A 56,127-nucleotide genomic window follows, 5' to 3' on the forward strand; every position below is an offset into this window, starting at 1 on the left:
TGACTTTTGGCACGCTGTTGAGTTCTCAAGGAACGGACGCTTCCTTCAGGCGGCTTTCACACCGGCCCTCCGGGCGCTTCGTTCTTTCGTGTTTCCAGCTTACCAGATGTTTTCCGTGCCGTTCCCGGCGCTTCCTTCATCCAACTCGCTGGCGTCTTCTGCGGCTTGACGCCCCGTCCGACGTTTCAAACTCTAGCCGATCACCGCTCCGAAAAGCGAATCCGGCCGCAATCCCTAAAAACAGGCACACCAAATAAACCCTGAGCCGGAACGCGTCGAAACAAATAACGACACGCCTCGGCCCGTAACCGGGAAGAGGTGGTGTTTCAGAGGATTGGCTGCCCCGGGACCGTCCGCGCCGATGCGTGTCCGGTGCTCCCTGCCAGGCAGCTCGAAGAACACTAGACCTCTCGGGCGGCCGAGTCAAGCGCCGGTCTTCCTCCGGGGGACTGATCGTCGTCCACCAGCTGGAAGACCAGCACGGCGACGTCGTCGTCGTGCTCGGAGGTGACCCCCATGGCCCGCAGCAGGCGGGCGCAGACCACCTCGGGCGTGCCGACCGCGCCGCCGAGGGTGCGGGCGAGCTGGTCGAGGCCCTGGTCGATGTCCTCGTCACGGCGTTCGACCAAGCCGTCCGTATAGAGGACGCCGGTGGTGCCGGGCAGCAGCCGGAGGGTGTGCGAGACGTGGACTCCTCCCCCGGTCCCCAGTGGCGGGCCGTTCTGCTCCTCACTGCGCAGGACGGTGCCGTCGGGGCAGCGCAGCAGGATCGGGAGGTGGCCGGCGGAGGCGTAGCCGAGGGTGCGGCGCCGCGGGTCCCAGACGGCGTAGGCGCAGGTGGCGATCTGGTTGGCGTCGATCTCCATGGCGAGGCCGTCGAGCAGGGTCATCACCTTGTGCGGGGGGAGGTCGAGCCGGGCGTAGGCGCGGACGGCGGTGCGGAGCTGGCCCATGACGGCGGCGGCGCGCAGGCCCCGGCCCATGACGTCGCCGATGACGAGGGCGGTGCGGCCGCCGCCGATGGCGATGACGTCGTACCAGTCGCCGCCGACCGCGGCCTCGGCTCCGCCGGGCTGGTAGGTGGCGGCGACCCGGAGGTCGGCCGGCTGGTCGAGCTTCTGCGGGAGGAGGCTGCGCTGGAGGGTGACGGCGGCCTCGCGGTGGCGGCGTTCGGATTCGCGCAGCCGGGCGGCGGCCAGCACCTGGTCGGTGACCTCGGCGGCGAAGACGAGGACGCCGGAGGTCGGGTCGTCGCTCGTTGGAGTGGAAAGTGCGGGCCGGCCGTCGGGGCCCGCACGGCCCGGGTCGCGGGTGAGGGGGACGCAGGAGACGTTGTAGTAGCGGTTGCCGGTGAGGCCGAGGATGCAGCGGGCCTTGACGCTGCGCGGGCTGCCGCCGCGGATCACCTGGTCCATCAGGGGCAGGACGCCGAGGGTGCCGAGTTCGGGCAGTGCGTCGCAGGCGGGCAGGCCGGTGGGGCGCTCGCCGAAGAGTTCGCGGTAGGCGCGGTTGGCGTAGCCGAGCTGGTGCAGCGGGCCGTAGGTGACCGCGACCGGGGCCGGGATGCGGTTGAGGACCTCGCGGAGGTCCTGGGGCCGGTGGGGGTCGAGCACGCCGGTGGGGTCGAGGGCGTCGGCGGTGTCGGCTTGTCCGGCGGGGCCGGTGGGGTCGCGGGGGCCGGGCACCACGACGGCGTCGCCGGACGGCGCGCCGCGGTCGGTGCCGGCCCCGGACGGCGGGGTGGCACGCCACGGGACTCCGGTGAGCCGGGCGCTCCAGCGCATGAGGTTCAAACGACGGCCGCTTCCTCGGGTTCCAGACATATCATCACTTTTTGTGCACTCGTCAGCACACGGGGTAATGACTCGGTCGGGCAGATCCTGTCAGGCGGAGGCCCGATTCCGGAAGTCGTCCGCGCCGGGCGGGCCGCCCGGGCGGCTCACACCGGACGCTCGTCGGCCGGGGCCTGCCGTTCGGGCCGGCCGAGCGGGACGACCTCGCGGGGGAAGAACCCGGCCAGCACCCAGTCCGCCAGGACCCGCACCCGTCGCTCGCTGCTCGGCAGCCGGCGCAGATGGCGGGCCCGGTGCAGCCACCAGGCGCGGCGCCCGGTGAGCCGTCCGCCGCGCCGGGTGTGGGCGACCGCCCGGCCCAGGCCCAGTGAGGTGGAACAGGACGGGGCCTCGGGCCGGTACTCGGCGATGCCGGGCGCGTGCGGGCCGCCCTCCAGTGCGACCAGCACATTGGCGGCCAGCAGTCCGGCCTGCGCGAAGGCGTGCTGGGCGTTCGGCGCGCACGGCGCCCCCTCCGCGTGCGGGTCGGGTACGGCGGCGCAGTCCCCGGCGGCCCACGCTCCCGGCAGCGCGCGGCCGTCCGGGCCCAGCACCTGGAGGGTGGGCAGACAGCGGATCCGGCCGGCGGTGTCCAGCGGCAGATCGGTGGCGCGCAGCACCGGGTTCGGGCGGACCCCGGCCGTCCAGACCAGGGTGCGGGCGGCGAACCGGCTGCCGTCGGAGAGCGCCATGACCCCGCCGACGGCCGACTCCAGGGTGGTGCGCAGACGGACGTCGACGCTGCGCTCGCGCAGTTGGTCCAGGGTGTGGTCGGCGAGTTCGGGCGACTCCTCGGCGAGGATCCGGTCGGTGGCCTCGACCAGCACCCAGCGCAGGTCCTCGGGGGCGATGTTGTGGTGGCCGCGGACGGCGTACCGGGCCATGTCCTCCAGCTCGGCCAGCGCGCCGACCCCCGCGTAGCCGGCTCCGACGAACACGAAGGTGAGCGCGGCCTGGCGGAGCGCCGGGTCGCGGGTGGTGGCGGCCAGGTCGAGCTGCTCCAGGACGTGGTTGCGCAGGCCGACGGCCTCGCCGACGGTGGAGAAGCCCCGGCCGTGCTCGGCCAGCCCGGGGACGGACGCGGTGCGGGAGACCGCGCCGGGGGCGAGCACCAGGACGTCGTAGTCGAGTTCGACCGGCGCGGGCGGTTCGCCCCGGCCGGCGGCGTCGGCCCAGGCCCGGCGGGTGGCGTGCTCGATCCGGGTGATCCGGGCGGTCAGCACCTTGCACTCGGTGAGCTCGCGGCGCAGCGGCACCACCACGTGCCGGGGGTCGATGCTGCCGGCGGCGACCTCCGCGAGCAGCGGGTGGTAGGTGAGGTAGGCCTGTGGCTCGACCACGGTGAGGTGGACCTCGCCGCGGCGCAGCCGCCCGCGCAGGCCGCGCTGGAGGTGCAGCGCCGCGGCCATGCCCGCGCAGCCGCCGCCGACGATCAGGATCCTGATGGCGCACCTCCTGTCGATGGGGCCCGGCGCCCGCCTTCGACCGGGCATGCCCCCATCACGCCCCCCAATAAAGGACCGTCGGCGCCGTCTTGTCCACCGTCCGTACCGTGACGGATGGGGCCGCTGAGGTCCGGCGGGGACAGATGTGCTGCCGGGGTGAGTTTCTGACGCACTTTCGGCCTCGAACGGCCGTGAACTATGGTCGGATTGTGTGGCGGCGCGGCCACTGCCATGTCAACTGGCGGCGACGCACCGTGGAGCGGCCATTACGGCCAGTTCTAGTGTTGGCGGGAGAACCCGACTGCGGGACCGTGATCCGGGGAAGGGTAGTTCCCGGACAAGGCCCCGGACGGGCGCCGACACGCCGTGTCCGATCGCCTCGATCGGGCCGGCGGCGCCCGCCGGATCGGGGTCCGGGTGTTCTGCGCGTGGCCGCACCCGCGGTCGGGCGTCCCCGGGCGGCACCATCAACGGCACGAGCGATGGGTCATCGGTCATTTCTTTCAGGCGTAGCTGCACCGGGGGGTGCAGGGGCGGGCGACGACAGGGTCCGGAACCGGACGCCTGCGGGGGAGAGTTGGGATGATGGAACAGGAGCGACTGTTGGGACGAGCGGGTGCGGCACACCCCGTCCAGGGCGTGGTGCCGGAGCAACGCGGGCCGGCCGAGCCACCCGGAGATTCCGGTGCGGCCGGCGTCCCCGGGCCGACCGGGACGGCGTACACGGCGGTCCCGTACCGGGGCGGCGAGACGACGCAGGCCGGTGGGCCCCCGTCGGGTGCGCGGCTGCGGGTCGACGCCCGCCGGAACCTGGAGAGCGTGCTGCGTGCGGCGCGTGAGGTGTTCGGCGAGTTCGGCTACGGCGCGCCGATGGAGGAGGTGGCGCGGCGGGCCGGGGTCGGCGTGGGCACGGTGTACCGGCGCTTCCCGAGCAAGGAGGTACTGGTCCAGCGGATCGCGGCCGAGGAGGTCGCCTGGCTGACCGCCCAGGCGCGCGAGTCGCTGTACGGCGGCTCCGGCGCGTGGGAGGCGCTGGCCGGGTACCTGGCACGCGCGGTGTCCACCGGGGCCGGGCGGCTGCTGCCGCCGGAGGCGTTCCGGTACGCCGAGGAGCTGGGGCGGGTGCCCGAGCAGCGTTCGCCGGAACCGGTAGGACCGGTCGGGTCGGTCGGCGGGTTCGGCGCCGTGCTGTACGAGCCGCTGCGCGGCGAGGCGGCGGCGTCCCGCGGGTTCGCGGACTCCGGGGTCCGGGCGAGCGAGGCCGAGGCCGCGGCGCTGGTCGCCGACGCCGACCCGAGGCTGCTGCTGCAGTTACTCGCGGCGCTGGTCGCGCGGGCGGGTGCGGCCGGTGAGCTGCGGCCCGGGGTCACCGTCGCGGACGTGGTGCTGGTGCTGACGGCGTCCGTGCCGGTGCACGCGTGGCGCGGTGCCCCGGCGGGCGGTGTCGGGGCCGGGACGGTACCGACAGCCGTTGGCTCGGGTGCGGCGGGCCCGGTGGCCGGGGAGCCGCCGCAGCCGGCCACTGATGGGCAGACGGACGGCCAACCCGTCGAAGGCCCGTCGGACCGGCTGCTGCAGATCCTGCTCGACGGCCTGCGGGCCCGCTGAACGTCACCCCGCCGGACGGCCACCGTCCGCTGCGGGCAAGGAGGTTGGGGAACCGGGCAGCGCGTGGAACGGGGTCGCGCGCCCGGCGTGAGCGACGTCCGCCAGGACGCCGCGCGGCAGGCGAACACATCCGCGACGGCCCCACGGAAGAGTGGGTCACGGCCGGTCCGGCTACCGCCCAACTCTGCCCTATGCCATCCTTTGCCCGTGGTTGGAGCCAATGTCCCGATGCGCGCCGTTCGCGTGCCCTCGGCGCCGTGCAGCGGGAGCTCGTGCGCCCACGCACTCCCGCGCGCCCTGCCACACTACGGGGGCTGTCGTGGAATCTGGGGTCCGTTGTGAGCGCCGAGGAACAGAACGACTACGGATACGGCCTCGACTTCGGCCGGTCCGCCGGGACCGGGCCCGACCGGGGGGCCGACTGGAGGCCCAGCGGCCCGGGCACCGATGCCGGGGGCCCCGGCGGCGGTTCGACGGCCGGTTCGACGGCGTCCGGACAGCTGCCATCGGGGCAGGCGCGGTCCGGCCACGTCCAGTCGGGGCAGATGCAGTCGGGGCAGGTCCACTCGGGACAGGCCCACTCCGGGCTGTCGGCGGGCCAGGTGCCGGACCAGGCCGGGATGCCCAGCCGTGAGACCCTTTCCGCCTCCGCCGCCGCGTTCCCCCAGGGCCGCGTCCCCGGGCAGGCCCCCGCCGGGCGCGGCGGCGTCACCCCGGAGGCCTTCGTCGGCCCCGGCGCCCCGGCACGCCCCACCGTGCCCGCGCCCGCCGATCCGGTCGACGGCGAACGTCCGCCCTCCGACGCCGAGTTGACCGCGCTCGTGCGGGCCGGCGACGACACCGCGTACGAGGAGATCTACCGTCGGCACGCCGACTCGGTGCGCCGCTACGCCCGGACCTGCTGCCGCGACAGCTTCACCGCCGAGGACCTGGCCGGCGAGGTGTTCGCGCGCACCCTGCAGGCGCTGAAGGCCGGCAAGGGGCCGGAGTTCGCCGTCCGCGCCTACCTGCTGACCGCCGTGCGGAACGTCGCCGCGGCCTGGACCCGCAGCGAGCGGCGCGAGCAACTCGTCGACGACTTCAGCGTGTTCGCGCAGACCTCGGCCGCCGTCGTCGACCTCGACCTGGCCGACCCGGGCGCCGACGCCTGGGCGATGGCGATGGCCGACCAGCGCATGGTGATGAAGGCCTACGCCGAACTCCCCGAGGACGACCGGATGGTGCTCTGGCACACCGAGGTCGAGCGGGAGTCGCCGAAGACCGTGTCGGTGATGCTCGGCAAGACCGCCAACGCGACCGCCGTCCAGGCCCACCGGGCCCGTGACCGGCTCGCCGCCGGCTTCCTGCAGGCCCATGTCTCGGGCAGCCAGGCCCGGGACTGCGAGGCGTACGCCAACCGGCTCGGCGCGTACGCGCGCGGCTCACTGCGCAAGCGCGCCTCGGCGGAGGTCGGGCGGCACCTCAAGGAGTGCGACCGGTGCACGGCCGCCTGCCTGGAGCTGTCCGAGATCAACCACGGGCTGCGCGCGCTGCTGCCCGGTGGGGTGCTGGCCTGGATCGGCGTGGGCGGTGCCGGTGCCGCCGCGGCCGCCGTGGGCGGGGCGGCGGTGGTCGGCGGCGCGGCCGCCGGAACCGCGGCCGCCACGGCGGGCGGTGCGGCGACGACGGGAGCGGCGACGGGAGCAACGGGGGCGACGGGTGGAGCCGGGGCCGCCGGTGGCGGCGGTGCGGGCGCGGGTGCGGCTTCCGGTGCGGCCGGGGAAGGCCTGGGCACCGCCGCCAAGGCCGGTATCGCCGCCGCCATCGCGGTGGCCGCCGCAGCCGTCGCCGCGTACGCGCTCACCGGCTCGCCCGAGCCCAAGCCCCCGGTGGCCGCTCCCCCGGCGTCCGCCCCGGCCGTGCCCGCGCCGTCGGCCCCCGAGCCCGGGGCGGCAGCCCAGGAACCGGCGCCGCGGCCGGACCCGGTCGGCCCCGAACCGGACTCCGTGGAGGAGCCCGCTCCCTCGCCGTCCGCGCCCGTGGCTCCCGGCGTGACGCCCAAGCCCGCCCCGCCGGCCGCACTTGGCACGCCGTCGGCCGGTCCGGCGTCGGCCTCGCCGACGACCGCGCCCGCGACGGCCACACCCACGCCGACGCCGACGTCGGCACTCTCGCCGACCCCGACCCCGACGCCCAGCGCGTCGCCGAGCCCGGTCCCGGTGATCCCGCAGCCGAGCCTGCCGCCGCTGCCCACACCCGAACCACCGGTCATCCCGACGCCCCAGCCGCCGGTGATCCCGACGCCCAGCGCCACGGCGAACGTGCCGACGGTGGTCCCCACGCCGCCGCCACCGGCCGACTTCTGGGCCGACGGCCTGCCGGTGATCAAGCCCGGCAACAACCGGGTGCCCCCGCCCCAGCCGAGCATCCGGCAGAAGGGGAGCGACTGGTTCTGGCAGCGGAACGACCTGTCGATCGCGGGCGCCGAGCACCGGCACGGCATCTCCGTGCACGCTCCGGCGACCACGCTGATCGACCTCAACCGCACCTGCACGTCCTTCGACGCGGTGGCCGGGATGGACGACCTGAGCGTGACCTTCGGCGGCGTGGTCTTCTCGGTCCAGGGCGACGACGGGCGGACGCTGTGGAGCTCGCACACGCTGCGGGCGGGCGACGCGGCGGTGCCGGTGCACGTGCCGCTGGACGGACAGAAGTCGATCAAGCTGGTGGTGACGCCGGTGAACGGCATCTGGTCGGCGCTGAACATGGCCGACTGGGCCGAGGCCCGCTTCAGGTGCGTCTGACCGTCTGAAGCGGGCCCCGGGGGCGGCTCGGACCAGGCCGCCCCCGGGGGACGGGGCGGCTCAGATCGCGCAGGAGCCGTCCGCGCAGGCCTCGCCGGCCGGGGCGACCTGCACCGGCGCGGGCTGGCGCTCGCCGATCTCGGTGGCGACCTGCTCCAGCACGCGGCGGAAGGTCTCGGAGTCCTGGCCGCCCTGGACGGCCCACTTGCCCTCGAAGACGAAGGTCGGCACGGCGGTGATGCCCAGCTCGCGGGCCTCGGCCAGCTGCGCGCGGACCTCGGCGGTGCCCTCGTCGCCCGCGAGGTAGGCGGCCACCCGGTCGCGGTCCAGCCCCGCCGCGACGGCGACCTCGGTGAGCGCGTCGCGGTCGCCGACGTCCACGCCGTCGGTGAAGTGCGCCTTGAGCAGGGCCTCCTTGAGGCGGCCCTGGGCGGCGGCGCCGTACTCGGTCTCGGCGAGGTGCAGCAGGCGGTGGCCGAGGAAGGTGTTGGCGTGCAGGGCGGCGTCGAAGTCGTAGGTGATGCCCTCGGTGCGGCCCAGCTCGGCCACCCGGGCGTCCATCGCGACGGACTGCGGGCCGTAGCGCTCGGCCAGCCACTCCCGGTGCGGGCTCGCGGTGGCCGGCGCGTCCGGCACCAGCTGGTACGGCCGGTAGACCACCTCGATGTTCTCCTTGCCCGCGAAGCCGTCGAGCGCCTGCTCGAAGCGGCGCTTGCCGATGTAGCACCAGGGGCAGGCGATGTCGGAGTAGATCTCGACCTTCATGACGGGGGCTCCAGGGAAGTGGGGAGGGGAGTACGGTCCGAAATTGGTGAACGGTGAACCATCTCGGGGCATTCCCGGCGCTCCAGGGAGCTCCCGGCGCTCAGTTCTCGGGCGGGGCGGGGACGACCAGCACGGGGCAGGCCGCGTGGTGGACGACGGCGCTGCCGACCGAGCCGAGGAGGAGGCGGGTGAAGCCGCCGTTGCCCCGGGTGCCCAGCACCAGGGTGTGCTGGCGGGCCGAGGCGGCCAGCAGGACCTCGATCACATTGCCGAGCACCACGTGCAGGGTCATCTCGGCGGTGCAGGGGTGGGGGCGGGCCTGCTGGACGGCGGTCACCGAGCGGCGCAGGCCGTCGGCCATCGACTCGACCAGGGTCTCCACGCTCTCCTGGACCAGCTCGGCCATCCCCGGCGGGTAGCCGGCGGGCGCCGGGTTGACCACGGCGAGCACGTACAGGGGCAGGCCGTGCGCCTCGGCCTCGGTCATCGCCCGTTCCAGCGCCCAGAGCGAACCGTCCGACCCGTCGCACGCCGCGAGCACCCCCGGCGGTCGCCCCGTCGGCGGCCTCCCGAGCACCGAGAGCACGACGGGGGCGGACGGATCCGGACTGGCGCTGGTCACCACGACCTCCGTGGATGCGGGAGAGGGGGGAAGGGAAGGGACGGAACGCCCCGCCATGATCGCCGCCCGACCCCCGCCCCGCCCCGAGCCGCGCCGAACGAACCCAGGAGGCACAACGCGACGCACCGGCCGCACAGGAAGTCGGACCCGCCGACTTTCCACTCCACACGCGCGGGGCCGACCAGGGGGAATCAGGAGACCGGTCGGCATATTTCGGGGGTCAGGGGAAGCGGGTGGGGGTGAGGGCGGGGTGGGTGGGGTGGGGGAGGCCGGTCCAGCAGGCGCCGTGGCGGCGGGCGCGGATGCGGCGGAGCCAGAGTTCGGTGGCGACCAGGTCGGCGAGGCCGGCGAGGGTGGCGGGTGGGAGGGGGGTGGCCCGGTCGGCGGCGCGGGTGAGGGCGGAACGGACGGCGGGGAGGTCGATGAGGCCGGCCTCCGCGAGCAGGGGGGCGTCGAAGAGTTCGGCCAGGCCGTCGGCGGCGAGCCGCAGGCCCGCCCGGGCGGGGGCGGTGCGGTCGGGGCGGGGCCCGCGTCCCCAGTCGGGCGGCAGGTCGGTGCGCCCGGTGCCGGCCAGGACGGACCGCAGCAGCGCGTGCCGGGCTCCGGGCTGGAGGCGGACGTCGTCCGGGAGCAGCCGGGCGGCGCGCACCACCTGGTTGTCGAGGAAAGGCGCGTGCAGGCGCTGCCCGGGCTGTTCGGTGGCGTGCACCAGCGTGCGGAAGCCGCGCGCGTGCCGGTGGAGGGCGTGCCGGGCCCGGTACGCGCCCGGGTGTTCCCCGGGCGCCGGTTCGCGCGCCGCCAGGCGCAGCCGCAGCGCGACGGCGGAGAGCGCCTCGTCGGACAGCCAGCGGGCGGCCGGCCCCGGGACCACCCAGGCGAGGTCGTCCGCCGAGCGGGTGCCCGCCGTACCGCCGCCGTCGGAGGTGCGGCGCAGGGTCAGCTTCACGGCCGTGTCGTCGAGCGCGTCCGCGTACCGGCTGCGGGCGAGCCGGTGGGCGGCGCGCAGCACGGTGAGCGGGGTCCGCAGCGCGCCCGCGAGGACGCCGGCGGCGGCCCGGTCGGCGCCCGCCAACGCGGCTACCGGGGAAAGGAGTTCGCGCGCCCGGCCGGCCCGGACCAGGTCGGCCAGCCGGGCCGGGTGGCCGTCCAGGACGTGCCGGGCACCGTGGCCGGTGAGGTGCTCGGTGCCGCCCGCCTCGAACCGGGCCCCGGCCCAGGCCGCGGCGACGAGTTCCGGCCCGGGCTCGTCGGTGAGCCGCCCGGCCGTCGGGTCGGCGCGCAGGTCCGCGTAGGGGAGGGTGTCCGGGCCGGTGGCGAGCACGATGTGGCGCAGTCGCGGCACGTCCGGGGCGGCGGGGGCGGCGGCGTCGCCGGAGGTGATGGCGGCGACCGGCTCGGGGGCGGTCCGCGGTCGGCCGGCGGTGCGGGCCCAGGAGCCCTTCACGGCGCCGGTGCGCACGACCGTCGGCCGGTCGACGCCCGGTCCCGGCTCCGCCGCCGGTCCGAACTCGGCGGGCGGCGGCCCGGGCTGCCGCGGGACGCCGGCGGCCGGCGGAACGGCGGCGGCGAGCAGGGCGACGGTGGCCGACGCCGGCCCGTACGAGAGGTCGACGCCGAGCCGGGCCCGCCCCGGCGGCCCGGCCGGGCTGCTGCGGACCCGGAAGCGGACCGATTCCAGCAGCGCCCGGGTGAGTTCCCGGACGGCCGCCGCCTCGCCGCGCCCGCGCGCCCCGCCGGCACCCGGCTCGTCGTACCCGGAGAGGAACGGCCGCCCGTCCCGCAGGCCCAGCGCGTGCCCGGGCGGCACCCGCTGCACGCCGAGGTAGGGCGTGCCGGTGCCGAGTGCCTCCGGCGCCTCGGGGCAGGCCAGCCGGGCGGCGAGGTGGCCGGTGTCCAGTGGTGCGCCGATCAGGTCGGCGAGCGGCAGGGCGGCGGTGGCGTACGCGGTGCCGCCGCCCCAGGGGGTGTGGAAGACCGGTCGGGCGCCGGCCAGGTCGGTGAGCAGCACCGTGGAGCGGGTGCCGCTGCGCAGCACCACGGTGTAGCCGCCGGGCCAGGCGGTGAGGTGGCGGACGGCGCCGCCGCGGGCGGCGGCCAGGCCGGCGGCGAGTTCGGCGTCGGTGGCGCCGCAGTGGCCCAGGACGGCGAGCCTCAGCACGGCGGGGCCGGCCTCGACCGGGTCCGGGCCGGTGGGGCCGGTGGTGACGACGGCGGGGGCGCCGGGCCGGAGGGTGACCAGGCGGATCTCCTCGGGCCGCCAGTCGCCGACGGCCCAGAGCGGGTCGGGCCCGCCCCACAGGGGGCGCGCGGCGATCGGGGCGACCGCGCCGGGCGGCTCGTGCGCCGGCGCACCCGGTCGGGGCGCGCCCGTGCACCAGCCCGTCAGCCACCGCATCACGCCTCCACCGCACGAGGACCAGCACCGCGCGGTGCGCCCGTCAGCGGGCGGTCCCCCTGGTCGGCCCGTGGCGCACCGTCAGAAGACATGGTGCCACCGGTCGCGCTCCCGGTGACCGGAGTTGTCGTTTCCGGTACGCCTCCGGGCGGGCGCGTGCACCCACCGGCACCCGGCGTCGAACGCCCGGACGACACTCGGACGCCCCCCGGACAACGCCCCGGACGGGCCGCCCCGTCGGGGCGGGCCGGGCCTCCCCCTCCTCGGCCCGGACCGCCCTCCGCAACGCCCTGTCATGGCCATCGCGAAATGGCCGAAAGACGTCGCTCTGCCCGGGAGGGCATCCGCATGCCCTCCCGGACGGCGCCACCGCCCGCGGGGATGTAGGCGGTGGCATCCCCCGGCCCGCCGGGTCCTCGACGGCGGGCCGACCCACGACCACCAGCGAATCGCCGACCAGCCGGTCGGGCCAGGGGGCACGGCCGGGCGCACATCGACACGGGACCGGAGCACGACGCTCCGGCGCGCCGCCCGGACACCCCCGGACGGCCGGATCCGGGCGGTCCGCACCGATCCGCCGGACCGCCCACGTGCCGGACCCGGGCGCGCGATCCCGCCATCCGGAATGCGGCCTCTTAACCGTCGGAACGCGTCCGACTACTCTAGGTACAGCAGCTACGGCCCGGTGCCGCCCGGGCCCCGCGCACAAGGCCGCAGGAGGTGCCCCCGCCACCATGACCGTCAGCCCACGAGGACCGAACGAACGGCTCGGCACGCTCCTGACGCTCGCTCAGATCAGCAACGCGGGGCTGGCCCGCCGCGTCAACGACCTCGGCGCACAACGCGGGTTGACGCTCCGCTACGACAAGACCTCGGTGGCCCGCTGGGTCAGCAAGGGCATGGTCCCGCAGGGGCCCGTCCCGCACCTGATCGCCACCGCCATCGGCGGCAAGCTCGGCCGGCCGGTGCCGCTGGAGGAGATCGGCCTCGGCGACACCGACCCGGCACCCGAACTCGGCCTCGCCTTCCCGCGCGAGGTCCCCGACGCGGTGCGCTCCGCCACCGACCTCTGGCGGGTCGACCTCGACCTGCGGCGCGGCCCCGGCGGCGGGCGCTGGAGCGACAGCCTGGCCGGCACCTTCTCGGTCGCCGCGTACGCGACCCCGGTCTCCCGCTGGCTGATCACCCCCGCCGACGGCTCGGTGGCCCGCGAGGTGCCGCGCTCCCCCGCCGAGGCCGGCTCGTACCGGGTGGGCCACTCGGACGCCGCCAAGCTCCGCGAGGCCGCCCAGGAGGCCCGCCGCTGGGACTCCAAGTACGGTGGCGGGGACTGGCGTTCGTCGATGGTGCCGGAGTGCCTGCGGGTCGAGGCGGCACCGCTGCTGCTGGCCTCGTACAGCGACGCGGTGGGCCGGGCGCTGTTCGGCGCGACGGCCGAACTCACCCGGCTGGCCGGGTGGATGGCCTTCGACACCGGCCAGCACGAGGCCGCCCAGCGCTACTACATCCAGGCCCTGCGGCTCGCCCGGGCCGCCGCGGACGTCCCGCTCGGCGGCTACGTGCTGGCCTCGATGAGCCTGCAGGCCGGGTACCGGGGCTTCGCCGAGGAGGCCGTGGACCTCGCCCAGGCCGCCCTGGAGCGCAACCGAGGCCTGGCCACCGCCCGGACGATGAGCTTCTTCCACCTGGTCGAGGCACGGGCCCAGGCCAAGGCGCGGAACGCGGCGGCGTGCGCGACGGCGCTCGGGGCGGCGGAGAGCGCGCTGGAGCGGGCGCGCGCTGGGGATCCCGATCCGGCGTGGATCGACTTCTACGCCTACGACCGGCTCGCCGCCGACGCCGCCGAGTGCTTCCGCGACCTCGGTGTGCCCTCCAAGGTCCGCCAGTTCACCCGCGAGGCGCTGGCCCGGCCCACCGAGGGGTTCGTCCGCTCGCACGGCCTGCGGCTGGTGGTCTCCGCGATGGCCGAGGCCGAGGCGGGCAACCTCGACGCGGCGGTCGCGGCGGGCGAGCGCGCCGTCGACGTGGCCGGGCGGATCTCCTCGCAGCGCAGCCGCGAGTACGTGGTGGAGATGCTGCGCCGGCTGGAGCCGTTCCAGGGCGAGCGCCGCGTCCGCGAGTTGACCGAACGGGCCCGCGCGGTGATCGTCGCCCCGGCCTGACCGACGGCCCCGCCGACGGCCCCGCCGAGGGCCCGGCCCCCTCGACCGGCCCCCGCCGGCGTGGCAACATCGCGGACGGACGGGGACGGTCGGACGAGGCGAGGCGAGGAGCGGGCCGTGCGGTACGACGTCGACGTACTGGTGGTGGGGGGCGGGATCGTCGGGCTCGGCACGGCGTACGCGCTGACCGGGGCCCGGCCCGGGCTGCGGCTCACCGTCCTGGAGAAGGAGCCCGGCCTGGCCGCCCACCAGACCGGGCACAACAGCGGGGTGATCCACAGCGGCGTCTACTACCGGCCGGGTTCGCTCAAGGCCCGCTACGCGGTGGCCGGCGCCGCCGAGATGGTCGAGTTCTGCCGCGCCCACGCCATCCCCCACGAGGTCACCGGGAAGCTGATCGTCGCCACCGGGCCCGCCGAACTGGACCGGCTGCGCACGCTGGCCGAACGCGGCCGGGCCAACGGCATCCCGGTCACCGAGCTGGACCGCCGGGGCATCGCTGCCCACGAACCGCAGGTCACCGGCATCGCCGGGCTGCACATCGGGACCACCGGCATCTGCGACTTCCCCGCCGTGGCCGCCGCCTACGCGCGGCTGGCCCGCGAGGCCGGGGCGGAGATCCGCACCGGGGCCGAGCTGCGGGCGGTCGCCCGACGGGCCGACGGCGTCACCGTGCAGACCTCGGCGGGCGAGCTGCGCTGCCGGGTCCTGGTGAACTGCGCGGGCCTGCACAGTGACCGGATCGCCCGGCTGGCCGGTGACGACCCCGGGGTGCGGATCGTGCCGTTCCGCGGCGAGTACTACGAACTCGTCAAGGATCGGCGGGAGTTGGTCCGGGGGCTGGTCTACCCGGTACCCGACCCGGCCTTCCCGTTCCTGGGCGTCCACCTGACCCGCGGCGTGCACGGGGACGTGCACGTCGGCCCCAACGCGGTGCCGGCGCTGGCCCGCGAGGGCTACGACTGGCGCACCGTGCGCCCGCGTGACCTCGCCGGCACGGTCGCCTTCCCCGGCACCTGGCAGATAGCCCGCCGGCACTGGCGCTACGAGGTGGGCGAACTGCACCGCTCGCTGTCCAAGCGGGCGTTCACCGCCGCCGTCCGGCGGCTGCTGCCGGCCGTCACGGCGGCCGACCTGGTCCGGGCCGGGGCGGGCGTCCGCGCCCAGGCGGTGGCCCGGGACGGCTCGCTGCTGGACGACTTCGCCTTCGCCGGCTTCGACCCGGACGACCCGCGCTCCACCCGCCGCCTGGTGCACGTGCTGAACGCGCCCTCCCCGGCGGCGACCGCCTCGCTGCCGATCGGCCGGGAGGTGGCCCGCCGGGCGCTGGCCGCGCTGGAGGCGGGCGGCTGAGGACGGCCCGCGGCGACGGCGGACCGGGCGGACGCGAGGGTGGACGCGAGGTGGACGTGAGGGCCGACGTGGGGACCGTCACAGGGCCTGCGGCCCGCGACCGACCGCCCCGTAGACTCGGGTGATTGTGACTGCCACCGCCCCGATCCCCCAGCCATCGCCCTCCGCCCGGCTCTCCGCGGCGCCCGCCGCGTACCCCGCGCCGATGTACCCGCACAAGGCCACCGAGGCCCAGCACAGCGAGCGGCGCATCCGCAGCTTCCAGCCGCGCCGGGGCCGGATGACCAACGCCCAGGCGGGCGCGCTGGACCGGGGCTGGGAGAAGTACGGTATAGCGATCGACGGCACCCCGCTCGACCTGCCCGCGCTGTTCGACGGCCTGCCGGTCACCCTGGAGATCGGCTTCGGCATGGGCGAGACCACCGCCGCGATGGCCGCCGCCGACCCCGCGACGGGCATCCTGGCCGCCGACGTCCACACCCCCGGCCACGGCAACCTGCTCGGCCTGCTGGAGCGCGACGGCAGCACCAACGTCCGCCCGGCCGCCGGTGACGCCGTGATCCTGCTGCGCGACATGCTGTCCGACGCCTCGCTGGCCGGTCTGCGGGTCTACTTCGCCGACCCGTGGCCCAAGCCCAAGCACCACAAGCGCCGCCTGGTCCAGCCCTCCTTCCTGGAACTGGTCCTCCCCCGGCTGGCACCCGGCGCGCTGGTGCACTGCGCCACCGACTGGGAGCCGTACGCCGAGCAGATGCTCGACGTGCTGTCCGCCTCGCCGGAGCTGGAGAACCTGCACCCCGAGGGCGACGGCACCGGCTGGCTGGAGCCGGCCGACCACCCGGACGGCTCCGTCCCCGGCTACGCGCCGCGACCCGCCTGGCGTCCCGTCACCAAGTTCGAACGGGCCGGCATCGCCAAGGGCCACGTGGTGCACGACCTGCTGTTCCGCCGCCGCTGAGCCCCCGCCGGGCGTTCGACCCGGCGAACCGCGCCGGCCCCGGTGGCCGCCGGCGGACGGGACCGGAGCGAGGCGCCCGCCCCGACTCCTCCCGGCCGCCGGGCGGCGTGGCCTACCCTGTGGCGCGTGAGCACCCCGTCCGGCGGCGGGTACGAGATCACCGTGCGGGCCGCCGACGACCGAGAGATGCCCACGCCCACCGCCGGCACCCGGACCATCCCGGGGCCCCGGAGGCGCCGGGCGCACCGGCTCGTGCCCGCCCTCGTGTCCCGGCCGCGCCGCGCGGACGCCCCCGCCGGCCCGGACGCACCGCCCGCGACCGCCGACCCAGCCCGCCCCGCCGGCGCCGCCGCCCGTGCGCTGCGCTCGGTCGCGTTCTCCTCGGTGACCGCGACCGTCGTCCTGGCCCTGGCCGGCTGCGGCGTGCTGATCCTCCACCTGGTCCGCCGCCAGACCGGCACCGCCGGGCTGCTGGTCGGCCTCGGCCTGGCGATGGTCCCGCTGCCCTTCGTGCTCGGCGGGCTCGCCTGGCTCAACCAGACCGCTCGGGTACCGCTGCGGCACATCGTCTTCTGCCTCGGCTGGGGCGCCTGCGCCGCCACCACGGTGGCCATCCTGGCCAACAGCTGGACCAGCAGCTACCTCACCGCCCACCAGGGCAGCCTCGGCCAGGCGCTGGGCGCCGACGTGGTCACCCCGGTGATCGAGGAGAGCGCGAAGGGCGCCGCCCTGCTCGTCCTGCTGCTGCCGCTCGGCCGCCGGCTGCGCTGTGCGGCCCGGCCCGATGCGGGGCCCGGTGCGGGCCCGGGCGGACGGCCCGGCGCGGGCCCGGCGCACCGGCTGCCCGGCCCCCGGCGCCCGCGCGGGTACGAGCGCCGGCTCGCCCTGCCGCACGCCCGCGGCCGACTACGGCTGCGCCCCTACCTGCGCCCGCTGCTCCACCCGCTGCCAGGCCCGTTGCCCGGCCCGCGCCCCGGCCACCGGCGGGCCCGGTCCCGGCCGCGGGTCCTGGCCGCCGGGGTGGTGCTCGGCGGGATCACCGCCTGCGGCTTCGCCTTCACCGAGAACGCGCTCTACCTGGGGCGGGCGTTCACCGACGACCAGCAGCAGCGGCTGGACAGCATCGGCCTCGGCGAGCCGCCGAGCCTGCGGGACTTCGACAGCACGGTGCAGACCTTCGTGCTGCGCGGCCTGCTCTCGCCGTTCGCCCACCCGCTGTTCACCGCGCTGACCGGGCTGGGGCTGGCACTCACCCTCACCACCGGGCGCCGCTGGCCGGCCCGGCTGGCGGCGCCGACCGGGCTGGTCCTGTCGGTGGCCCTGCACGGCACCTGGAACGCCGCCGCCGACCTCGGCACCCGCGGCTTCCTGCTGGTGTACGCGGTGCTGATGGTGCCCTGCTTCGCGGCGCTGGTCTGCTTCGCCGCCTGGGCCCGGACGCGGGCCGGACGGCACACCGCGCGGGAACGATGAGGGACGGTGCGCCGCGTGGTGGGCGGGGGTGCGCGGGGACGGATGTGGAACCGATTTCCCATTCGGGCGACTTCCCCGTATGGTTGTGTTCACCGACGCGGGGTGGAGCAGCTCGGTAGCTCGCTGGGCTCATAACCCAGAGGTCGCAGGTTCAAATCCTGTCCCCGCTACTCAGTAGCCGAAGGGCCCGGAGGATTCGTCCTCCGGGCCCTTCGTCATGCCCGGCGTCCCGCGCGCGGCACGGTCCTGCCACGAAGCTGTAACGGCGCGGCGAGTCAAGATCAGTTAAATGATCTTTCGATCATACTGAGCGGGAAAATCACTTGTTCGGACGCGTACCGTCATGTCCGGGTTAGGAAGACTCATGCTGTCGAAGCGCCTTGCCAGCACCGCCGCGATCTGTCTGCTGCTGGCCGCCGGGGCGACCGCCTGCGGCGACGACAAGGCCTCCGCCACCAAGCTGGACACCGCCAAGCTCAGTGCCGAGGAGATCCAGAAGAAGGCCAAGGACGCCCTGGCCGGTGCCACCTCGGTCAAGGTCGTGGGCTCCATCAGCAACGCCGCCGAGAAGATGACCGTGGACCTGGCGGTCGACACCGAGGGGAAGTGCAAGGGCTCCATCTCCATGCCCGGGATGGGCAAGTTCGAGCTGCTGGGCGACGGCAAGCAGGTCTACCTGAAGCCCGACGCCGAGTTCATCGGCAACGTCGCCGGGGGCGGCGCCGAGGGCGCCCAGGCCGCCGAGCTGCTCAAGGGCCGCTACATCGCGGGTGTCCAGGACGACCCCGACATGAAGGAGCTCACCACCGCCTGCAACCTCAAGGACCTCACCAAGAGCTTCCTGGAGGACGGCAAGTCCACCGACCTGACCAAGGGCTCGGCCGGCACCGTCAACGGCGCGAAGACCTTCAGCGTCAAGTCGAAGAACAGCGGCGGCGACGAGATGGTCCTGCACGTCGCCACCGAGGGCACCCCGTACCCGCTGCGGATCGAGAAGACCGGCAAGGGGGGCGGCCAGGCGGACTTCACCGAGATCAACAAGCCGCTGACCATCCAGGCCCCGCCGGCCGACCAGATCATCGACTACTCGAAGTTCAAGTCCCAGGCCCACGCCGCCTGATCCGGCACCGGGCAGCACGCCGGATAAATCCGTTGCCCTCCGTCCGGCGGCCTGCCTATGGTGGCGGCACACTGAAAGGAGGTGATCCTGAATTGAGTTCCATCAGGATGTGTGAGGTGGCTGCTCGCTAGAGCCGCCCCTGCCTGCGCAGGGCGAGGTCCTGGGCCTCCGGCAGGCGAAATCCCAAGCAGTCACCCGGCCCGCGGGCTCACCGGTACATCCCCGGTGCCTCGGCGCCCGATGCCCCTGATCGTGGGCACGGACGCCGCGGAGCAGCCCGCGGGCCGTCTGCGTTCCCGAACAGTCCCACCGCACCCGTTCCGTGCGGGTGTGTCCGCGCTCCGCGCGGGGCATCAGGCCCTCGGCATCGGGGGCGTCCCCGCTAGAGTCGGCGCGCGCTCCGCAGGGGCGGGGTGCGGCACTGGGGGTGGTGGGCGATGGCGACGGCGAATCGGCGGACCGGCGGACCGGCGGTCGTGCGAACGGCACAGCGGGCGGCGGCCGGGATGCTGCTGGGCTCGGGACTGGTGGGCCTGGTGCTGTTCTCGCTGGGGCGGCCGCACCCCTGGCAGGCACTGGGCGGCGGACTGGTGGTGGCCTGCGCGGCGACCCTGGTCGGCGGCGCGCTGGGGTTCCTGTTCGGGGTGCCCCGGGTGCGCGGCGGCTCGGGCGGCACGGGAGCCGCCGGGGCCGGTGAACCGCACGGCTCGTACGCGCCGAACACCAACCTCGAACAGGTCTCGGACTGGCTCACCAAGGTGCTGCTGGGCGTCGGGCTGACCCAGCTCGGCTCGCTCGGCGAGCGCTTGGACCGGCTCGGGACGGCGCTCGCCCCGGCCCTGGGCGGCGGCGCGGGCACGGCACCGTTCGCGGCCTCGCTGGTCCTCTACTTCCTGCTGCTCGGCTTCCTGGCGGGCTGGCTGCTGACCCGGCTGGCGCTGCCGCGGGTGCTCTCCGACGCCGACCAGGCACTGGACCTCTTCCTCGCCGGGCAGGACCGGGACCGCAAGGGCGACAAGGTGGGCGCCGACGACCTGCGGATGCGGGCGATGCAGCACCTGGGCCTGGTCGGCTCCAGCCCCGGGAAGCCGGACGACCTGCCCGACTCGATGCTGCCGGCGGACCGGGTGACCGGGCCGGAGCGGGTGGTGGCCGAGGTGCGGTCGACGGCCCGGCGGTCGGCGCTGACGGCGTCCCGGGTGCGGGAGCTGTTCGCGGACGGCTCGGAGGGACGGCGGGTCCAGGCGCTGGCCCTGATGCAGGGCGATCCGGCGCTCGCCGACCTGCCGAGCGTGCTGGAGGCGATCGAGCACCCGCGCTCCGGGTTCGAGCAGTACCACGCGCTGCTGGCGGCACGCGGGCTGATGTCCGGGCTGCCGGCCGAGGAGGCCGGGCGGCTGCGGGACGCGGTGGCGGGACGGCTGATGGCGCCGGACGGGATCCCGTACGGCTCGGACCGGAGCTGGCTGGCGGAGAAGATCCTCTCGGGTCTGGAGGCTCCCGGGCTGGTGCCGCGCCGACCGGGCGGAACGATCCCGGCCCAGGCACCGGCCCCGGCACCGGCCGCGGCGACGGCACCGGCCGCGGCGACGGCACCGGCACCGGCGGCGCAGGCCGGGGAGCCGCGGGACTGACGGGGCCTACAGCGGGAAGCGGAGTTCGGGCCGGTCCCAGCCGATCGGCGGCCGGGCCGGGAAGGTGCCGACCCGCTCGGCGCCCATCCGCAGGTAGAAGGCCTCGGCGGGCGGGTGGGAGACCACCCGGACGGCACCGTCGACGCCGAGGGCGCGGGCGCGGTCGAGCAGGTGGGTGATGAGCCGGCGGCCGATGCCGAGGCCCTGTGCGTCGTCGGCGACGAACATGAGGTCGAGCTCGGCGGGGTCGGTGATCAGCGCGTAGAAGCCGAGCAGGTGGTCGTCGGCGGCGCGGACCGCGAGGTGGACCTCGTGCCGGGCCAGGTACTCGGGCGTCACCCGGTAACCGGCGATCATCGGAGCGTAGGCGCCCCGGTAGGCGGAGCAGTCCTGGATCAGGGCGGTGAGCCGGTCGGCGTCCGAGGCCTCGGCCGGCTTGATCATCGTCTCGGTCATGGCCGGTCAGTATAGGGGTGAACCTATCAAGTGGCCATTACCCACGGGGGCTGACCCGGTGCAGCACCAGCACCCGCTGGGCCCGGCCGCCCCGGTCGACGGGTGGCACCACCCGGATCTCGCTGGCGATCCGGCGCTCGCCGAGCGCACGGCGGACGGCGTCCATCCCGGCGGTGCGGCGCCCTTCGCCGTCGTACAGCGGGTGGACCCGGACCTCGCCGCCGGGGGCGGTGACCCGGACCAGTTCGAGCAGCGCGGCCAGCTGCCGCTCCGGTCCGAACAGTTCGGGGTAGGCGAAGACCAGGTAGCCGCTCAGGGTGAGGGCGAAGGTGCCGTCCGCGAAGGGGAGCCGGGGCAGCTCGGCCGCGACGTACTGGCCGGGGTGGGCGGCGCGGTCGGCGGCGAAGAGCCGGCGGGCCCGGTCCCAGCCGCGCAGGTAGTGCTCGGGCCGGCGGTGCCGGCGGGCCGGGTAGAGGTCCGGGCGGGCCGCCATCGCGGCGGCCATGGCGGCCCGGGCGGCCAGGGCGCGGGCGGTGATCTCGCCGGCCGGCCGGGCGTACACCGGGTCGGCGGCGATCACCCGGCAGCCGAGCGGACGGGCCTCGGCGACCAGTGCGGCGGCGCCGCCGGGGCAGTCCAGCAACGGGCCCGGCAGGGCGGCGATCCCGGCGCGGGTGAGGCCGAAGAGGCCGCGGTACTCGTCCAGCGGGCGGGAGGTCACCAGGGGTGCGGACGGGACCGCGGCCGGGGCGCGGGCGGTCCGGTCGGCCATCGCCGCCATCCGACCACGGGCCGCCGGCGCCCGCACCCGGAGCCCTCCGGGCCGGGCGCGGGGCGCGGCGTCGGGTGCGGGCGTCGGGTGCGGGCGTCGGATGCGGGCGCCGGGTGCGGGCGCCGGGTGCGGGGCCGGGGAAGGTCAGCGGCCGAGCAGGCCGCGGGCGGCGAGGCGGTTGACGTTGGTCAGGCCGCGCACCAGCTGCGGGGTCAGGAAGACGAACAGCATGCCGACCAGGCAGACTCCGGCGATCTGCAGCGGCGACTGGATGTAGTACTCGTGCCGGACGCCGTCGTCGCCGGTGAAGTCGAAGAGCCGGTAGCCGGGCCAGTCGACGTAGCGCGGGAACACCCAGTGGTAGACGGGGTAGAGCGCGAGCGTCCAGCCGACACAGAGGAAGACCAGCGACACCGCCATGCTGAGGATCGCCCACGGCAGCATCACCACCTGGTGGAGCACGGCCTTCCAGCCGGCCGCGTCCGCGAGGCGGGCGGTGATCGTGCCCCAGGCGCCCGGCCGGACGGCGCGGACCGGCGCCGGGGCGGGCACGTCCAGGGCCAGCAGGCCGCGCACCCGGGCCCGCTCCAGCCCGCCGAAGCCGCGGGCGGTGGCGGTCAGCGCGGCCAGCACCGGCAGGCCGAGCACGGTGACGACGGTGCCGAGGCCGAGCGAGAACAGCACGACGGCGACGGCGAAGCCGACGACCGCCAACGGCAGGCCGGTCAGCGTGTAGCCGATCTCGCGGTAGAAGTAGGAGGTGAACGGGGCCCGCCAGGCGTACGGCGGCTCCTCGATGCGGCGGGCGACGGTGCGGCGGTCGCCGCCGTCGTACGCGTCGTACTCGTCGCGCTGCATGCTGTGGGTGCTCATGGCCGGCTCTCGGTCCCTCGGGTCGGTCGCGGTTCGGGCTCGTGGGGTCTGTCCTGCTGACTCCCCAAGCCTGTCAAAGCGCGCCGCGGCGGAACATCCGGCTCCCCGGCGAACCGGGGGTGGGGTTATCCCCCGGTCACCGGCTCGTCGTCGGCGAGGAGCGCGTACTGGTAGGCGTCGCGCCAGCCGTCCCGGCGGCGGTAGTCGTGCCGGACCCGGCCCTCCAGCCGGAAGCCCGCCCTGGTCAGCACCCGGATCGAGGCGGCGTTGTCGACGTCCACCCGGGCCTCCAGCCGGTGCAGGCCGAGCGGACCGAAGGCGAGCTCCCGCAGCAGCCCGACCAGCTCGCCCGCGTAACCGAGCCCCCAGACGTCGCGGCGCAGGGCGTAGCCGAGGTGGGCGGCGCGGTGGGGGACGAGACCGAGCGCGGCGTTGCCGATCGGGACGGCGCGGGCCGGGTCGTCGGCGTCGGCGAGGCGGGTGACGGCCAGCCGGTAGACGTCCCGGTGCTCCTTCTCCGCCTCCTCCACGAACTGGGCGACCTGGTCGGCGCAGGTCTGCGGATCCCACGGCGCGAAGGGGAGGTAGCGGGTGGCCTCCGGGTCGCCGAACACCGCGTGCAGCGCGTCCACGTCCTCCGGGGTGTGGTGGAACTCGCGGACGGCCAGCCGGGGACCGGTGAGTCGGACGGGGACCATGGCTCCCGACCCTACCCCCGACCAGCGGTTACGGTTCGTGGTTATGGAAGACGAAGACCTGCGGCTCGCCCCGCGCACCAAGGCCGCCGAACTGCTCGCCTGGGCGGAGGCGACGGGCCACCGGCCGGTCGCCGAGGCCCCGCTGCGGGCGGTGCTGGCGCTGCTGGAGCTGGGCGGGGGCAGGATGCACGACGGCTGGCCCGAACTGACCTCCGCCGCGGTGGAGCACCTGCTGTACGAGCGGCTGTACCTGTACGTCCAGCCGGAGCCGGGACAGGACCCGCTGGCGTACGGCGCGGCGGTGCGGCTGCTGGTCGACCACCAGCGGGCGGCGAAGCGGCTGAACGCCAAGCGGCAGGAGCGGCTGCACGCCGAGGCCGAGTGGCAGGGCGAGGTGGCGGCCGGGCTGCTGCGCCGGGCGGACCTGGTGACCTGGCCCCGGCTGTACACGCTGCTGCTGCGCGCGGACGGGGTGGACACCGGCGACGAGGCTGCGGTGCGGGCCTGGCTGGAGGGGTTCCGGGAGCTGGCGCCGCAGGAGCGGTCGGCGGCCTTCGCGGCGCTGGAGGCGGACGGGCAGCTGGACCCGGTGGACGACGGGGGCTGGGACGGCGGGACCCGGGCGCTGGCGGTCGGGATGGCCACCGACGGCGCGCGGCGGCTGCTGGAGCAGGGGCTGATGCAGCGCAGCTACCGGAACCTGGCGGAGCTGACGGCGCTGGGCCGGCCGATGCCGCAGGAGCTGGCCGGGGACTTCGGGGCGTTCGAGGAGGCCGCGGTCGAGGCCGCGCTGGAGCTGGCCGGCGGGTGGACGGTGCCGGGGCTGCCGCGGCTGCTGGTGGAGGAGTTCCCGGAGCTGGCGCCGGAGCCGGGGCAGGCGGAGATCGACGCCTACCTGGCCGGGCTGGAGCCGGCGGAGGACCCCGAGGGATTCGAGGGATTCGAGGGGCCTGAGGGGTCGGAGGGGCCTGAGGGGCCGGAGGGGTACGAGGGACCCGAGGCGGAGTAGCGACGGCAGGGCACGACCGTGGATTCGAGCCACCGAGAGGTCAATTCCGGTACTCCTCAAGGGATTCGGGGCCGGTCAGGAGTGATGGATCGGGTGCGGTGGAATCATCCGACATGTGAAGCGTGACATATCACACGCGCTCCACGGCTCCTCCTGCCACCGTTTTCGAAGGAGAAAAACCCTGATGAAGCGTTTCGTCGCAGTCCTGGCGGCCGGTACCGCGCTGTCCTCGCTCGGTGTCGCGGGTGCCGCCCAGGCCACCGCGCAGACCACCGGCACGACAGCGAGCACCACGACCACCTCGACCACCACCTGTGCCGACGGCCCCGTCGGTGTACTCCGGAGCCAGGTCTGCGTCACGATCGACGGCACCGGCGTGACGGCCGGCGGCTACACCTCGCCGACCCGTTCCGACTGGACCGCGCAGTCCGCCTCGTACACCCTGACCCTCGGCGTCGTCGGCGGTGCCTCGCTCGGCACCGACACCGGGAGCGGCATCCTCCCGCCCGGCGGGCGCGGCTTCGGCTACCTGGCGGCCACCGCGCCGTGCGGCTCCACCGTCACGGCCACCCTCACGACCACCACCTGGGGCTACGGGACGGCCGCGACCGTCACCGCGCCCGTCACCTGCTGATCCCCGACAGCACCCCGCCCCGCCGGATCGCGTCCGGCGGGGCGGGGTGCTCAGGGTGTCCGGGGCGGCGTCAGGGGGTGACGCCGCGCTGCTCGAACCAGCTCTCCGGGTCGACGGGGGCGCCGCCGCCCGGGCGGACCTCGACGTGCAGGTGCGGGCCGGTGACGTTGCCGGTCGCGCCGACCTTGCCGATCTGCTGGCCGGGGACGACCTTGCCCGAGCCCTTGATGATCGAGGAGAGGTGGCAGTACCAGATCTCGGTGCCGTCGGGCAGGGTCTCGACGATCCGGTAGCCGTAGGCGCCGGCCCAGCCGGCCGAGGTGATGGTGCCCTGGCCGACCGCGTAGACCGGGGTGCCGGTGCCGGCGGCGAAGTCCAGGCCGGTGTGCAGGTGGGCCCAGTAGCGGGCGCTCTGGCCGTAGTGGGCGGAGAGGTTGTAGTCCCGCACCGGCAGCTTGATGGCGGCGAGCTTGGCCTTCTCGGCCTCCTCGGCGACCCGCTTGGCCTCCTCCTGCTGGGCGACCTGGGCGGCGCGCTTGGCCTCGGCCTCCTGGGCGGCCTGGACGCGGGCGTTCTCCTCGGCCGCGGTGCGCTGGCTGTCGGCCTGCTGCTGGATGCGGGCGGCGAGCGCGAGGCCGGGGTCGGCGGAGAGCGCGACCGGCAGTTCGTCGGGCGTCTCGACAGCGGGAGCGGCGGCCGGGGTGGCGGAGGCGAAGCCGGTGGCGCCCAGGGTGGCGGCGACGGCGGTGACGCCGAGCAGCGGAGCGGTGCCGCGGCCCTGCCGGGGCATCCGGTGCCGGCTGGTCTCGGCGGCCGGCGGAGCGGTCTCGTCGGCGGGGCCGCCGAACGGGCCCTGCCCGGTGAACGGGCCGGGGTGGTCGAGCAGCTGGGTACCGGCCGAGGAACCGGACGGGTGTGCCGGGGTATGCGTCGACGCCACGGAGGCGCGCTCCTTTCCTTCCTTCGCGCCTACCGGGTTAGCTGACGGGTTCGGAGCAGGAAGGTCTCCTACGGCCGGGCCTGAGCCTGGCCGATTCACCCCAAGGAACGTGGTTCCCCGGCTCCCTGGCCTGCCCGAAGGCCGGCCGGCGGGATTAGGCGACGGCGCACGGTGCCGTCTGGGTACGGCGTTGCGACCGCGCTGCGTTATCAAACGTTAATCCGAGAGGCCCCCGATTCCAAGCCATCCGTTGGTGACGACCGATACGGACCGGACACCACGCGGTCCGGTGGGCGATTTGGGACGTTTGATGACAACTGACACTACCGAACGTGTCAGGACGTCAACGAACGGCCCCTCACTTGAGTACGCCTACTCATGTGCGGCCGGGCGCCGCGCGGCCATCCTGACGCCATGAGCGCACCGATGCAGTCCCGCACCACGCCTGCGTACTACATCCAGGCCGTGCTGTCCTTCGCCCTCTCCGGCACCGCCCTCGGCGTCGGGATCGCCTTCCTCCCGGTGGAGCCGTGGACCCGGGCGTTCCTCGCCCTCGGCCTGCTCTACACGATCACCTCGACGTTCACCCTCTCCAAGGTGGTCCGGGACCGGCAGGAGACCTCCGAGCTGGTGACCCGGGTCGACCAGGCGCGGCTGGACAAGCTGCTGACCGAGCACGACCCGTTCAAGGTGGAAGGCGTCTGACCGGCCCCGCCGGCGGGACCGGTCGCACGGAGAACGGTCGATAGCTTGACGGCTAAGGCTATTAGCCTTAGCTTTATGGCTATCGGCACGTCGCCGACGATCCCGCCCCAGGAGGCTCCCCATGAACGGCACCCTCGCCCCCGTCACCCGCCACCTCGACCTGCCCGGCGGCCGGATCGCCTTCGACGACACCGAGCGCGGCGAGGGCGCCCCGGTCGTCCTGCTCCCCGGGATGCTCGACAGCCGGGCCGCCTACCGCCACCTGCGCCCGCTGCTGGCCGCCGCCGGCCGCCGGGTGATCACCATGGACCTGCGCGGCTTCGGCGAGTCCTCGATCCTGTGGGACGACTACTCCCCCGCCGCGATCGCCGGTGACGTCCTCGCCCTGCTGGACCACCTGGGCATCGACCGGGCGGTGCTGGCGGGCAACTCCTACACCGGCGCCAGCGTCGTCAAGGCCGCCGGGGACGCCCCCGAGCGGGTCGCCGGCATCGTCCTGATCGACGCCTTCGTCGAGAACGTGCCGCCGGGCGCGCTGCAGCGTCTGGTGGTCGGCGCGATGGGCGCGCTGCTGGTGCGCTCGCCCGCGTTCTGGGGCCTCTACCACCGCAAGGCCGCCTACCCGGGCCCCAAGCCGGCCGACCACGAGGAGTACGTGGCCGGGCTGGTCGCCGCGATGCGCACCCCGGGCCGCCGGACCGCCACCCGCGGCTATGTGCGCGGCGACTCGGCGCCGACCGGCTGGACCGCCGCCGTGCGCTGCCCGGCGCTGGTGGTGATGGGCGCCGAGGACCCCGACTTCTCGAAGCCGGAGCTGGTCGCCGACCGGCAGGCCGCCGCGCTGAACGCGCGCAAGGTGATGATCGAGGGCGCGGGCCACTACCCGATGGCCGACCACCCGCGGGCGACCGCCGACGCCCTGCTGCCCTTCCTCGCCGACCTGGCCTGAGCACCACTGGCCGTCCCGCCCCGCCCCCCCCGCTAGGAGAACCGCTGTGCCCCGAGTCGGACTGACCCCCGAGCAGGTCGTCGGCCACGCCCTCGCCCTCATCGACGAGCAGGGCCCCGAGGCCCTCACCCTGGCCGCCGTGGCCGCCCGCGCCGGGGTCGCCACCCCCTCGCTGTACAAGCACGTCAGCGGCGGCCTGGCCGAACTGCGCCGGCTGGTGGCCGTCCGGGTGACCGAGGAACTGGCCGACCGGCTCGCCGAGGCCGCGCTCGGCCGCAGCGGGGACGCCGCGGTCGCCGCCGTCCTGCGGTCGTACCACGCGTACGCCACCGAGCGCCCGCACCGCTACGCCGCCCTGCCGCAGGCGCCGCAGCCGGACGCGGACCTGGCCGTGGCGGCGGGCCGGCTGGTCGGGGTGATCGTCGCGGTGCTGCGCGAGTACGGGCTGGAGGGCTCCGAGGCGATCCACGCCGCCCGCACCTTCCGCTCGCTGGCCCACGGCTTCGCCGCGCTGTCGACCGGCGGCGCCTTCCAGCTCGCCGAGGACCTCGGGGAGACCCAGGAGCGCATGATCACCGTGCTGACCGCCGGCCTGCGCGGCTGGCCCCGCCCCTGAGCGGCGCCGGCCGGGGGGGCCGGGGAACGCCGAAGGGACCGGAGCGGGATCGCTCCGGTCCCTTCGGGGTGGTGTGGGGCTAACAGGACTTGAACCTGTGGCCTCTTCCTTATCAGGGAAGCGCTCTAACCGTCTGAGCTATAGCCCCGTACCGTCCGACCCGCCTGTACGGCGGCACGTCGTACGGAGAAGGGTACCGGACCCGGAGGGGGTGCCCGTACCCCGGCCGCCCCGCTGCCCGTACACGGCTGTCCGCTTGCCGTACACCCGCCGATCGGGCACCACGGAGAGCGCCGTTCACCCCACGCCTCACTCGCTTAAGAAATAAGGTATTAAGAATTAACTGCCCCATAAGGAACCGGAGAGGCCGGCCGTCCCGTGGACCCGCGCAGCAGCCCCACCGCGCGCAGTGCCATGCGCTGCGTCCGATTACTGCTCGGCTGCACCAGCGCCGCCGAACTGCTCGGCACCGTGCTCGCCGAGGGCCCCGGCTGGATCACCGGCGAGGGCTCGGCGCTCTACCTGCTGGATCCCGGCGGCATGCTCCGGCTCACCGCCTCCCACGGCCTGCCCGACTGGGCCCACGAGCGCTACAGCGTGGTCGACCCGGCCAGTGAGCTGCCCGCCGCGATGGCGCTGAAGCTGCGCCGCCCCTATCTGCTGAGCCCCGAGCGCACCAGCGTCGACTACCCCAACCGCAACGCCGGCATGGGCACCGGGATGGTCGCCATCGTCGCCCTGCCGATGGTCGTCGACGAGCGGCCGATCGGCGTGCTCGTCCTCGCGCTCGCCCACCGGGGGATCGTCCCGCGACGCGACCTGGACGTGCTGGAGACCCTCGCGGACGCCTGCGCGCACCGGCTGGCCCACCTGCTGGAGCACGCCGGCGCACCTCGGGCGCCGCGCACCGGCGGCGCGGCGAACGGGGTGCGCCCCGGCCCCGGCCCGGGCGGCGACCCGGCCGCCGGGACGGCCCACCCGCTGCTCTCGCTCGCCGTGCGCGCCGCCGGGCACGGCGCCTTCGAGCGCGATCTGGTCACCGGCGAGACCCACTGGGACGCCCAGGCGCTGCGGCTGGTCGGCCGGCCCGCACCGGCGGACGGCGGCCCCGCCCCCGCGCCCGACCTCGACCTCGTCGTCCACCCCGAGGACCTGCCGGACGTCCAGGCCGCGCTCGCCGAGGCGCTCTCCACCGGCGGCCCGTACCGGATCCGCTACCGGGTGCCGCGCCTGGGCGGCGGGGTGATCCGGATCGAGGAGACCGGCGAGGTCATGCTGGACGTGCACCGCCGTCCGGTCCGGATCTCCGGGCTGATCGCCGATCTCGACCACGGCCGCGCCCCCGACGAACGCCGCACCGGACGCCGGAGGCGGTCGGACGGGAGCACCGGGAACGCCGGGAACGCCGACGGGGCCGCCGAGGGGACGTCCGCCGCCGGGGCCCGTTCGGCGCTGCTGCTGGCGCTCACCCGGACGCTGTCCCGGGCGATCACCGTCCGGGACGTCACCACGGCCGTGACCGACGTCGCCCGCCCCGCCTTCGGCGCGGCCAGCATCGTGCTGGACCTGGTCGACGAGGGCCGGCTGCTGCCCGTCGCGCACACCGTCTACGGCGGCCCCCGGCGCACCGAGCTGACCCGGCTGGCCGACCTGTCGGAGGGCGTGATGCAGCGCGCGCTGGCCCGCTCGACCCCGCTGTTCAGCGAGCCGGCCCGGCGCGGACGGGGACGCGTCCGGGCCCCGGAGCGCGAACGGCCTCGGGAGCCGGACACCGGGGGCTGCGGCCCGCTCGCCCCGGCCGCGTGGGCGGTGCTGCCGCTGGTCGCCTCCGGCCGGCAGGTCGGCTCCTGCCTGATCACCTTCGCCACCGAGCGGATCTTCAGCCGCGAGGACCGCACCCTCTACTCCGCCTTCGCGGGCATCCTCGCGCAGTCCCTGGAACGGGCCCGCCTCTACGACACCCACCACCACCGGGCCACCGAGCTGCAGCGCGCGATGCTGCCGCGCAGTCTGCCCCGGCTGCCCGGGATCGCCACCGCCGCCCGCTACCTGCCGAGCACCGAGGGCATGCAGATCGGCGGCGACTGGTACGACCTGCTGCGGCTGCCGGACGGCCGGATCGGCCTGGTGATCGGCGACGTCCAGGGCCACAACGCCGAGGCCACGGCGGTGATGGGCCAGCTGCGCAGCGGGCTGCGCGCGTACGCCACCGACGGGCACGATCCGGCGGCCACGCTGGCCCGGACCAGCCGGCTGCTCGCTGAGCTGGACACCGAGCTGTTCGCCACCTGCCTCTATCTGACCCTCGACCCGGCCGACGGCACGCTGCGGGCCGCCCGCGCCGGTCACCCGGCCCCGGCCAGGGTCACCGAGGACGCCAAGGCGGTGGAGCTGGAGCTGCCCGGCGGCCCGCCGCTGGGCGTCGCCCCGGACCGGCCGTACCCGCTGGCGGTGGAGCGGCTGGCGCCCGGCGAGACGCTGCTCGTCTACACCGACGGACTGGTGGAGGACCGCGAGGAGGACTACGACGAGTCGGTGCAGCGGATGCTCGGCGGGCTGGAGCTGTGGGCGCGCAACGCCGGTCCGGTGCGGGTGGAGCCCGGTCCGGCCCTGGAGAGGTTGGCCGATCTGCTCACCCTGAACGTCATCGAACGGCGTTCGCGTCCGGACGATGTCGCGCTGCTGCTGTTGCACCGGTTGTCCACTGTGCACTAGTGGGACCGGTGGGGCGCCGATCGGAGGTCCACGGACCGTCCGATCGCGTCCGAAGCAGGGCGGTTTGGCGCGCTCTTGACGGGATATCGACGATATCCGGTCACTTGGCGAGATCCGTTCACACCTTCGTAGGATCATCACCCTAGAATTCGCCGCGTGACGATGACTCAGTGGTGCGCGGCGGCAACAGGCGTGCTGGCCGTCCTCGCCCTCGTGGCCGCCGCCCGCTACCGCGCGGTCGCCGCCACCCAGCGCCGCCGGGTCGGCCGGGAGCAGCGCGAGAACGCCGCCCTGCGGGAGCGGCTCGCCACCGAACTCTCCCGGCGCGGCGCCGAACTGGCCGCCGTCCAGCACGAACAGGAGCTCACCGCCTCCACCCAGCGGGCCTTCCTCAGCGTGGCCCGCCGGATCCTCGTGATGGCGCACGACCAGCAGGCCCTGCTGGACGAGATGGAGCGCACCCACGACGACCCGGCCCTGCTGGAGGGCCTGCTCAAGGCCGACCACGCCGCCGCCCAACAGGCGCGCCTGGCCCAGACCCTGGCCGTGCTCTGCGGCGCCCGGGCCGGCCGCCACTGGCCGGAGCCGGTCTCGCTGGAGGACGTCGTGCGCGGCGCCCAGTCGCGCATCCTGCCCTTCCAGCGGGTGATGATCCGCAGCCGGATCGAGACCGCGGTGGTCGGCGCCGCCGCCGAGGCGCTGATCCACGCGGTGGCCGAGCTGCTGGACAACGCCACCCGCTACTCCCCGCCCAGCACCCAGGTGTTCGTCACCCTGATGCCCGTGCACAACGGCGCCGTCATCGAGATCGACGACGGCGGCGTCGGCATGCCCGAGCAGGCCGTGGCCAAGGCCTCCGCCGCGCTGGCCGGCGGCTCCACCGTCGAGATCTCCCGGCTCGGCGAGGTGCCGCAGCTCGGCCTGGCGGCGGTCGGCCGGCTCGCCGAGCAGTACGGGTTCCGGGTCACGCTCAGCTCCGCGCCCTCGCCGTACGGCGGGGTGCGGGTCGTGGTGCTGCTGCCGAACGCGCTGCTCACCGAACCGCTGCCGCCGACCGTGCCGGGCTTCGGCGTGGAGGACGCGGTGTTCGGGGGCGGCCCGCGCCGCCCCGGCCCGCCACCGGCCGGACCGGCCCGGGGCGCCGGCTACGGGGCCCCGCCGGCGCGGCCCGGCCAGGGCGCGACCGCCCCGTACGACCCGGCGGGGGCCGTCGGCCACCCGCCCGTGCACCCGCATGCCGCCGACGGATCGCCGGCGTTCGCCCCGCCCGCCGCGAACCCGGCGTTCGCCCCGCCCGCCGCCGACGCCCCCGCGTACGGCACCACCCCGCCGCCGCTGCCCCGCCGGAACCACCGGCGCGGCCGAGCCGCCACCCGGCTCTCGGCCAACGCCGCCACGCCGCCGGCTCCGCCGTACCGCTCGGCGCAGCAGGCGCAGGCGTTCATGTCGATGTTCCAGGCCGGTACCGCCAGCGGCCGCTCGGCCGCCCGGGCCAACTCCCAGGCCCAGACGGCGTACCGGCCCCAGGCCGAAGCCCCTTCGCAGGACCGGGCCCGCCCCCGCGACCCGTTCGGCCAGGACCCGGGCCGGGTCCGTCCCTCGGGCCACTCCCCGGCCCCGGCCCCGCACGACCCTTCCCTTCCCCCTTCCCCCCAGCTTCCCCAGCGTTCCGGAGAGTTCCATGACCACCAACCCTGACCTCGGCTGGCTGCTCGCCGACATCATCAACGTCCCCGAGGTCCAGCACGCCGTCGTGGTGTCCAACGACGGCCTGGAGATCGGGCGCAGCGAGGGCATCGTCCGCGAGGACGCCGAGCGCCTCGCCGCCGCCTGCTCCGGCCTGCAGTCGCTGGCCCGCGGCGTCGCCCAGGGCTTCGGCGGTCACCACAGCTCCACCCGGCAGATCATCATCGAGTACGGCGGCGGCTACCTCTTCATCGTCGCCGCCGGCGCCGGCGCCCACCTGGCCGTGGTGACCGGCGAGGCCGTCGACGCCGGCCTGGTCGCCTACCAGATGCAGGTCCTCGTCGAGCGGATCGGCACCCATCTCACCAGCCCGCCGCGCGCCGACCTCGCGGCGGGGGGCCACCGGTGAGCGGCGGCCCGGTCCGCCCCTACGTCATCACCGGCGGCCGCAGCCGCTCCACCCGCCCCGAGCTGGCGATCGAGAGCCTGGTCAGCGCGTTACCGGAACAACCCGAACTCCCCGAGGACGCCCTGCTCAACCGCGAGCACCAGCGGATCGTCGACCTCTGCCGCAGCCTGCTGTCGATCGCCGAGGTGGCGGCCCACCTGGGGCTGCCGCTCGGCGTCGTCAAGGTGCTGGTCGGCGACCTCTGGGACCTCGGCGCCGTCCAGGTGCTCCCGCCCGTCCCGCAGGCCGAGCGCCTGCCCACCACTCTCCTGGAAGAGGTGCTCGTTGGCCTCCGCCAACTCCGCTGACGCGCTCGCCGGGCCGCCCGCCGCCGAGCCCTTCGGCCCGCCCGCCGAGCCCCAGTACCTGCCGCCGTCCGTCCAGGGCGCGGTGAAGATCCTGGTCACCGGCCCGTTCGGGGTCGGCAAGACCACGCTGGTCGGCTCGCTCAGTGAGATCACCCCGCTGCGCACCGAGGAGACCATGACGGCCGCCAGCGCCGGGGTGGACGACCTGACCGGGCGCGGCGACAAGACCACCACCACGGTGGCGCTGGACTTCGGGCGGATCACGCTCAACCGGCGGCTCGCGCTGTACCTGTTCGGCACGCCCGGCCAGCAGCGGTTCTGGCCGCTCTGGGACGACCTGTCGCGCGGCGCGCTCGGCGCGATCGCGATGGTCGACCTGCGCCGTCCGGACGAGAGCTTCGACGTGCTCGGGCGGCTGGAGGAGCAGCAGATCCCGTTCGCGGTCGCGGTCAACACCTTCCCGGACGCGCCCAGTTACCCGGAGGAGGAGCTGCGCGCCGCGCTGGACCTGCTGCCCGGGGCGCCGATCCTGCACTGCGACGCACGGGACCGGCGGGCGGCGTACGACCTGCTGATCGACTTCGTCGACCACCTGCACCGCACCGCCGTACTGGAGCTGCAGAGATGACCGTTCCCGAGCCCGCCGGCACGGCCGCCGTCCCGCCGCCGGGGTGCCCGGCCCACGCGGGCGGGGCCGCGACCCATCACGCGACGCTGCCCGTCGGGGTGCCGCTCACCCCGCTGTACGGCGCCGCCGTCGCCGACGACCCGCACGGCCTGTACGCCCGGCTGCGCGCCCAGTACGGCCCGGTGGCGCCGATCGAGCTGGAGCCCGGGGTGGAGGCCTGGCTCGTCCTCGGCTATCCCGAGCTGCTCGAACTCACCCGCAACGAGGCGCTGTTCTCCAAGGACTCGCGCCGCTGGCGGGTGCCGGCCGAGGGCCGGCTGGCCCCCGACTCGCGGCTCCAGCCGATGACCGCCTGGCGGCCCACCCTGCTCAACCTGGACGGCGCCGAGCACCAGCGGCTGCGCGCCGCCGTCGCCGACACGCTCGCCCGGATCGACCACCGTCAGCTGCGCGGGACCACCGAGTCCTCCGCCGACGCGCTGATCGACAGCTGGGGTCCGGACGGCACCGCCGACCTGGTCACCCAGTACGCGCGCCGGCTGCCGCTGCTGGTCTTCACCCAGCTGCTCGGCCTGCCCGCCGACGCCGGTCCGCACCTCATCCGGCTGATCAGCCACATCGCCGACAGCGGCGCCGAATCGGTGCGCGCCAACCAGGAGTTCCAGGCGATCGTGGTCGACCTGGTGCAGCGCCGCCGGGCCACGCCCAGCGCCGACCTGACCTCCTGGCTGCTGGCCCACCCGGCCGCGCTGTCCGACGAGGAGGCGGTGCACCACCTGGTGGTGATGATGGTCGCCGGCAACGAGACCACCATCTGCTGGACCGGCAACACGCTGCGGCTGCTGCTCACCGACCGCCGGTTCCGGGCCACCCTCACCGGCGGGCGGCTGACCGTCGCCGACGCGCTGGAGGAGGTGCTCTGGCGCGACCCGCCGACGCAGAACTTCCCCGGCCGCTGGGCCACCGCCGACACCGTGCTCGGCGGCCGGCACATCAGCCAGGGCGACATGCTCGTGCTCGGCCTGGCCGCGGCCAACGCCGATCCGGCCGCCCAGGCCCCCGGGGCGGCCGGGCACGCCGCGCTCGGCAGCAACCGGGCGCACCTGGCCTGGGGCGCCGGCAAGCACGTCTGCCCGGCCCAGCACCCGGCCCGGATCATCGTCGAGACCGCCGTCGAGACCCTGCTGCACCGCCTGCCGGACCTCCAACTGGCCGTACCGGCCCATGAGCTGGCCTGGCGGCCGTCGCCCTGGTCGCGCGCCCTGGTCAGCCTTCCGGTGCTCTACAGCGCCTTCACCCCGCCCCGCCCGCCAGCCCCCGAGAGGCCCTCCGCATGGACACCGCCGCAGCTGCCGTACCCGGCTCCGGAAGACCTGGACCCGAGCGACCCGGGCCCGGTGCACCCGGCCTCGGTGGAGGAGACGGCGTCGGCCGGCCCGGGCCCGTCCGGCTCGACGCCCTCGGACGCGACCAGCACGGGGAGAACGCCCGCCTCCGGGAAGCCGGCCCGGCGGTCCTGGTGGAGCTCCCTGGCGGGGTGGTGGTCTGGGCAGTGACCCACCACGACACCCTGCAGGAGCTGCTCGCCGACCCCCGGGTCGGCAAGGACCCGCAGCTGTGGACGACGTTCCGGGAGGGGCGGCTGCCCGAGGGCTGGCCGCTGATCACCTTCGTCACCGTCCCCGGCATGATCACCGCCGACGGCGAGGACCACCGCCGGCTGCGCGGCCTGGTCACCCAGGCGTTCACCCCACGCCGGGTCGCCGCGCTGCAGCCCGCCGTCGAGGCCCGGGCCACCGCGCTGCTCGACCGGATCGCCGAACTGGCGGGCGGGTCTCAGGGCGGGTCTCAGGGCGGGCCGGAGGGTGGCTTCGACCTGCGCGAGCACTTCGCCTACCCGCTGCCGATGCACGTGATAGGCGAGCTGCTCGGCCTGCCGCCCAAGCAGCAGGACGAGCTGCACGAACTCTCCGACACTCTGGTCTCCAGCTCCGCCACCCCCGAGGCCGCCGTCGCCGCGCAGCGCTCGCTGTTCGCGCTGCTCGCCTCGGTGGTCGCCGCCAAGCGGGCCGAGCCCGGCGACGACCTCACCACCGCCCTGATCGCCGCCCGCGAGGACGACGACCGGCTCAGCGAGAGCGAGCTGGTCGGCACCCTGCTGCTGATGCTGGTGGCCGGCCACGAGACCACGCTCAACCTGATCACCAACGCCGTCCGCGCCCTGCTCGCCCACCCCGAGCAGCTGCGGCTGGTGCTGGACGGCACGGTGCCGTGGTCGGCGGCCGTCGAGGAGACGCTGCGGTACGACTCGCCGGTCGGGCAGTTCCCGCTCCGCTACGCGACCGAGGACATCCCGGTCGGCGACACGGTGATCCGGCGGGGCGAGGCGCTGCTCGCCTCCTACGCGGCCGCCGGGCGCGACGACGCCCACTTCCCGGACGCGGACCGCTTCGACCTCACCCGGCAGCCGAACCGGCACCTGTCCTTCGGGCACGGCCCGCACTTCTGCCTCGGCTCCGGGCTCGCCCGGCTGGAGGCCGAGACGGCGCTGCGGCTGCTGTTCGAGCGCTTCCCCGCGCTGGCGCTCGCGGACGGGCCGGCGCCGGAGCCGATCGGCTCGTTCGTCAGCAACAGCGTGCGGACGCTGCGGGTGACCGTCTGAGCCCCGTCGCCGCCGAGTGACCGAGGGCGGCCCGGGTCGTTGGGGGGTTCATGAAGAAACTCGCCGCCCTGGCCGCCCTCACCCTGGCCGGTCTCGCCGCCGCCGCGCCCGCCGCGTCCGCCGCCACCTCCACCGCGTCCTCCCCCGACGCGCTCGGTGGCCTGTCCAACGGGCTCACCCTGTCCCCCGCCGACCTCGTCATCCACAAGGCGAAGGATCTGCCGCTGGTCGGCAAGGCCGCCACCGAGATCGAGGCCATCGGCACCGGTCAGATGACCCACCCGGGCCTCAGCGGCCAGATCGGGCAGGGCTTGTGACCGGCGTGCGGCGGCCCGCGGCGCTCGTGCTGGGCGCGCTGGCGCTGGCCGTCGCGCCGGCGCCCGCGTTCGCCTCCGCGCCCGCGGACGCGCCGGTACCCGCGCCCGCCCGGGACTTCGGCGCCGCCGCGACCTGCCTCCAGGAGGTGGCGGTCGTCCCGGCGCTCGGCAGCCACGCCGCCGGACCCACCCGCTGCTCCGGCGGCACCGCGCTCGACCACGTCGCGGGAACGGTGGGCTCGCTCACCCGGTGACGTAGAGCCTCTGCAGCTCCCCGTAGTCCAGCCCGCCGTCGAGCGCGGTGTACGTCCCGCCCGTGTACACCTCCTCGGCGGCGCGGCGCACCGCCGCGTACGCCGCCTTCGCCAGGCCCGGCCCCAGGCTGACCCGGGCCACGCCCAGCGCCGCCAGCTCCGGCACCGACGGCGAGCCCGGTCCCGCCAGCACGTTCAGCGGCGCCGGCACGGCCTCGACCAGCGCGGCGATCACCGCCGGGTCGGCCACCCCCGGCACGAACACGCCGTCCGCGCCCGCCTCGACGTAGGCCCGCAGCCGGGCCACCGCCTCGTCCAGACGCCCCTCCGGCGCGCCGAGCCGCCGCAGGAAGACATCGGTGCGGCCGTTGACGAACAGCGGCACACCGGCCGCGTCCGCCGCCGCCCGGGCCGCCGCGATCCGCTCGGCCGCCTCGGCCGCGGGCCGGTCGCCGTCCTCCAGGTTGACGCCCACCGCGCCGGTGGCGAGCAGTTCGGCGACCGTCCCGCCGACGCCGGCGGCGGTGTCGGCGAACCCGCTCTCCAGGTCCGCGGTGACCGGCAGCGCCACGGCCGCGCGGACCACCAGCGCGGTCTGCGCCAGCACCGCGTCCCGGTCGGCGGCGTCGCCGTCGGCGCTGCCGAGCGCCCAGCTGACGCTCGCGCTGGCGGTGGCGAGGGCCGGCGCCCCGGTGGCCGCGACCAGGCGGGCGCCCAGCGCGTCCCACACGTTCGCGAGCACCAGCGGTGCGCCGGGGCGGTGGAGTTCGTGCAGGCGGCGGGCCTTGTCGCGCTGTTCGGTGCTCATCGCCGCGGCCCCTACTTCGCGGCCGGGCTGAGCCGGGAGGTCACGCCGATCCGGTTCCAGGCGTTGATGGTGGTGATCACCGCGATCAGCTGGGCCAGCTCGGCCTGCTCGAAGTGGGCGGCGGCCTCGGCGTAGACGGCGTCCGGCACGTGCCCCTGGGTGAGCAGGGTGACCGACTCGGTCAGCGCGAGGGCCGCGCGCTCCCTGGCGGTGAACCAGGAGGTCTCGCGCCAGGCGGGGAGGGAGAGCAGGCGGTGCTGCTGCTCGCCGTTCTCGAGCGCGTCGGTGGAGTGCATGTCGATGCAGAACGCACAGCCGTTGATCATCGAGGCGTGCACCTTGACCAGCTCGGCGAGCACCGGGTCCAGGCCCTGCCGAGCGGCGCGCTCCAAGGCGATCATCGCCTTGTAGTAGTCGGGTGCCAGGTCGGGAAGGGAGATCCGCTGCGCCGGGGCTGACACGGTGGCTTCGGTGCTGTCGTTCGTCGTCGTCATGCCCCCCAGCCTAGGAACCCGGCGGCCCACTGTCCCGGTACGTTCGGCCACCGGAATCATGGGCCACTTCGCACACCGCGGCCGGGACGTGGGCAGGGAGTGTGGCACGACCGGACGGTCGGGCGGAAGAGCGCGACCGCTCCCGGTCGGCGAACGGGCGTGCGAGGATCGCGGGGAGGGTGGTGCGGACGAGGTCAGGGGGACGGGACGTGTGCACGGCGTTCGTGAGCATCGAGCCGACGGCGGCGGTGCCGGTGCTGCTGCTGTCGGTGCGGGACGAGTACGCCGGACGGCGGTGGGCGCCGCCCGGGCGGCACTGGCCCGCGCAGCCGTCGGCCGTCGGCGGACTGGACCTGGTCGCGGGCGGAACCTGGCTCGCGGTGGAGCCGGGCGGTCCGGGGCCTGTCGCCGCGTGCCTGCTGAACGGTTTCGGCACCCTGGCACCGGCCCAGGCGCGGCTGTCGCGCGGTGAACTGCCGCTGCTCGCCGTCCGGGGCGGCCGGGCCGGCGACCTGGACCTCGACCGCTACGACCCGTTCCACCTGGTGGTCGTCCGACCCACCGGCGCCCGGGTGCTGAGCTGGGGCGGGAGCGGCAGCCGGCTCGCCGAGGTGGAGCTGCCGACCGGTCTGAGCGTCGTCCTCAACGACGGGCCGGAGGGACTGGCCGAGAACCGCACCGCCTCCGAGCGGATCCGCACCCTGATGGCCGCCCGCGCCGCCCGTTTCCGGGCCCGCTTCACCGCCGAACCCCGGCCGCAGCCGCACCCCGGCGCCGCGACCGCCGAGCAGGCGTGGGGCCGCTGGCTGCCGATCGCCACCGGCGACGGGTTGGCGCTCGACGACCCCGCCGCGCTGGTCCAGCGGCGCGAGTTCGGGGACGGCCGGATCTGGGGCTCGTCCTCGATCTCGCTGCTGGCCCTCGGCGCCGGGACCGTCCGCTACGACTTCGCCGCCCTCCCCGTGGAGCCGGACGGCGCCGACGAGGGCTGGCGGCGGGTGGAACTGTAGGCGCGGGCCGGGGTGGACCGGCTCAGTCGTGCAGCGTGACGCCGGGCAGTGGACCGCCGGCGGCGTCGAACAGCGGGGCCCCGCACTCGCACTGTTCGCCGGCCAGGGTCTCGGTCGGCGGCAGCTCCCAGACCAGCATCTGCGAGCAGCTCGGGCAGTTCAGGCTGACCAGGGTCCCTTCGGGTTCCGAGCCCCAGGCCCGCACCGGAAGGTCCTCGTGCGTCAGCCCGGCCAGCTCGCGCCCACCGGTCAGCGCGACCAGCAGCTCGTAGGTGTCGGTGCCGTCCTCCCACACCGCGAGCGTGCAGCCGAGGTCCGTCAGCACCCCGGAGAGGTGGTCGAGCTGGCGGACCGGGAAGTCCCCACGGTTCAGCGTCGGACCGGCCTCGGCCGCGCGGTAGAGGTCGCCGGTGTCGACGCCCGCCGGATCCACCCCGAAGGCCCGCAGCCGCCCGGCCACGAACGCCGCCAGCTCGCCCGGGGTCTCCTCGCCGGACCAGTCCATGCCGAACATCACGCCGCCGACCCGGACCCCTCGCGCACGCTCGTCAGGGGTCAGGACCAGTTCTTCCAGCTCCGTCATGATGATCACGCTATCCCCGCCGTGACGGCGCAGGAAGCCGGCGGGCCCGAAACCCTTTGCCGGGAGCACCGTTCGTCGTCACCCTGGGGGGATGCTGGGATTCGTCAGAACGGACAACGAAGCCCTCGTCTCGTGCTTGGGCGATGCACAACGCACTGTGGCGGCGTACCGGGAACTGCTGCGCCGCGGCGACCAAGCGCTCGACGCGATCCGCGGCGGGCTCTCCCACGAGGACGCCGCGGTCCGCGAAGGGTGCTGCCGGCTCCTCGACCACCTGGTCGACGTCGACTCCATGGACCAACTGATCACCATGGCCGACGATCCCGACGCCCGCGTCCGGATCGCCGCGTTCCATGCGCTGGCCTGTGACCGCTGCAAGGGCGACACCTGTGCGCCGGGCGCGGACCGGGTTCTCGCGCCCGGGATCCGGCATCTGGCCGCCGATCCCGATCCGCACGTCCGGGCCAGGGCCGTCGAGCTCGTCGGCAAGTTCGTTCACACCAGCGCGGACGCCCTGGCGGCCCTGCGCTCGGCGCAGGCCCACGACCCCAGCCCGACCGTCCGGAAGGTGGCCGGCTGGTACGTCCCCGGCGGGAGCATCCACCGGCGCACCCGCCCGAGGGCGTAGCGCCTCGCCGGCCACGGTGGCGCGGGGGCCCCGGACTGCCCGGGGCCCCGACCTCCGTCCTACTTCCGCCAGAACAGGTGGTGCGTCACCCCGCTCGGGCTGGGCACGACGTCCAGGTGGAAGCGGTCGCGCAGCTCGTCCGGGGACTCCCAGAGCTTCAGCCCGGTCCCGAGCTTCACCGGCGAGACCGCCACGTGCAGGGTGTCGACCAGGTCGGCGTCCAGGAACTGCCTGATCGTGGTCACCCCGCCCCCCAGGCGGACGTCCTTGCCCCGGGCCGCCTCCTTCGCCTGCCCCAGGATCGCGGCCGGGTCGCCCTCGACGAAGTGGAACGTGGTGTCGGAGAGGGTGATCGAGGGCCGCGGGTGGTGGGTCAGGACGAACACCGGGGTGCGGAACGGCGGCTCGTCCCCCCACCAGCCCTGCCACTCCAGGTTCTCCCAGGGGCCGCGCTGGGGGCCGAACTTGTTGCGGCCCATGATCTCGGCACCAATGTTGCGGGCGTAGTCGCGGGTCAGGTAGTCGTCCAGCCCCCGGCTGCCGCCCGGGTCGGTGCGCATCGGCCAGCTCGCCGTGGCGCCGGCCCAGGAGAACAGCTCCTCCGGCCGGACGTGGCCGAACGGCCGCTCCAGGGTCTGGTCCTCGCCGGCGCCGATGCCGTCGGCCGAGACGTTGAAGTTCTGGACCCGCAGAAGTTGACTCATGTGTTCCTCCGATCCGCGCCGGCCTGCAGCCGGCGGGCGTTCTCGGTCAGGTGGCGGCGTTCCGGGGCGCTGGTGGCACGGCGGGCGGCTTCGCGGTAGACGTCCGCCGCCGTCGGGTCGCCGAGGAGTTCCAGGAGGTGCGCCCGGGTGGCGAACAGGCGGTGGTGGCGGGCGAACCGCTTGTCCGCCTCCAACGGGGCGAGGGCGGCCAGCCCGGCCTCCGGTCCCCCGACCATCGCCAGCGCCACCACCCGGTTGAGGGCGATGAAGGGGTTCTCGCCGAACCGGGCCAGCAGCAGGTCGTAGAGCACCAGGATCTGCGGCCAGTCCGTCGACCCGGCGTCCGGCGCCTCGTCGTGGACGGCCGCGATCGCCGCCTGGAGCTGGTACGGACCCACCCGGCCGCGCGGGAGGGTGCGGCTGACCAGCGCCACCCCCTCCTCGATCAGCGCGGGGTCCCACAGCGAACGGTCCTGCTCCGCCAGCGTCACCAGCTCCCCGCCCGGCCCCGTGCGCGCCGGACGGCGGGCGTCCGTGAGCAGCATCAGGGCGAGCAGGCCCGCCGTCTCGGCGTCGTCCGGGACCAACCGGAGCAGCAGACGGGTCAGGCGGATCGCCTCGGCGGAGAGTTCCGGCGCGGTGAGGTCGTCGCCGCTGCTCGCCGTGTAGCCCTCGTTGAAGATCAGGTAGAGCACCTGGCGGACCTCGGCGAGCCGTTCCGAGAGCTGCCCGGCGGGCAGCCCGGCGGTCCGGACGGTCTGCTTCGCCCGGCTGATCCGCTGCGCCATCGTCGCCTCCGGCACCAGGAACGCCGCCGCGATCTGCGTCGTGCCGAGGCCGCCGACGACCCGCAGGGTGAGCGCGATCCGGCTGGGTGCGGACAGGTCCGGGTGGCAGCAGAGGAAGAGCAGGTGCAGCGAGTCGTCCCGGTCGGCGGCGGGCGCCGCGTCCGGCGGGGGGCTGAGCAGCGCGGACTGCGGTGTGGCGAGGAGCAGCGCGTCCTCGCGGCGCCGGCGGGCCGCCTCGCTGCGCACGGCGTCGGTCAGCCGCCGTCCGGCGACCGTCACCAGCCAGCCCCGCGGGTTCTCCGGCATCCCCTCGACCGGCCACTGGGTGGCGGCCGCCAGCAGCGCCTCCTGGACGGCGTCCTCGCAGGCGTCGAACTGTCCCCGCCCGTGGCGGCGCACCAGCGCCCCGAGGGCCTGGGGCGCGAGATCGCGCAACAGGCCCTCCAGGCCCCCCGGGGCGGGCGGCCGGCCGCCGTTCACACGTCCGCCGAGGGGGCCGGGGACTCGTGCAGGATCGGCCACAGCTCGACCGGCTCGACGTCCGCGAACGGCATGTCGGCGGCGATCTGCTGGGCGCGCTCCAGGCTCTCGCAGTCCAGCAGGTAGAAGCTGGCGATGTACTCCTTGGTCTCCAGGTACGGCCCGTCGGTGACCGCCGGCAGACCGTCCGCGCGCCGCACCAGCTGGGCCGCGGCGGCGTCCGCCAGCCCGTAGGCGCCGAACAGCTCGCCGGTCTCCCGGTACTTGGTGTTGAACGCCTCCTGCTTGGCGATCGCGGCCGGCCACTCCTCGGCCGGGAACGCGTCCCACTTCGCCTGGTTGCCGTAGATCATGGCGACGTACTTCATCTCGGGTGTCCTCCCGTCCCGCGTGCCCCTCGCGGCACGCTCTCACCCCTCGGTCGGAGCGGACCGCCGGGGTCTCGACATCCATCGGCAAGATTTCCCGACATCTTTTCCCACCTCGGCGCCGGGCGCTCCGGAGACGGGCGGCGGGTGCGTCCGGGCTTCCGTGCGGGGCCGGAAATTCGGCATGCTCGGCGGACGACGTGCGAATCGTGCGAACGGGCGGGGGAGCCATGACACAGACGACCGTGCCGCCGCCGACCGTCCGCCGGATCGCGGGCTTCGCCGCGCCCGTCGCGCTGAGCGAGGCGATCGCCCTCGGCGCGCAGTTCGCGGTGGCGGCGATGCTGGGCGCGGCCGGCGGGCACGCGCTCTACCTGCGGTCGCTCTACACGCCGGTCGCCTTCCTGCTGGTGGCGCTGAACGTCGGCCTCTCGACCGCACTCCAGGTGGTGGCCGCGCGCGCCACCGGGAGCGGGCGGCGCGCCGAACTGCCCGGCCACCTCGCCGCCGCGGCACGGCTCGGCGCGGGCTGCTACCTGGTGTGCGGCGTCGTCGTCCTGGCGGGCGCCGGGCCGCTGGGGGCGCTGCTCGACGTGCCCGCCGCCGACCGGACGCCGTTCCTCGCCCTGCTGGCCGCGATGGTGGCGGTGAACGCGGTCGGCGCGCTGGGCGAGCTGTGCGCGGCCGTGCTGCGGGGCTCCGGCGCGACCGGGCGGGGGATGCTGCTGACGCTCACCTCGGCGGGCCTGCTGCTGGCCGGGGTCGGCGGGCTGGGGCTCGGGGCGGGCTGGGGGCTGGCCGCGCTGCCGGTCTCCGCCCTGGTGGCCGGGGTGGTGGAGCTGCTGCTCGGCGCGGTGCTGCTGCGGCGGGCGGGACTGCGGCGGGCGTCATGGCTGCGGGCGGCATCGCTGCGACGGGCCGCCGGGGGCCGGGAAGAGGGCAGCCGGGGCGAGGTGCGGGCGGCGGCGCTGTCCGTCGGGGTGCCGGTCGGTGCCTCGTTCCTGCTGCTCTGTGCCGTCAACCTGGCCATGCTGCGCGTGGTCTCCCCGTTCGGCCCGGGCGCGGTGGCCGGGTTCACGCTCGGCTCGACGCTGCAGAGCGCGGTGGTCGTCCCGGCCGTGGGGTTCGGCTCCGCGATCGCGATCCTGGTCAACCAGGCGGCCGCGGCCGGTGACCGGACCGCCGCCCGGCGGGCCGTGCGTTCCGGCGGCCTGCTGACCGCGGGCTGCTACCTCGGCGTGACGGCGGTGCTGTGGACGGCGGGCGCGCCGCTGGCCGCCCGGCTCTCCGACGACCCGGCCACCGCCGGGCAGGCCGTGCGCTTCCTCCAGCTGGCCGGGCCGTCGTTCGGCTGCACGGCGCTGGCGCTGACCGCGCTGACCCTGCTGGAGCAGACCGGACACGGCATCGTCGCGTTCGCGCTGAACCTCGTGTACTTCGGCGCCGTGATCGCCGTGGGCGGGCGGCTGAGCGCGGCCCGGCACTCCACCGACCCGCTGTACCTGACCATGACGGCCGGGGCCTGTCTGGGCGTCACGGTCTGCTGGACGGTGCTGTGGTGGCTGCTCCACCGGCGGCCGGACCGCCGGTGGAGCAGCCACCCGGAGTGAGGGCCCCGGGTGTCAGGCCGCCGACAGGCCGAGGCGCTCCAGGCGCTCCGGGTCGGTGAAGATGTTCAGCTCGACGATCCTGCCGCCGCGCACCGTGAACGCGGCGAGCGAGACCGGGCGGCCGTCGGCGAACGCGGCCACCGCCGGCTCGCCGTTGACCAGCACCGGGCGGGACTCCCCGGCGAACTGCGTGCCGAAGAGGCTCGCCCCGGCCGCCACCTCGTTCGCCCCGCGCCGGAAGGTGGCCGGGCGCAGGGCGCCACCGTCGGAGCGGGCCACCACGTCCGGGTCGAGGACGGTGAGCAGCGCGTCGAAGTCCCCGCCGCGGGCGGCGGCCAGGAACGCCTCCACCACCTCCCGGCGCAGCGCCAGATCGGCGTCCGGCACGGGCGCGGCCCCCTGGACGCGGCGGCGGGCCCGGCTGGCGAGCTGGCGGGTGGAGGCGGAGGTGCGGCCGAGGATCGGGGCGATCTCGTCGAACGGCACCGAGAACAGGTCGTGCAGCACGAACGCCAGCCGCTCCGCCGGGGCCAGCGTCTCCAGCACGATCATCAGCGCGATGCCGACCGAGTCGGCGGTGAGGATCTCCTGCTCCGGGTCGACGGCCCGCGCCCCGCCGATGATCGGATCGGGCAGCCGGACCTCCCGGCCGTCCTGCTCCTGCAGCGGGTCCTCGCGCCGGGCGACGCGGGAGCGCAGCAGGTCCAGGCAGACCCGGCCGGTCACGGTGGTCAGCCAGCCGCCCAGGTTGACGACCCCGCCGACGTCCGTACGGCTCAGCTTGAACCACGTCTCCTGGACGGCGTCCTCGGCCTCGCTGAGCGAGCCGAGCATCCGGTAGGCGACCGCCCGGAGATGGGACCGGTGCTGCTCGAAGCGCTCGGCCAGAAGGTCTTCCCCGTTCATCTGCCACACCCTCGCGTCGGGATCCGTCGGTTCACTGACGGACGTTAGCCGCTCCTCGTGACGCGAACACGCGCGCACCGGGCCGGCGTGGGCCGCGGGCCGACGTGGCCGGGCCGCCGGAGGGGCGCCCCGCGGCCGGGTCGCCGTCTTCGCTGTGGAACCGCCGAACTCCCGTCCTGGTAGGCCGTGTTCGCCATCCCCCACCGCGGTCGTGCGTCGGGCGCGATGCATCGGACCATCCGGGGGCGGCGGGGGTTGCGGCGATAATCCCGCCATGAGCCGCCCCCGAACCACCCGCGCCGCCGCCCCCTGGACCGCGTTCGGCGGAGACCTGCACCTCGACCTCGGCGAACGCCGCGCCGCCGGGGCCGGACTGCGCGCGGCCCTGGAGGACGCGCTGCGCGAGGCCGTCCAGGACGGGCGGCTCGCACCCGGCACCCGGTTGCCGTCCTCCCGGGCGCTCGGCGAGGACCTCGGGATCGCCCGGAACACCGTCGTCGAGGCGTACGGGCAGCTGACCGCCGAAGGCTGGCTCAGCTCCCGGCAGGGCTCCGGGACGACGGTCGCCGAACGCCCCGCGCCCCGGCCCGCCGGCCGCACCGTCGAGGTGGCGGCGGGCCGCCGCCCCACCGGGCGGCACGACCTGCTCGCCGGGCGGCCGGACCTCTCGCTGTTCCCCCGCACCGCCTGGCTGGCCAGTGCCCGCCGGGCGCTGGCCGTCGCCCCGCACGAGGCCTTCGACTACGGCTCCCCGCTGGGGCGGATCGAGCTGCGCCGGGCGCTCGCCGGCTACCTGGCCCGGGTGCGGGGCGTGCGCACCGATCCGGACCGGCTGCTGATCTGTGCCGGCTTCGGCCAGGGCCTCGGCCTGCTGGCCACCGCCCTGCGCGAACGCGGGGCCGGGCGGGTGGCCGTCGAGACGTACGGGCTGCCGCCGCAGCGGGACGTCCTGCGGGCGGCCGGGCTCGGCCTCGCGCCGCTGCCGCTGGACTGCGCCGGGGCGCGGACGGACCTGCTGGCCGGGCTGACCGGGGAACGGGTCGGGGCGGTGCTGCTCACCCCCGCGCACCAGTTCCCGACCGGCGCCGCCCTGGCCGCCGAGCGCCGCTCGGCCGCCGTCCGCTGGGCCCGCGAGCACGACGGGTACGTGATCGAGGACGACTACGACGGCGAGTTCCGCTACGACCGGCAGCCGCTCGGCGCGATGCAGGCGCTCGACCCGGACCGCGTGGTGTACGGCGGCACCGCCGCCAAGAGCCTCGCGCCCGGTCTGCGGCTGGCCTGGCTGGCACTGCCCGACGAACTGGTCGAACCGGTCAGCCGGCTCAAGGACCTGGCGGACACCATGAGCCCGGTGATCGACCAGCTCACCTTCGCCGAACTGATCACCTCGGGCCGCTACGACCGGCACGTGCGGCGCTGCCGGCTGCACTACCGGCGGCGCCGGGACCTCCTGGTCGCGGCGCTCGCCGAACGGGCCCCGCACGTCCGGGTCACCGGAATCGCCGCCGGGCTGCACGCCGTCCTGGAGCTGCCGCCCGGCTCCCGCCCGGAAGCGGAGCTGGTGAGCCGCGCCCGCGCCGCCGGCCTGGTCCTCACCGGCCTCGGCTGGTACCTCACCGAGCACGCCGCCGCGGACGCCCCGCCGGCCCTGGTCGTCGGCTACGCCACCCCGCCCGACCACGCCTTCCCCGCCGCCCTCGACGCCCTCTGCGCGGTGCTGCGCACGGCCTGAGGCACCCGCGTCGCGGCAGGCCGGAGGCCGCCGGGGGTGGGCCTCGGCGGCCTGGGGCGGAAGGGGTTACTTGTTGCGGCTGCCCAGTTCGAACAGGAGCATGATGAAGCCGGCGAAGATGTGGATGCCGGCGGTGTAGATCACCAGGCGGTGGTAGACGCGACGGTTGGCCCACTTGCCCGCGTCCATGGTCTTCGGCGCGTTCTCGTCCCTGGTGTCCGGGGCGGGCAGGGCGGTCGCGGCGGGGGTTGCGGCGGTCTCGGCCATCGGGATCATCCTCCGGGTTTCCTGACGTCGGGTCAGTGGTGCGGGGCGGCGGGGCCGCCACCGAGGCAGAGTTCGCCGCCGGGGCTCTGCAGCAGGGTGTGCATGAAGAGCAGTTCGACTCCGGACGAGGAGTCGGCGGCGATGCAGTGCGGGGTGAGCGAGTCGAAGTGGGCGGAGTCGCCCTCCTCGAGCAGGTGGACGCGTTCGCCGAGGGTCAGCTTCAGCCGGCCCTGGAGGACGTACAGCCATTCCTCGCCGGGGTGGACGCGGACCACGGCGTCCTGCACGCCCGGGGGGACGTGCACGCGCAGCGCCTGCATGGCCCGGCCGGGGGCGCCGGTGCGGCGGTAGCCCCAGCCGCCGGCGCGACCGGGTTCGATCGCGCCGCCGCGCACCACCGGGTCCGGCTCGGTGTAGGTCTCGCCGAGCAGGCCGGAGACGGAGGTGCCGTAGGCGCGGGCGAGGCCGAGCAGGACGGGCAGTGAGGGCTGCCGGCGTCCGGTCTCCAGTCGGGACAAGTAGGCTGGGGACAGACCGATCCGGGCGGCGGCGACCTCCAGGGTGAGGCGGCTGCCGAGCCGGTGGTCGCGCAGCCGCGCGGCGAGGCCGGCCACCTCCTGCAGCTCGTGCTCCTCGACGGGGGCGACGGGGGCGGCGGGGGCGGTGGAAGCCTCGGGCTGGGGACCGGCTGGGCTGGTGGTCATGTGTCCAGTGGACACCTCGCGTGCCGCCTGGGCAATTTTCTTGCCTCTTAGGCAAAGCCGCGTGTGAGACCGCTACGGACGGGGAATGTTCCTGAGGTTGGACCGGGCCAGGTCGATCATCCGGCCGACGCCGCCGGAGAGCACCGTCCGCCCGGCGGCCAGCGCGAAGCCCTTCACCTGGGCGGCCGTGATGTGCGGCGGGATGGACAGCGCGTTGGCGTCGGTGACCACGTCCACCAGCGCCGGGCCGGGCCGTTCCAGCGCCTCCGCCAGCACCTCCCGCACCCGGGCCGGCTCGGTGACCCGCTTGGCCGGGATGCCCATCGCCCGGGCGATCCCGGCGTAGTCGACGTCGCCGTTGTCGATCTCCGACTCCGGGTAGCCGGAGACCAGCATCTCCAGCTTGATCATGCCGAGCGCGCCGTTGTTGAAGACCACCGTCTTCACCGGCAGCCGGTGCTTGGCCACCGAGAGCAGCTCGCCGAGCAGCATCGACAGGCCGCCGTCGCCCGCCATCGCCACCACCTGGCGCCCGGGGAAGGCGAGCTGGGCGCCGATCGCGTGCGGCAGCGCGTTGGCCATCGAGCCGTGCAGGAAGGAGCCGATCACCCGGCGGCGGCCGTTGGGCTGCAGGTACCGGGCGGCCCAGACGTTGTTCATGCCGGTGTCGACGGTGAACACCGCGTCGTCGGCGGCCACCTCGTCCAGCACCGAGGCCACGTACTCGGGGTGGATCGGCAGGTGCTTCTCGATGTCCTTGGTGTACGCGCCGACCACGCCCTCCAGGGCGCGGCAGTGGCGGCGCAGCATGTCGTCCAGGAACGAGCGGTCGCGCTTCTGCTCCAGCAGCGGCAGCACGGCGCGCAGGGTGGCCGAGACGTCGCCGTGCACCGCGAGGTCGAGGGCGGTGCGGCGGCCGAGCCGGGTGGCGTCGTGGTCGACCTGGACGGTGCGGGCCTGGGGCAGGAAGGAGTCGTACGGGAAGTCGGTGCCGAGCAGCACGACGAGGTCGGCGGAGTGCAGCGCCTCGTGGCAGGCGCCGTAGCCGAGCAGTCCGCTCATCCCGACGTCGTACGGGTTGTCGTACTGGATCCACTCCTTGCCGCGCAGGGAGTGCCCGACCGGCGCGTGCAGGACGGCCGCGACCTCCAGCACCTCGGCGTGCGCGGAGCGGACGCCGGCGCCGCAGAACAGGGCGACCCGGTGCGCCCTGTTGAGCGCGCCCGCGAGCTCCTGCACCTGGGACCAGGGCGGGGCGGCGACGGCCTGCTCGGTGAGGTAGTGGCTGGTACCGGTCGGACGGGTGGCGGAGAGCGCGGCGACGTCGCCGGGGAAGGCCAGCACGGAGACGCCGCGGGCGCCCAGCGCGTGCTGGATCGCGACCCGCAGCAGGCGGGGCAGCTGGCCGGGGGTGGAGAGCATCTCGCACCAGCTGCTGCAGTCGGTGAACACCCGTTCGGGGTGGGTCTCCTGGAAGAAGCCGGTGCCGATCTGGCCGGAGGGGATGTGCGAGGCGAGGGCGAGCACCGGGACGCCGCTGCGCTGGGCGTCGTAGAGGCCCTGGATGAGGTGGGTGTTGCCGGGGCCGCAGGAGCCGGCGCAGACCGCGAGGCGGCCGGTCAGCTCGGCCTCGGCGGCGGCCGCGAAGGCGCCGGCCTCCTCGTTGCGGACGTGCACCCAGCTGATGCCCTCCGCCCGGCGGATCGCGTCCACGACGGGGTTGAGGCTGTCGCCGACCACGCCGTAGACGCGTTCGACCCCGGCCTGCCGGAGCACCTCGACCATCTGCTCGGCGACACTCACCACGGGGATCTCCTGACGCCGGGGACGCGCGACACCAGCACCGTCCGTCGGCGCCGGACCCCCCGCACCCGGGGTGGGCCGGACGGGTGAGGGGGGCCGGGGCCCGCGGGGGCGGGGCGGTGGCGGTGCTACTCGGCGGCGAGGTGGTCGGGGCCGGAGGTGATCCGGCCGGTGGAGAGGCCCGCCTGGGCCTGGCGGCGGGCCGGTTCGCGGCCGGGGGGCTGGCTGCAGCGCTCCTGGGCGGGCGGGGTGGTGGTGGGCACCGAGACCGGGCGGCCCGCCTTCACCTGGACCGTCTCGCCGTCGTGCCGCAGGTGGATCACCTCGCCCCGGCGCAGCGTGTAGGTGGTCCGGTCGTGGTCGATCTCCACCCCCAGCAGCTGCCCGCGGACCAGCAGCGAGAAGCTGAGCCGCATCAGCCCGATGGGCAGCCGGGGCCGGAACCAGAGCACCTCGCCGTGGTCGCGCAGCCCGCCGAAGCCGGCCACCAGGGCGATGCAGGCCCCGGCGAGCGAGGCCATGTGCAGGCCGTCGCGGGTGTTGCCGCCGAGGTCGTGCAGGTCCATCAGGGCGGCCTCGGCGGTGTAGTCGTACGCGAGGTCGAGCTGCCCGACCTCGGCGGCGATCACCGCCTGGGTGCAGGCGGAGAGCGAGGAGTCGCGGACGGTCAGCCGTTCGTAGTAGGCGAAGTTGCGGGCCTTCTGCTCGTCGGTGAAGGCGTCGCCGCGGACCTGCATGGCGAGCACCAGGTCGGCCTGCTTGACCACCTGCTTGCGGTACAGGTCGAAGTACGGGTAGTGCAGCAGCAGCGGGAAGTTCTCCGGCGGGGTGTTCTCGAAGTCCCAGACCTGGTGGTCGGTGAAGCCGTCGGCCTGCGGGTGGACGCCGAGGTTCTCGTCGTACGGGATGAACATCGCGGCCGCGGCGTCCCGCCAGGCGGCGGTCTCCTCGGTGTTGACGCCGAGTTCGGCGGCCTTGCCCGGGTGCCGGGCGGCGGCCTCGGCGGCGGCGCGCAGGTTCGTCTGCGCCATGAGGTTGGTGTAGACGTTGTTGTCCGCGACGGCGCTGTACTCGTCCGGGCCGGTGACGCCCTCGATGCGGAACCGGCCGACGGAGTCGTGGTGGCCCAGCGAGCGCCACATCCGGGCGGTCTCGACGAGCAGTTCCAGCCCGTAGTCCCGCTCGAACTCGGTGTCCCCGGTGGCGCGGACGTAGCGGGCGGCGGCGGCCGCGATGTCCGCGCCGATGTGGAAGGCGGCGGTGCCGGCCGGCCAGTAGCCCGAGCACTCCTCGCCGCGGATCGTCCGCCACGGGAACACCGCGCCGGCCAGGCCGAGTTGGACGGCCCGGTCGCGGGCCAGCGGGAGCGTGGTGTGCCGCCAGCGCAGCGCCTGGTTGACGGCGGCCGGCAGGCAGTAGGTGAGCACCGGCAGTACGAAGGCCTCGGTGTCCCAGAAGCTGTGGCCGTCGTAGCCGGGACCGGTCAGCCCCTTGGCGGGGATGGCGCGTTCCTCGCTGCGGGCACCGGCCTGGAGCACGTGGAAGACGGCGAACCGGACGGCCTGCTGGAGTTCGACGTCGCCCTCGATCTCGATGTCGCTGGTCTCCCAGAACTCGTCGAGGAATTCCCGCTGTTCGGAGACCAGACCGTCCCAGCCGGTGTACCGGGCGGCGGTCAGCGCGGCCTCGACCTGGTCCCGGACGGCCGGCAGCGAGCGGGTCGCCGACCAGCCGTAGGCCATGAACTTCACCAGCCGCAGCCGCTCGCCGGGGTTCAGCACGGTGGTGACGCTGATCCGGCAGTGGTCGGCCTCCGCCTCGGCGACGGTGTCCAGCCGCTCCGGGCCCTCGATCACGTGGTCCATGCCGGCCGCGACCCGGATGCCGCTGTAGCGGGTGCGGTGGACCAGCACCGCCTTGGTGCCGCCCGCGTGGTTGACCTCGGCGAGCAGCGGGGCCTCCAGCACGGCGGCGGCCCGCGGGTCGCCCTCGGGGCCGCCGGGCAGCTGCTCGTTGGCGACCAGCTCGCTCTGCAGCACGATCCGCACCGGGCCGTCCACCGCCTCGACGGTGTACTCGACGGCGGCGACGGCCCGTTGGGTGAGCGAGACCAGCCGGGTGGAGTCGACCTTGATGGTCCGCCCGGCCGGGGAGGTCCACTCGGCGGAGCGCCGCAGCAGGCCCTCGCGGAAGTCCAGCCAGCGCCGGTGGCTGAGCAGTTCGCCGTAGCGCAGGTCGAAGGGCTCGTCGTCGACCAGCAATCGGATGATCTTGCCGTTGGTGACGTTGATGACGCTCTGGCTGGACTCCGGGTAGCCGTAGCCGCCCTCGCCGTAGGGCAGCGGGCGCAGTTCGAAGACGCCGTTGAGGTAGGTGCCGGGCAGGCCGTGCGGCTCGCCCTCGTCGAGGTTGGCGCGCAGGCCGATGTGGCCGTTGGAGAGCGCGAAGACGGATTCGGCGCGGGCCGGCGAGGTGAGGTCGAGGCCGTGTTCGACGACCTGCCAGGGGTCGACGGCGAAGGGCTGCTCCTGTCCGCTCATCACGACGACGCCTCCGGCTTCTCGGGCTGCTGCGGGTGGTCGGGAATCAGCTCGGCGAGGTCGCGGACGACCACGGTGGCGCCGTCGCGGCGCAGTTCGGCGGCCTGGCCGGTGCGGTCGACGCCGACCACCGCGCCGAAGCCGCCCGCCCGGCCGGAGGCGACCCCGGCCAGCGCGTCCTCGAACACGGCGGCGTGCGCGGGCTCGACGCCCAGTGCCCGGGCGGCGGCCAGGTAGGTGTCCGGCGCGGGCTTGCCCGGCAGGCCCTCGCGCTTGGCGACGACGCCGTCCACGATCACGTCGAAGAAGCCCTCGATGCCCGCCGCCCGCAGCACGTCCCGGCAGTTGGCGCTGGACGAGACGACGGCGGTGGGCAGGCCGAGCGCGCGCAGCCGGCGCACATAGGCGACCGAGCCGTCGTACGGGGCGACGCCCTGCTCGCGGATCATCCGCAGCACGGTGTCGTTCTTGGCCCGGCTCACACCGTGCACGGTGCGGGCGCCCGGCGGGTCGTCGTCGGTGCCCTCGGGCAGGTCGACGCCCCGGCTGTGCAGGAAGGAGCGGGTGCCGTCGAGTCTCGGCCGCCCGTCCACGTGGGCGTCGTAGTCGGTGACGGCGTCGAACGGGGTGAACGGCCCGCCGGTGCGGGCCGCTTCGGCCCGCAGGAAGGCGTCGAAGGTGTCCTTCCAGGCCGCGGCGTGCACCGTGGCGGTCTGGGTGAGCACCCCGTCGAGGTCGAAGAGGAAAGCGCGGATGTCGTCCGGTAGCCCCAGCATGGGTGCAGTCTCCCCCGTCCGCGCGCGCCGTGCCGCCCATTCCCGGCGGCGCGTCGCGGGAACGGGCGGCGGTTCGTTCGACACGGGCCGGGGGGCGGCCGGAACCGGCCGCTCAGGGCGAGTCCGGGGTGGAGGTGACCGAGAAGACCGCGCCCTGCGGGTCCCGCACCACGGCCATCCGCCCGGCCTGCATGTCGAACGGCGGCTGGATCACCGAGCCGCCGGCCTTGACCAGGGCGTCCACCGTGGAGTCGGTGTCGTCCACCGAGAAGTAGGCCATCCAGTGCGAGGGCGTGCCCGGCGCCAGGTACCCGGCGACCGGCTGCATGCCGCCCACGGTGTGGTCGCCGACGTTGAGCGAATAGAAGCCCTCCATGCCCTGGATGGTCCCCGGGCGCAGCCCGAACGCCTGCTGGTAGAAGCGGCCGGCCGCGGCGGTGTCGGTGGTGTTGAGCTCGTTCCAGACCAGCGCGCCGGGCTCGTTGACGATGCCCGCGCCGATGAACTCCAGCTTCTGCCAGACGCCGAACACCGCGCCGGTCGGGTCCGCGGCGACCAGCATCCGGCCGGTGCCGCCGACCTCCACCACCGGGTGGATGATCGCACCGCCGGCACCGACGACGGCCAGCGCGGCGGCGTCGGCGTCGTCCGTGGCGAGGTAGGTGGTCCAGGAGACCGGCGGCAGCGGCTGCCCGGACTCCCCGGCCTCGGAGCGGGACATGATCCCGGCGACCGGCTTGCCGTTCAGCGAGCACACGGCGTAACCGCCGAACTCGGCCGGGCCGACCTCGCCCTGCCAGCCGAACAGGTCGCGGTAGAAGTCGAGCGCGGCCTGCTGGTCGCTCGTCGTCAGGTCCACCCAGCAGGGGGTGCCGGGCTTGTACGGTGCGGTGACTACGGGCATTCCTTGGCCTCCAAGCGATGGTCGTCCGCCGCGGGGCCGCCGGGGCGGCGCGGGCGGTGGGGCCGCGCGGCCGACGGCCGTACACCGCCCACGATCGCCGGGCCTCCGCGATCCCGCCACCGGACGGCGTCCCGGCGGGTCGCCGCCGGCCGGACGCTCACCGGCGGACCTGCGGGCGGTCACGGCGCGTGGTGGTGGCCGCCCTCGGTGAACAGCGGCCGCGGCTCGCCGCTCTGCGCGTAGTCCTTGAGCCGGACGAGCAGCTGCGCCCAGGTGCCGGCCACCAGCGGCACGCCCTCCTCGCTGCCGGGCTGCCAGCCGCCGTGCCGCAGCAGCAGCCGGGTGCGGTGGCCGGGCTCGCCGCGTTCGTCGGGCCGGTCGGCGAGGTCCCAGCTGATCCAGGTGCCGGCCCAGTGCGGCGGGAAGGCCCCGGCGTTCGTCCACACCACCCGGTCCGGGCCGGTGCGCTCACGCCGCAGCCGGTAGGGCTCGGGGTCGTCCGGGAGGTCGAACAGCAGCACGTCGTCCTCCCGCTCCACATCGGTCGTCCACCAGGAGGTCAGCCCGTCGTGGGTGGTCAGCGCGGCCAGCACGACGGCCGGCGGTGCGGCGATGTCGAGCTCCAGGGCGATCTCGGCCATGGTTCCGCCTTTCGGGCCTGCGGCTCCCCCCGGCGTGTGCGACAGGCCCACCATGGCACGGGCCCGCAGGCGCCGCGCCCCGGAGCGCCCGCCCGCTCAGCCGCCGGAGCCGTAGGTGGTGTTGGCGCAGATGTCGTCGTCGGCCGAGCGGGCGTCGCCGGTCACGCTGGTGGGCAGCGGGGCGGGCGTTCCGGGGGCGGACGGGGCCGCCGAGGAGCTCGCGGCGGCGCTCGCGGCAACCGTGGCGCCGTTGGCCGCCGCGAAGTCCTTGCCGACGATCACGGTGACGCCCGCCGAGGTGCCGGGCTCGACGATCGCGCCGGGGAACACCGCGGCGACCTTCTCGGCGTTCGCCTTCTGCCCGGAGCCGTACTGGACCATGGTGGTCGTGTACTTGGTGTTGTCCGCCCGGCCCCCGGCGGTGGCGGTGAACTTGGCCGCCCTGAGCTGCTCGGTCGCCTTGCCGGCCATGCCGGCGGCGGTGGTGCCGGTGAGGACGGACACCCTGATGTTCTTGTTGGCGGCGTCGGTGGCGAGCGGGGAGGCGGAGGCGGTCACGGCGGCGGTGGCGGCCGGGGTGCCCGGGTCCGCCGGGGCGGTCGGCGGGGCGGCCTCCGCGGGCTGCTCGCCGGTGGCGTTCTGGCCGTCGATGGTCCGGTCGGCCTTGAGGGTGTCGAAGAGCTTGCCGGCGTCCGGCTGGACGATGTCGATGTTCATGTCCTGGGTGCGGAAACGCCAGGGCAGGGTGACGAACTTGAGGTCGTGCAGGTCGATGTTGCGCAGCGACAGGCCGAAGGACATCAGCTTGTCGGCGCTGTCGAGGCCGGGGTCGACGGTCAGCGACTTGGTGGCGGCGTCGGCCAGCGGCAGCATGGTGGTCGGGTTGAGGCCCTGCTTCTTGATCTTGGAGGCCAGCGAGCCGATGAAGGCCTGCTGGCGCTTCATCCGGCCGATGTCGGAGCCGTCGCCGATGCCGTGGCGCAGTCGCACGTAGTCGAGCGCCTGCTGGCCCTCCACCTTCTGCGGGCCCTTCTTCAGGACCACGTTGCCCTTCTTGGGGAGGTGCGGGTTGATGTCGCCCTCGTGGATGTCCTGCGGCAGGCAGACGTCCACCCCGTCGACCGCCTTGGTCATCGCCGAGAAGCCCGAGAAGTCGACCACGATGGTGTGGTCGACGCGAATCCCGGTGAGCTTCTCCACGGTGTTCTGGGTGCAGGCGGGATTGCCGTCGTCGGAGCCGCCGGTGGAGAACGCCGCGTTGAACAGCTGGCTGTTCTCGCCCTTGGTCCACTTGCCGCTGGGCAGCTTGCAGGACGGGATGGCCACCATCGCGTTGCGCGGTATGGAGATGCCGACGGCGTGCTTGTGGTCGGCGTAGACGTGCAGCAGGATCGTGGTGTCCGAGCGGGCGCCGCCCTCCTCGCCGCCGCCGAGGTCGGAGTTGTTCTTGCCGCGGCTGTCGGAGCCGATCATCAGCACGTTGACCGGCTTGTTGCCGTCCGAGTCGGCCTGCGCCTCCGGCGGGCGGTCCGGGGCTATCGCGTCCGCGTCGAAGGAC

The 56,127-nt window shown here is 75.2% G+C and carries 50 protein-coding genes, 2 tRNA genes, 1 pseudogene and 1 riboswitch (1 of these 54 only partly in view); of the genes and pseudogenes, 27 read left to right on the forward strand and 26 right to left on the reverse strand.

Translation table 11 applies throughout. From position 1 onward, the window contains the following. Positions 1-467: 467 nt before the first annotated feature. Both ABZW10_RS19035 and ABZW10_RS19040 read right to left on the reverse strand, forming a co-directional pair. A pseudogene (locus ABZW10_RS19035) lies at positions 468-1,688 on the reverse strand (SpoIIE family protein phosphatase); the annotation flags it as partial. 251 nt (positions 1,689-1,939) lie between these two features. Then, on the reverse strand, positions 1,940-3,325 hold the full coding sequence (locus ABZW10_RS19040) for an FAD-dependent oxidoreductase (RefSeq protein ID WP_355366761.1): 1,386 nt from the start codon (positions 3,323-3,325) through the stop codon (positions 1,940-1,942). Between the two features lie 537 nt (positions 3,326-3,862). Between ABZW10_RS19040 and ABZW10_RS19045 the strand changes: the two genes are divergently transcribed. After that, a complete protein-coding gene (locus ABZW10_RS19045; protein WP_355366764.1) occupies positions 3,863-4,885 on the forward strand; it encodes a helix-turn-helix domain-containing protein in 1,023 nt (340 codons plus the stop codon). A 545-nt stretch (positions 4,886-5,430) separates the two neighbouring features. Continuing rightward, entirely contained in the window at positions 5,431-7,668 is a 2,238-nt protein-coding gene (locus tag ABZW10_RS19050) for a sigma-70 family RNA polymerase sigma factor (protein WP_355366767.1), read from the forward strand. A gap of 60 nt (positions 7,669-7,728) precedes the next feature. Here ABZW10_RS19050 and ABZW10_RS19055 read toward each other — a convergent pair whose 3' ends face one another. From ABZW10_RS19055 to ABZW10_RS19065, 3 genes are all read right to left on the reverse strand, one after another. Further along, positions 7,729-8,433 (reverse strand): DsbA family oxidoreductase, encoded by a 705-nt coding sequence (locus ABZW10_RS19055; RefSeq protein WP_355366770.1) that lies wholly within the window; start codon positions 8,431-8,433, stop codon positions 7,729-7,731. Between the two features lie 100 nt (positions 8,434-8,533). Beyond that, positions 8,534-9,055 carry a universal stress protein gene (locus ABZW10_RS19060; RefSeq protein ID WP_355366773.1) on the reverse strand — a complete coding sequence of 174 codons (522 nt, stop codon included), beginning with the start codon at positions 9,053-9,055 and terminating at the stop codon, positions 8,534-8,536. A 220-nt stretch (positions 9,056-9,275) separates the two neighbouring features. After that, on the reverse strand, positions 9,276-11,450 hold the full coding sequence (locus tag ABZW10_RS19065; RefSeq protein WP_355366776.1) for an asparagine synthase-related protein: 2,175 nt from the start codon (positions 11,448-11,450) through the stop codon (positions 9,276-9,278). A 734-nt stretch (positions 11,451-12,184) separates the two neighbouring features. Here ABZW10_RS19065 and ABZW10_RS19070 point away from each other — a divergent pair. From ABZW10_RS19070 to ABZW10_RS19100, 7 genes are all read left to right on the forward strand, one after another. Next, a complete protein-coding gene (locus ABZW10_RS19070) occupies positions 12,185-13,612 on the forward strand; it encodes an MFS transporter (RefSeq protein ID WP_350547828.1) in 1,428 nt (475 codons plus the stop codon). A gap of 117 nt (positions 13,613-13,729) precedes the next feature. Beyond that, positions 13,730-14,965, forward strand: a complete 1,236-nt coding sequence (gene lhgO, locus ABZW10_RS19075) for an L-2-hydroxyglutarate oxidase (protein WP_355366780.1) — start codon at positions 13,730-13,732, stop codon at positions 14,963-14,965. A 127-nt stretch (positions 14,966-15,092) separates the two neighbouring features. After that, positions 15,093-15,923, forward strand: coding sequence for a tRNA (guanosine(46)-N7)-methyltransferase TrmB (gene trmB / locus ABZW10_RS19080; protein ID WP_355366783.1), 831 nt, complete (start codon positions 15,093-15,095; stop codon positions 15,921-15,923). A gap of 126 nt (positions 15,924-16,049) precedes the next feature. Beyond that, the gene (locus tag ABZW10_RS19085) at positions 16,050-17,396 is read left to right on the forward strand and encodes a PrsW family intramembrane metalloprotease (protein ID WP_355366785.1); all 1,347 of its coding nucleotides are present in this window, start codon (positions 16,050-16,052) and stop codon (positions 17,394-17,396) included. 96 nt (positions 17,397-17,492) lie between these two features. After that, a tRNA-Met gene (locus tag ABZW10_RS19090) sits at positions 17,493-17,566 on the forward strand. 194 nt (positions 17,567-17,760) lie between these two features. Further along, positions 17,761-18,516 carry a hypothetical protein gene (locus ABZW10_RS19095; RefSeq protein ID WP_355366787.1) on the forward strand — a complete coding sequence of 252 codons (756 nt, stop codon included), beginning with the start codon at positions 17,761-17,763 and terminating at the stop codon, positions 18,514-18,516. A gap of 476 nt (positions 18,517-18,992) precedes the next feature. Then, complete coding sequence (locus ABZW10_RS19100; protein WP_355366790.1) at positions 18,993-20,150, forward strand: hypothetical protein; 1,158 nt, start codon at positions 18,993-18,995, stop codon at positions 20,148-20,150. Positions 20,151-20,156: 6 nt separating this feature from the next. Here the strand turns inward: ABZW10_RS19100 and ABZW10_RS19105 are convergent, their stop codons facing one another. The 4 genes from ABZW10_RS19105 to ABZW10_RS19120 all read right to left on the reverse strand — a co-directional run bounded on the left by ABZW10_RS19105 (position 20,157) and on the right by ABZW10_RS19120 (position 22,949). Next, on the reverse strand, positions 20,157-20,606 hold the full coding sequence (locus tag ABZW10_RS19105) for a GNAT family N-acetyltransferase (RefSeq protein ID WP_355366793.1): 450 nt from the start codon (positions 20,604-20,606) through the stop codon (positions 20,157-20,159). Between the two features lie 37 nt (positions 20,607-20,643). Further along, a complete protein-coding gene (locus ABZW10_RS19110) occupies positions 20,644-21,378 on the reverse strand; it encodes a class I SAM-dependent methyltransferase (protein WP_355366796.1) in 735 nt (244 codons plus the stop codon). A 144-nt stretch (positions 21,379-21,522) separates the two neighbouring features. Further along, on the reverse strand, positions 21,523-22,251 hold the full coding sequence (locus tag ABZW10_RS19115) for a sensor domain-containing protein (RefSeq protein WP_355366799.1): 729 nt from the start codon (positions 22,249-22,251) through the stop codon (positions 21,523-21,525). Positions 22,252-22,376: 125 nt separating this feature from the next. Then, positions 22,377-22,949, reverse strand: coding sequence for a GNAT family protein (locus ABZW10_RS19120; RefSeq protein ID WP_355366802.1), 573 nt, complete (start codon positions 22,947-22,949; stop codon positions 22,377-22,379). Positions 22,950-22,992: 43 nt separating this feature from the next. Here ABZW10_RS19120 and ABZW10_RS19125 point away from each other — a divergent pair, with 43 nt between their 5' ends. Together ABZW10_RS19125 and ABZW10_RS19130 are read left to right on the forward strand one after the other, a co-directional pair. Further along, entirely contained in the window at positions 22,993-23,958 is a 966-nt protein-coding gene (locus tag ABZW10_RS19125) for a hypothetical protein (RefSeq protein WP_355366804.1), read from the forward strand. A 184-nt stretch (positions 23,959-24,142) separates the two neighbouring features. Continuing rightward, positions 24,143-24,592 carry a hypothetical protein gene (locus tag ABZW10_RS19130; protein WP_355366806.1) on the forward strand — a complete coding sequence of 150 codons (450 nt, stop codon included), beginning with the start codon at positions 24,143-24,145 and terminating at the stop codon, positions 24,590-24,592. 70 nt (positions 24,593-24,662) lie between these two features. Here the strand turns inward: ABZW10_RS19130 and ABZW10_RS19135 are convergent, their stop codons facing one another. After that, positions 24,663-25,532 carry a peptidoglycan DD-metalloendopeptidase family protein gene (locus ABZW10_RS19135; RefSeq protein WP_355366809.1) on the reverse strand — a complete coding sequence of 290 codons (870 nt, stop codon included), beginning with the start codon at positions 25,530-25,532 and terminating at the stop codon, positions 24,663-24,665. A 12-nt stretch (positions 25,533-25,544) separates the two neighbouring features. Beyond that, positions 25,545-25,703, reverse strand: a riboswitch (cyclic di-AMP (ydaO/yuaA leader). Positions 25,704-25,946: 243 nt separating this feature from the next. Here ABZW10_RS19135 and ABZW10_RS19140 point away from each other — a divergent pair. From ABZW10_RS19140 to ABZW10_RS19150, 3 genes are all read left to right on the forward strand, one after another. Beyond that, positions 25,947-26,237 (forward strand): YiaA/YiaB family inner membrane protein, encoded by a 291-nt coding sequence (locus tag ABZW10_RS19140; RefSeq protein WP_355366812.1) that lies wholly within the window; start codon positions 25,947-25,949, stop codon positions 26,235-26,237. Between the two features lie 121 nt (positions 26,238-26,358). Continuing rightward, positions 26,359-27,186 (forward strand): alpha/beta hydrolase, encoded by an 828-nt coding sequence (locus ABZW10_RS19145; RefSeq protein ID WP_355366815.1) that lies wholly within the window; start codon positions 26,359-26,361, stop codon positions 27,184-27,186. Positions 27,187-27,232: 46 nt separating this feature from the next. Beyond that, positions 27,233-27,802 carry a TetR-like C-terminal domain-containing protein gene (locus tag ABZW10_RS19150; RefSeq protein WP_355366818.1) on the forward strand — a complete coding sequence of 190 codons (570 nt, stop codon included), beginning with the start codon at positions 27,233-27,235 and terminating at the stop codon, positions 27,800-27,802. Between the two features lie 74 nt (positions 27,803-27,876). On the opposite strand, the gene ABZW10_RS19155 is transcribed toward ABZW10_RS19150, so the two are convergent. Next, positions 27,877-27,950, reverse strand: a tRNA-Ile gene (locus ABZW10_RS19155). 230 nt (positions 27,951-28,180) lie between these two features. On the opposite strand from ABZW10_RS19155, the gene ABZW10_RS19160 reads away from it, so the two are divergent. The 9 genes from ABZW10_RS19160 (at position 28,181) to ABZW10_RS19200 (ending at position 36,820) form a co-directional block, all read left to right on the forward strand. Further along, a complete protein-coding gene (locus ABZW10_RS19160; protein WP_355366821.1) occupies positions 28,181-30,517 on the forward strand; it encodes a SpoIIE family protein phosphatase in 2,337 nt (778 codons plus the stop codon). A gap of 162 nt (positions 30,518-30,679) precedes the next feature. Then, positions 30,680-32,215, forward strand: coding sequence for an ATP-binding protein (locus ABZW10_RS19165; protein WP_355367107.1), 1,536 nt, complete (start codon positions 30,680-30,682; stop codon positions 32,213-32,215). Then, positions 32,199-32,612 (forward strand): roadblock/LC7 domain-containing protein, encoded by a 414-nt coding sequence (locus ABZW10_RS19170; RefSeq protein WP_355366824.1) that lies wholly within the window; start codon positions 32,199-32,201, stop codon positions 32,610-32,612. Before ABZW10_RS19165 ends, ABZW10_RS19170 begins: the two co-directional genes overlap by 17 nt. Continuing rightward, positions 32,609-32,959, forward strand: coding sequence for a DUF742 domain-containing protein (locus tag ABZW10_RS19175; RefSeq protein ID WP_355366827.1), 351 nt, complete (start codon positions 32,609-32,611; stop codon positions 32,957-32,959). The genes ABZW10_RS19170 and ABZW10_RS19175 overlap by 4 nt, the downstream gene beginning before the upstream one ends. A gap of 58 nt (positions 32,960-33,017) precedes the next feature. Then, positions 33,018-33,587: an ATP/GTP-binding protein gene (locus tag ABZW10_RS19180; RefSeq protein ID WP_355367110.1), complete on the forward strand. Its 570-nt coding sequence runs from the start codon at positions 33,018-33,020 to the stop codon at positions 33,585-33,587. Next, positions 33,584-35,143, forward strand: coding sequence for a cytochrome P450 (locus ABZW10_RS19185; protein WP_355366830.1), 1,560 nt, complete (start codon positions 33,584-33,586; stop codon positions 35,141-35,143). The genes ABZW10_RS19180 and ABZW10_RS19185 overlap by 4 nt, the downstream gene beginning before the upstream one ends. After that, positions 35,140-36,249: a cytochrome P450 gene (locus ABZW10_RS19190; protein WP_355366833.1), complete on the forward strand. Its 1,110-nt coding sequence runs from the start codon at positions 35,140-35,142 to the stop codon at positions 36,247-36,249. Before ABZW10_RS19185 ends, ABZW10_RS19190 begins: the two co-directional genes overlap by 4 nt. Positions 36,250-36,299: 50 nt before the next feature. After that, complete coding sequence (locus ABZW10_RS19195) at positions 36,300-36,566, forward strand: hypothetical protein (RefSeq protein ID WP_355366836.1); 267 nt, start codon at positions 36,300-36,302, stop codon at positions 36,564-36,566. Between the two features lie 5 nt (positions 36,567-36,571). After that, positions 36,572-36,820 (forward strand): hypothetical protein, encoded by a 249-nt coding sequence (locus ABZW10_RS19200; protein WP_355366839.1) that lies wholly within the window; start codon positions 36,572-36,574, stop codon positions 36,818-36,820. On the opposite strand, the gene ABZW10_RS19205 is transcribed toward ABZW10_RS19200, so the two are convergent. Both ABZW10_RS19205 and ABZW10_RS19210 read right to left on the reverse strand, forming a co-directional pair. Next, positions 36,810-37,628, reverse strand: a complete 819-nt coding sequence (locus tag ABZW10_RS19205; RefSeq protein ID WP_355366842.1) for an isocitrate lyase/phosphoenolpyruvate mutase family protein — start codon at positions 37,626-37,628, stop codon at positions 36,810-36,812. The genes ABZW10_RS19200 and ABZW10_RS19205 overlap by 11 nt on opposite strands. 11 nt (positions 37,629-37,639) lie before the next feature. Next, positions 37,640-38,122: a carboxymuconolactone decarboxylase family protein gene (locus ABZW10_RS19210; RefSeq protein ID WP_355366845.1), complete on the reverse strand. Its 483-nt coding sequence runs from the start codon at positions 38,120-38,122 to the stop codon at positions 37,640-37,642. A gap of 224 nt (positions 38,123-38,346) precedes the next feature. Here ABZW10_RS19210 and ABZW10_RS19215 point away from each other — a divergent pair, with 224 nt between their 5' ends. After that, positions 38,347-39,132: an NRDE family protein gene (locus tag ABZW10_RS19215; RefSeq protein WP_355366848.1), complete on the forward strand. Its 786-nt coding sequence runs from the start codon at positions 38,347-38,349 to the stop codon at positions 39,130-39,132. 22 nt (positions 39,133-39,154) lie between these two features. Here the strand turns inward: ABZW10_RS19215 and ABZW10_RS19220 are convergent, their stop codons facing one another. Then, complete coding sequence (locus ABZW10_RS19220; RefSeq protein WP_355366851.1) at positions 39,155-39,715, reverse strand: hypothetical protein; 561 nt, start codon at positions 39,713-39,715, stop codon at positions 39,155-39,157. 157 nt (positions 39,716-39,872) lie between these two features. On the opposite strand from ABZW10_RS19220, the gene ABZW10_RS19225 reads away from it, so the two are divergent. Then, on the forward strand, positions 39,873-40,343 hold the full coding sequence (locus tag ABZW10_RS19225; RefSeq protein ID WP_355366854.1) for a HEAT repeat domain-containing protein: 471 nt from the start codon (positions 39,873-39,875) through the stop codon (positions 40,341-40,343). A 59-nt stretch (positions 40,344-40,402) separates the two neighbouring features. Here ABZW10_RS19225 and ABZW10_RS19230 read toward each other — a convergent pair whose 3' ends face one another. The 3 genes from ABZW10_RS19230 to ABZW10_RS19240 are packed head-to-tail and all read right to left on the reverse strand — an operon-like array spanning position 40,403 to position 42,683. Then, on the reverse strand, positions 40,403-41,047 hold the full coding sequence (locus ABZW10_RS19230; RefSeq protein WP_355366857.1) for a dihydrofolate reductase family protein: 645 nt from the start codon (positions 41,045-41,047) through the stop codon (positions 40,403-40,405). Beyond that, positions 41,044-42,270 (reverse strand): DUF6596 domain-containing protein, encoded by a 1,227-nt coding sequence (locus tag ABZW10_RS19235; protein WP_355366860.1) that lies wholly within the window; start codon positions 42,268-42,270, stop codon positions 41,044-41,046. The genes ABZW10_RS19230 and ABZW10_RS19235 overlap by 4 nt, the downstream gene beginning before the upstream one ends. A 41-nt stretch (positions 42,271-42,311) precedes the next feature. Further along, positions 42,312-42,683, reverse strand: a complete 372-nt coding sequence (locus tag ABZW10_RS19240) for a YciI family protein (protein ID WP_355366863.1) — start codon at positions 42,681-42,683, stop codon at positions 42,312-42,314. 230 nt (positions 42,684-42,913) lie between these two features. Here ABZW10_RS19240 and ABZW10_RS19245 point away from each other — a divergent pair, with 230 nt between their 5' ends. Continuing rightward, on the forward strand, positions 42,914-44,293 hold the full coding sequence (locus ABZW10_RS19245) for an MATE family efflux transporter (protein WP_355366866.1): 1,380 nt from the start codon (positions 42,914-42,916) through the stop codon (positions 44,291-44,293). A 12-nt stretch (positions 44,294-44,305) separates the two neighbouring features. On the opposite strand, the gene ABZW10_RS19250 is transcribed toward ABZW10_RS19245, so the two are convergent. After that, complete coding sequence (locus tag ABZW10_RS19250) at positions 44,306-45,199, reverse strand: sigma-70 family RNA polymerase sigma factor (RefSeq protein ID WP_355366869.1); 894 nt, start codon at positions 45,197-45,199, stop codon at positions 44,306-44,308. Positions 45,200-45,473: 274 nt separating this feature from the next. Between ABZW10_RS19250 and ABZW10_RS19255 the strand changes: the two genes are divergently transcribed. Continuing rightward, complete coding sequence (locus tag ABZW10_RS19255) at positions 45,474-46,934, forward strand: PLP-dependent aminotransferase family protein (protein ID WP_355366871.1); 1,461 nt, start codon at positions 45,474-45,476, stop codon at positions 46,932-46,934. A 66-nt stretch (positions 46,935-47,000) separates the two neighbouring features. Here the strand turns inward: ABZW10_RS19255 and ABZW10_RS19260 are convergent, their stop codons facing one another. From ABZW10_RS19260 to ABZW10_RS19295, 8 genes are all read right to left on the reverse strand, one after another. Beyond that, entirely contained in the window at positions 47,001-47,201 is a 201-nt protein-coding gene (locus ABZW10_RS19260) for a DUF6126 family protein (protein ID WP_355366874.1), read from the reverse strand. Between the two features lie 32 nt (positions 47,202-47,233). Beyond that, on the reverse strand, positions 47,234-47,905 hold the full coding sequence (locus tag ABZW10_RS19265) for an XRE family transcriptional regulator (protein ID WP_355366877.1): 672 nt from the start codon (positions 47,903-47,905) through the stop codon (positions 47,234-47,236). 72 nt (positions 47,906-47,977) lie between these two features. Then, positions 47,978-49,717 (reverse strand): pyruvate dehydrogenase, encoded by a 1,740-nt coding sequence (locus tag ABZW10_RS19270; protein ID WP_355367113.1) that lies wholly within the window; start codon positions 49,715-49,717, stop codon positions 47,978-47,980. Positions 49,718-49,836: 119 nt separating this feature from the next. Next, positions 49,837-52,248, reverse strand: a complete 2,412-nt coding sequence (locus ABZW10_RS19275) for a glycosyl hydrolase family 65 protein (RefSeq protein ID WP_355366880.1) — start codon at positions 52,246-52,248, stop codon at positions 49,837-49,839. Beyond that, positions 52,248-53,024 (reverse strand): beta-phosphoglucomutase family hydrolase, encoded by a 777-nt coding sequence (locus ABZW10_RS19280; protein WP_355366883.1) that lies wholly within the window; start codon positions 53,022-53,024, stop codon positions 52,248-52,250. Before ABZW10_RS19280 ends, ABZW10_RS19275 begins: the two co-directional genes overlap by 1 nt. A 112-nt stretch (positions 53,025-53,136) precedes the next feature. After that, positions 53,137-53,928: a VOC family protein gene (locus ABZW10_RS19285; protein WP_355366886.1), complete on the reverse strand. Its 792-nt coding sequence runs from the start codon at positions 53,926-53,928 to the stop codon at positions 53,137-53,139. A 179-nt stretch (positions 53,929-54,107) separates the two neighbouring features. Continuing rightward, complete coding sequence (locus ABZW10_RS19290) at positions 54,108-54,569, reverse strand: SRPBCC domain-containing protein (protein WP_355366889.1); 462 nt, start codon at positions 54,567-54,569, stop codon at positions 54,108-54,110. 96 nt (positions 54,570-54,665) lie between these two features. Beyond that, positions 54,666-56,127, reverse strand: the 3' portion of a protein-coding gene (locus tag ABZW10_RS19295; protein WP_355366892.1) for an LCP family protein. It continues 320 nt past the right edge of the window; 1,462 of the gene's 1,782 nt are visible here — the last part of the coding sequence; its start codon lies beyond the right edge, outside the window; its stop codon occupies positions 54,666-54,668.

Source organism: Kitasatospora sp. NPDC004723 (genome assembly GCF_040609255.1).
Taxonomy (GTDB): Bacteria; Actinomycetota; Actinomycetes; order Streptomycetales; family Streptomycetaceae; genus Kitasatospora.

Excerpts from the sequence above, each read along its gene's own strand:
- ABZW10_RS19040 (WP_355366761.1), bottom strand. The coding sequence starts at position 3,325 with ATGCCCGGTCGAAGGCGGGCGCCGGGCCCCATCGACAGGAGGTGCGCC.
- ABZW10_RS19045 (WP_355366764.1), top strand. The coding sequence starts at position 3,863 with ATGGAACAGGAGCGACTGTTGGGACGAGCGGGTGCGGCACACCCCGTC.
- ABZW10_RS19050 (WP_355366767.1), top strand. The coding sequence starts at position 5,431 with ATGCAGTCGGGGCAGGTCCACTCGGGACAGGCCCACTCCGGGCTGTCG.
- ABZW10_RS19055 (WP_355366770.1), bottom strand. The coding sequence starts at position 8,433 with ATGAAGGTCGAGATCTACTCCGACATCGCCTGCCCCTGGTGCTACATC.
- ABZW10_RS19065 (WP_355366776.1), bottom strand. The coding sequence starts at position 11,450 with ATGCGGTGGCTGACGGGCTGGTGCACGGGCGCGCCCCGACCGGGTGCG.
- ABZW10_RS19070 (WP_350547828.1), top strand. The coding sequence starts at position 12,185 with ATGACCGTCAGCCCACGAGGACCGAACGAACGGCTCGGCACGCTCCTG.
- ABZW10_RS19095 (WP_355366787.1), top strand. The coding sequence starts at position 17,761 with ATGCTGTCGAAGCGCCTTGCCAGCACCGCCGCGATCTGTCTGCTGCTG.
- ABZW10_RS19105 (WP_355366793.1), bottom strand. The coding sequence starts at position 20,606 with ATGACCGAGACGATGATCAAGCCGGCCGAGGCCTCGGACGCCGACCGG.
- ABZW10_RS19110 (WP_355366796.1), bottom strand. The coding sequence starts at position 21,378 with ATGGCCGACCGGACCGCCCGCGCCCCGGCCGCGGTCCCGTCCGCACCC.
- ABZW10_RS19115 (WP_355366799.1), bottom strand. The coding sequence starts at position 22,251 with ATGAGCACCCACAGCATGCAGCGCGACGAGTACGACGCGTACGACGGC.
- ABZW10_RS19120 (WP_355366802.1), bottom strand. The coding sequence starts at position 22,949 with ATGGTCCCCGTCCGACTCACCGGTCCCCGGCTGGCCGTCCGCGAGTTC.
- ABZW10_RS19125 (WP_355366804.1), top strand. The coding sequence starts at position 22,993 with ATGGAAGACGAAGACCTGCGGCTCGCCCCGCGCACCAAGGCCGCCGAA.
- ABZW10_RS19130 (WP_355366806.1), top strand. The coding sequence starts at position 24,143 with ATGAAGCGTTTCGTCGCAGTCCTGGCGGCCGGTACCGCGCTGTCCTCG.
- ABZW10_RS19140 (WP_355366812.1), top strand. The coding sequence starts at position 25,947 with ATGAGCGCACCGATGCAGTCCCGCACCACGCCTGCGTACTACATCCAG.
- ABZW10_RS19145 (WP_355366815.1), top strand. The coding sequence starts at position 26,359 with ATGAACGGCACCCTCGCCCCCGTCACCCGCCACCTCGACCTGCCCGGC.
- ABZW10_RS19165 (WP_355367107.1), top strand. The coding sequence starts at position 30,680 with ATGACTCAGTGGTGCGCGGCGGCAACAGGCGTGCTGGCCGTCCTCGCC.
- ABZW10_RS19170 (WP_355366824.1), top strand. The coding sequence starts at position 32,199 with ATGACCACCAACCCTGACCTCGGCTGGCTGCTCGCCGACATCATCAAC.
- ABZW10_RS19185 (WP_355366830.1), top strand. The coding sequence starts at position 33,584 with ATGACCGTTCCCGAGCCCGCCGGCACGGCCGCCGTCCCGCCGCCGGGG.
- ABZW10_RS19195 (WP_355366836.1), top strand. The coding sequence starts at position 36,300 with ATGAAGAAACTCGCCGCCCTGGCCGCCCTCACCCTGGCCGGTCTCGCC.
- ABZW10_RS19205 (WP_355366842.1), bottom strand. The coding sequence starts at position 37,628 with ATGAGCACCGAACAGCGCGACAAGGCCCGCCGCCTGCACGAACTCCAC.
- ABZW10_RS19210 (WP_355366845.1), bottom strand. The coding sequence starts at position 38,122 with ATGACGACGACGAACGACAGCACCGAAGCCACCGTGTCAGCCCCGGCG.
- ABZW10_RS19220 (WP_355366851.1), bottom strand. The coding sequence starts at position 39,715 with ATGACGGAGCTGGAAGAACTGGTCCTGACCCCTGACGAGCGTGCGCGA.
- ABZW10_RS19230 (WP_355366857.1), bottom strand. The coding sequence starts at position 41,047 with ATGAGTCAACTTCTGCGGGTCCAGAACTTCAACGTCTCGGCCGACGGC.
- ABZW10_RS19240 (WP_355366863.1), bottom strand. The coding sequence starts at position 42,683 with ATGAAGTACGTCGCCATGATCTACGGCAACCAGGCGAAGTGGGACGCG.
- ABZW10_RS19245 (WP_355366866.1), top strand. The coding sequence starts at position 42,914 with ATGACACAGACGACCGTGCCGCCGCCGACCGTCCGCCGGATCGCGGGC.
- ABZW10_RS19250 (WP_355366869.1), bottom strand. The coding sequence starts at position 45,199 with ATGAACGGGGAAGACCTTCTGGCCGAGCGCTTCGAGCAGCACCGGTCC.
- ABZW10_RS19255 (WP_355366871.1), top strand. The coding sequence starts at position 45,474 with ATGAGCCGCCCCCGAACCACCCGCGCCGCCGCCCCCTGGACCGCGTTC.
- ABZW10_RS19260 (WP_355366874.1), bottom strand. The coding sequence starts at position 47,201 with ATGGCCGAGACCGCCGCAACCCCCGCCGCGACCGCCCTGCCCGCCCCG.
- ABZW10_RS19265 (WP_355366877.1), bottom strand. The coding sequence starts at position 47,905 with ATGACCACCAGCCCAGCCGGTCCCCAGCCCGAGGCTTCCACCGCCCCC.
- ABZW10_RS19275 (WP_355366880.1), bottom strand. The coding sequence starts at position 52,248 with ATGAGCGGACAGGAGCAGCCCTTCGCCGTCGACCCCTGGCAGGTCGTC.
- ABZW10_RS19280 (WP_355366883.1), bottom strand. The coding sequence starts at position 53,024 with ATGCTGGGGCTACCGGACGACATCCGCGCTTTCCTCTTCGACCTCGAC.
- ABZW10_RS19285 (WP_355366886.1), bottom strand. The coding sequence starts at position 53,928 with ATGCCCGTAGTCACCGCACCGTACAAGCCCGGCACCCCCTGCTGGGTG.
- ABZW10_RS19290 (WP_355366889.1), bottom strand. The coding sequence starts at position 54,569 with ATGGCCGAGATCGCCCTGGAGCTCGACATCGCCGCACCGCCGGCCGTC.